Origin of the sequence: Porphyromonas asaccharolytica DSM 20707, assembly GCF_000212375.1 — a bacterium.
GTDB classification, from domain to species: domain Bacteria; phylum Bacteroidota; class Bacteroidia; order Bacteroidales; family Porphyromonadaceae; genus Porphyromonas; species Porphyromonas asaccharolytica.
This window is the reverse complement of sequence record NC_015501.1, coordinates 576,716-634,386: the sequence shown is the minus strand read 5'-3', so window position 1 is coordinate 634,386 and position 57,671 is coordinate 576,716. Positions and strand designations below refer to the sequence as shown.

42 protein-coding genes and 2 tRNA genes (2 of these 44 running past the window's edge) are annotated in these 57,671 nt (G+C 53.3%); 16 read left to right on the top strand and 28 right to left on the bottom strand.

Going from position 1 to position 57,671, the window contains the following annotated elements:
* From PORAS_RS02535 to PORAS_RS02495, 9 genes are all read right to left on the bottom strand, one after another.
* On the bottom strand, positions 1–1,486 hold the 5' portion of the coding sequence (locus PORAS_RS02535) for an outer membrane beta-barrel family protein (RefSeq protein WP_245528047.1). 977 nt of this gene lie to the left of the window's left edge; the window shows 1,486 of its 2,463 coding nt (coding positions 1–1,486); the start codon lies at positions 1,484–1,486; its stop codon lies beyond the left edge, outside the window.
* A 644-nt stretch (positions 1,487–2,130) separates the two neighbouring features.
* Positions 2,131–3,207 (bottom strand): phosphatase PAP2 family protein, encoded by a 1,077-nt coding sequence (locus tag PORAS_RS02530; protein ID WP_013760070.1) that lies wholly within the window; start codon positions 3,205–3,207, stop codon positions 2,131–2,133.
* 17 nt (positions 3,208–3,224) lie between these two features.
* Positions 3,225–3,560 (bottom strand): DUF2752 domain-containing protein, encoded by a 336-nt coding sequence (locus PORAS_RS02525; protein WP_245528046.1) that lies wholly within the window; start codon positions 3,558–3,560, stop codon positions 3,225–3,227.
* A 69-nt stretch (positions 3,561–3,629) separates the two neighbouring features.
* Positions 3,630–4,607: a YitT family protein gene (locus PORAS_RS02520; protein WP_004330658.1), complete on the bottom strand. Its 978-nt coding sequence runs from the start codon at positions 4,605–4,607 to the stop codon at positions 3,630–3,632.
* Positions 4,608–4,687: 80 nt separating this feature from the next.
* Complete coding sequence (leuS, locus tag PORAS_RS02515; protein ID WP_013760068.1) at positions 4,688–7,504, bottom strand: leucine--tRNA ligase; 2,817 nt, start codon at positions 7,502–7,504, stop codon at positions 4,688–4,690.
* A gap of 230 nt (positions 7,505–7,734) precedes the next feature.
* Positions 7,735–8,778 carry a 2-oxoacid:ferredoxin oxidoreductase subunit beta gene (locus tag PORAS_RS02510; RefSeq protein ID WP_013760067.1) on the bottom strand — a complete coding sequence of 348 codons (1,044 nt, stop codon included), beginning with the start codon at positions 8,776–8,778 and terminating at the stop codon, positions 7,735–7,737.
* Positions 8,779–8,793: 15 nt separating this feature from the next.
* Positions 8,794–10,659 carry a 2-oxoacid:acceptor oxidoreductase subunit alpha gene (locus PORAS_RS02505; RefSeq protein ID WP_013760066.1) on the bottom strand — a complete coding sequence of 622 codons (1,866 nt, stop codon included), beginning with the start codon at positions 10,657–10,659 and terminating at the stop codon, positions 8,794–8,796.
* 377 nt (positions 10,660–11,036) lie between these two features.
* Entirely contained in the window at positions 11,037–11,858 is an 822-nt protein-coding gene (locus PORAS_RS02500; protein ID WP_013760064.1) for a glycogen/starch synthase, read from the bottom strand.
* An 84-nt stretch (positions 11,859–11,942) separates the two neighbouring features.
* Positions 11,943–12,031, bottom strand: a tRNA-Leu gene (locus tag PORAS_RS02495).
* Positions 12,032–12,325: 294 nt separating this feature from the next.
* On the opposite strand from PORAS_RS02495, the gene PORAS_RS02490 reads away from it, so the two are divergent.
* The 5 genes from PORAS_RS02490 (at position 12,326) to PORAS_RS02470 (ending at position 18,029) form a co-directional block, all read left to right on the top strand.
* On the top strand, positions 12,326–13,888 hold the full coding sequence (locus PORAS_RS02490; protein ID WP_013760063.1) for a DUF4301 family protein: 1,563 nt from the start codon (positions 12,326–12,328) through the stop codon (positions 13,886–13,888).
* Between the two features lie 39 nt (positions 13,889–13,927).
* The gene (locus PORAS_RS02485; protein ID WP_013760062.1) at positions 13,928–15,718 is read left to right on the top strand and encodes an aminopeptidase P family protein; all 1,791 of its coding nucleotides are present in this window, start codon (positions 13,928–13,930) and stop codon (positions 15,716–15,718) included.
* 5 nt (positions 15,719–15,723) lie between these two features.
* Positions 15,724–16,287: a gamma carbonic anhydrase family protein gene (locus PORAS_RS02480; protein ID WP_004330670.1), complete on the top strand. Its 564-nt coding sequence runs from the start codon at positions 15,724–15,726 to the stop codon at positions 16,285–16,287.
* Between the two features lie 27 nt (positions 16,288–16,314).
* Positions 16,315–16,980 (top strand): fructose-6-phosphate aldolase, encoded by a 666-nt coding sequence (gene fsa / locus PORAS_RS02475; protein WP_013760061.1) that lies wholly within the window; start codon positions 16,315–16,317, stop codon positions 16,978–16,980.
* Between the two features lie 416 nt (positions 16,981–17,396).
* Positions 17,397–18,029: a MarC family protein gene (locus PORAS_RS02470; RefSeq protein ID WP_013760060.1), complete on the top strand. Its 633-nt coding sequence runs from the start codon at positions 17,397–17,399 to the stop codon at positions 18,027–18,029.
* Between the two features lie 296 nt (positions 18,030–18,325).
* Here PORAS_RS02470 and PORAS_RS02465 read toward each other — a convergent pair whose 3' ends face one another.
* From PORAS_RS02465 to PORAS_RS02455, 3 genes are read right to left on the bottom strand one after another with little or no spacing between them, the layout of a single operon-like run.
* The gene (locus PORAS_RS02465; RefSeq protein WP_013760059.1) at positions 18,326–20,404 is read right to left on the bottom strand and encodes a T9SS type A sorting domain-containing protein; all 2,079 of its coding nucleotides are present in this window, start codon (positions 20,402–20,404) and stop codon (positions 18,326–18,328) included.
* Between the two features lie 39 nt (positions 20,405–20,443).
* Positions 20,444–22,714, bottom strand: a complete 2,271-nt coding sequence (locus tag PORAS_RS02460; protein ID WP_245528045.1) for a leucine-rich repeat domain-containing protein — start codon at positions 22,712–22,714, stop codon at positions 20,444–20,446.
* 42 nt (positions 22,715–22,756) lie between these two features.
* Positions 22,757–25,264: a T9SS type A sorting domain-containing protein gene (locus PORAS_RS02455; RefSeq protein WP_013760057.1), complete on the bottom strand. Its 2,508-nt coding sequence runs from the start codon at positions 25,262–25,264 to the stop codon at positions 22,757–22,759.
* 597 nt (positions 25,265–25,861) lie between these two features.
* Here PORAS_RS02455 and megL point away from each other — a divergent pair.
* On the top strand, positions 25,862–27,064 hold the full coding sequence (gene megL / locus PORAS_RS02450) for a methionine gamma-lyase (RefSeq protein ID WP_004330655.1): 1,203 nt from the start codon (positions 25,862–25,864) through the stop codon (positions 27,062–27,064).
* A gap of 132 nt (positions 27,065–27,196) precedes the next feature.
* Here megL and PORAS_RS02445 read toward each other — a convergent pair whose 3' ends face one another.
* The 15 genes from PORAS_RS02445 to PORAS_RS02375 all read right to left on the bottom strand — a co-directional run bounded on the left by PORAS_RS02445 (position 27,197) and on the right by PORAS_RS02375 (position 44,565).
* Positions 27,197–27,784, bottom strand: coding sequence for a 5-formyltetrahydrofolate cyclo-ligase (locus PORAS_RS02445; protein WP_013760056.1), 588 nt, complete (start codon positions 27,782–27,784; stop codon positions 27,197–27,199).
* Complete coding sequence (locus PORAS_RS02440) at positions 27,781–29,373, bottom strand: S41 family peptidase (RefSeq protein ID WP_245528044.1); 1,593 nt, start codon at positions 29,371–29,373, stop codon at positions 27,781–27,783. The genes PORAS_RS02445 and PORAS_RS02440 overlap by 4 nt, the downstream gene beginning before the upstream one ends.
* A gap of 42 nt (positions 29,374–29,415) precedes the next feature.
* Positions 29,416–29,901, bottom strand: a complete 486-nt coding sequence (locus tag PORAS_RS02435; protein ID WP_004330671.1) for a deoxycytidylate deaminase — start codon at positions 29,899–29,901, stop codon at positions 29,416–29,418.
* A 274-nt stretch (positions 29,902–30,175) separates the two neighbouring features.
* Positions 30,176–30,253, bottom strand: a tRNA-Pro gene (locus PORAS_RS02430).
* A 62-nt stretch (positions 30,254–30,315) separates the two neighbouring features.
* Positions 30,316–30,999: a tRNA (guanosine(37)-N1)-methyltransferase TrmD gene (gene trmD / locus PORAS_RS02425; RefSeq protein WP_004330647.1), complete on the bottom strand. Its 684-nt coding sequence runs from the start codon at positions 30,997–30,999 to the stop codon at positions 30,316–30,318.
* A gap of 144 nt (positions 31,000–31,143) precedes the next feature.
* Entirely contained in the window at positions 31,144–33,255 is a 2,112-nt protein-coding gene (locus tag PORAS_RS02420) for a S46 family peptidase (protein ID WP_013760054.1), read from the bottom strand.
* A 42-nt stretch (positions 33,256–33,297) separates the two neighbouring features.
* Positions 33,298–35,067 (bottom strand): TIGR00341 family protein, encoded by a 1,770-nt coding sequence (locus PORAS_RS02415; RefSeq protein ID WP_013760053.1) that lies wholly within the window; start codon positions 35,065–35,067, stop codon positions 33,298–33,300.
* A gap of 646 nt (positions 35,068–35,713) precedes the next feature.
* Positions 35,714–37,579, bottom strand: a complete 1,866-nt coding sequence (locus tag PORAS_RS02410) for an oxaloacetate decarboxylase (protein WP_013760052.1) — start codon at positions 37,577–37,579, stop codon at positions 35,714–35,716.
* Positions 37,580–37,653: 74 nt separating this feature from the next.
* Positions 37,654–39,204, bottom strand: coding sequence for an O-antigen ligase family protein (locus PORAS_RS02405; protein ID WP_013760051.1), 1,551 nt, complete (start codon positions 39,202–39,204; stop codon positions 37,654–37,656).
* 7 nt (positions 39,205–39,211) lie between these two features.
* On the bottom strand, positions 39,212–40,195 hold the full coding sequence (locus tag PORAS_RS02400) for a lysophospholipid acyltransferase family protein (RefSeq protein ID WP_013760050.1): 984 nt from the start codon (positions 40,193–40,195) through the stop codon (positions 39,212–39,214).
* Entirely contained in the window at positions 40,182–41,417 is a 1,236-nt protein-coding gene (gene hflX, locus PORAS_RS02395; protein ID WP_004330695.1) for a GTPase HflX, read from the bottom strand. Before hflX ends, PORAS_RS02400 begins: the two co-directional genes overlap by 14 nt.
* Before the next feature lie 17 nt (positions 41,418–41,434).
* Positions 41,435–42,172: a 6-phosphogluconolactonase gene (locus PORAS_RS02390; RefSeq protein WP_004330694.1), complete on the bottom strand. Its 738-nt coding sequence runs from the start codon at positions 42,170–42,172 to the stop codon at positions 41,435–41,437.
* 62 nt (positions 42,173–42,234) lie between these two features.
* On the bottom strand, positions 42,235–43,374 hold the full coding sequence (gene obgE, locus PORAS_RS02385; protein ID WP_004330697.1) for a GTPase ObgE: 1,140 nt from the start codon (positions 43,372–43,374) through the stop codon (positions 42,235–42,237).
* 4 nt (positions 43,375–43,378) lie between these two features.
* On the bottom strand, positions 43,379–43,966 hold the full coding sequence (locus PORAS_RS02380; protein WP_013760049.1) for an adenylate kinase: 588 nt from the start codon (positions 43,964–43,966) through the stop codon (positions 43,379–43,381).
* A 56-nt stretch (positions 43,967–44,022) separates the two neighbouring features.
* Positions 44,023–44,565, bottom strand: coding sequence for a phosphoribosyltransferase (locus PORAS_RS02375; protein WP_281032296.1), 543 nt, complete (start codon positions 44,563–44,565; stop codon positions 44,023–44,025).
* A 534-nt stretch (positions 44,566–45,099) separates the two neighbouring features.
* Here PORAS_RS02375 and PORAS_RS02370 point away from each other — a divergent pair.
* The 6 genes from PORAS_RS02370 (at position 45,100) to PORAS_RS02345 (ending at position 53,032) form a co-directional block, all read left to right on the top strand.
* A complete protein-coding gene (locus PORAS_RS02370) occupies positions 45,100–48,123 on the top strand; it encodes a leucine-rich repeat protein (RefSeq protein ID WP_013760046.1) in 3,024 nt (1,007 codons plus the stop codon).
* 487 nt (positions 48,124–48,610) lie between these two features.
* Entirely contained in the window at positions 48,611–48,946 is a 336-nt protein-coding gene (gene rbfA / locus PORAS_RS02365) for a 30S ribosome-binding factor RbfA (RefSeq protein ID WP_004330663.1), read from the top strand.
* 39 nt (positions 48,947–48,985) lie between these two features.
* Positions 48,986–50,200, top strand: coding sequence for an FtsX-like permease family protein (locus PORAS_RS02360; RefSeq protein ID WP_013760045.1), 1,215 nt, complete (start codon positions 48,986–48,988; stop codon positions 50,198–50,200).
* Positions 50,201–50,204: 4 nt separating this feature from the next.
* On the top strand, positions 50,205–50,783 hold the full coding sequence (locus PORAS_RS02355; protein WP_013760044.1) for a DUF4924 family protein: 579 nt from the start codon (positions 50,205–50,207) through the stop codon (positions 50,781–50,783).
* Positions 50,780–51,682 (top strand): dTDP-4-dehydrorhamnose reductase, encoded by a 903-nt coding sequence (gene rfbD, locus PORAS_RS02350; RefSeq protein WP_013760043.1) that lies wholly within the window; start codon positions 50,780–50,782, stop codon positions 51,680–51,682. Before PORAS_RS02355 ends, rfbD begins: the two co-directional genes overlap by 4 nt.
* On the top strand, positions 51,683–53,032 hold the full coding sequence (locus tag PORAS_RS02345) for an MATE family efflux transporter (protein WP_013760042.1): 1,350 nt from the start codon (positions 51,683–51,685) through the stop codon (positions 53,030–53,032). It abuts the gene before it with no gap.
* Between the two features lie 625 nt (positions 53,033–53,657).
* On the opposite strand, the gene PORAS_RS02340 is transcribed toward PORAS_RS02345, so the two are convergent.
* The gene (locus PORAS_RS02340) at positions 53,658–54,866 is read right to left on the bottom strand and encodes a porin family protein (protein ID WP_013760040.1); all 1,209 of its coding nucleotides are present in this window, start codon (positions 54,864–54,866) and stop codon (positions 53,658–53,660) included.
* Between the two features lie 190 nt (positions 54,867–55,056).
* Between PORAS_RS02340 and PORAS_RS02335 the strand changes: the two genes are divergently transcribed.
* The 4 genes in view from PORAS_RS02335 to PORAS_RS02320 are tightly spaced (at most 32 nt apart) and all read left to right on the top strand, a layout consistent with a single transcriptional unit that may run on beyond the window.
* Positions 55,057–55,785 (top strand): pyridoxine 5'-phosphate synthase, encoded by a 729-nt coding sequence (locus tag PORAS_RS02335; protein ID WP_013760039.1) that lies wholly within the window; start codon positions 55,057–55,059, stop codon positions 55,783–55,785.
* 23 nt (positions 55,786–55,808) lie between these two features.
* The gene (locus tag PORAS_RS02330; RefSeq protein WP_013760038.1) at positions 55,809–56,483 is read left to right on the top strand and encodes a MotA/TolQ/ExbB proton channel family protein; all 675 of its coding nucleotides are present in this window, start codon (positions 55,809–55,811) and stop codon (positions 56,481–56,483) included.
* A 32-nt stretch (positions 56,484–56,515) separates the two neighbouring features.
* The gene (locus tag PORAS_RS02325) at positions 56,516–56,965 is read left to right on the top strand and encodes an ExbD/TolR family protein (RefSeq protein WP_004330665.1); all 450 of its coding nucleotides are present in this window, start codon (positions 56,516–56,518) and stop codon (positions 56,963–56,965) included.
* On the top strand, positions 56,958–57,671 hold the 5' portion of the coding sequence (locus tag PORAS_RS02320; protein WP_013760037.1) for an energy transducer TonB family protein. 75 nt of this gene lie beyond the right edge of the window; the window shows 714 of its 789 coding nt (coding positions 1–714); its start codon is at positions 56,958–56,960; its stop codon lies off the right edge, out of view. The genes PORAS_RS02325 and PORAS_RS02320 overlap by 8 nt, the downstream gene beginning before the upstream one ends.

The window sequence follows — 57,671 nt, the reverse complement described above, 5'->3', positions numbered from 1 at the left end:
CCGTCTTGAAGCCAAAGACTCCAACATGAAGAGCATAAGAGGCATAGGCTCCGATGACCTGCTGACGGTATCGCATCGCTCCAGCTGAGGCAATCTTCTGGTCGAAGGCTCCTCCTGAGTTCCATTCGCCTTCACTTCCTACACGAAATAGGTAGGTGGGATCTGTATTGCCAAGGCGGGCGATGTACTTCACACCAGTCTCGAGGGTGTGCATCTGCCCGAAGGGGCGTACGTAGTCGATTTGTCCAGTATGTTCGTGGAGGTTGCCTCGGTTGATAGTTTGTTGCTGGAGTAGTCGCTCAGTGGGTATGAGATAGTTTATGCTCATTAGCTCATCAGCCTCTGTGGGGTTGCCAGCATAGCGGTAGGAGAGGGTGAGCAGCTCGCCCTGCAGATCGGTGGAGTGCTGGTAGTCCACCGAGGTCTCGATGGTGCTGTAGAGCGACTTGGTGGAGGAGTCGTACGTGGTGGTGCTGATGGGGGCAGCCATAGTAAGGTCCTGCGGAGCGTAGTCGTGGCTGGTAACTTTGGAGAGGGATAGGCTGTTGACCCGCATCAGGGAGAGGTTCGCCGAGAGGAGGTCGCGGGGCGAAATGTCGTACGAGGCGGATAGGTTGCCCATGTGTACCTTGGCGTTGTTGCCAGTACTGGCATCGGAATGGCTGAGCGCAACGTCGGAGGTGCGGGTGGTTAGGACGGTCTGCGTGGTGTGGGGCATGTAGTTGAAGTTGTACGAGCCGCTGAAGCCAAACTTCCCCTTCTTGCCAGTCAAGGATAGGCTACCATTGCCGCCTACCTTCTTGTTGGTGTAGTGGGTGCCTACAGTCACAGAGCCTGCCAGTCCCTCCATCTCTTCCTTGCTCTCGGTCACAATGTTCAGGATGGCACCTACTCCCTCAGCATCGTACTTCACGCCGGGATCGGTGATCACCTCGATGTTCTGCACCAGAGAGGCGGGGATGGAGCGTAGCACGGTGGAGGGGTCTTGATCCATCATCTTGGATGGCTTGCCGTTCATATAGATTTTGAAGGATGAGGAACCCTTGACCTGTATATTGTCTTGCCCATCAACGGTCACGAGTGGCACCTTGCGCAGCATATCGAGGAGGGTAGAGCTCTGAGCCGAGGGGTCGTCCTTGACGCTATAGGCTATGCGGTCTATATCCACCTTGAAGAGTGGACGGGCGGCTACGACCCGCACTTCGTCCAGCTCAGTAGTGCTCTCCTGCATCAGGATCACTACGGGCCGATCGGTGCCGTACTCTTCGGGAAGTATCGTTACCTCTTGGCACTCCATCCCGATAAAGGTGGCTACGAAGCGGTACTCGCGCCCCTCCTCTAAGGTGAAGATGAAGCGGCCAATGTGGTCGCTCACCTGGCTGAGCGTGTCGAGCTGCTCACCTCGCTGAGTGATGGCGTGGACGTTGGCAAAGGGTACTGGGCTGCGATTGGTCGCCATCAATACGGAGCCAGATACTTGTTGCATTTCTATAGATTTTTGTTGTGCAAAGGTGGTCATACTATGTGTAATCACCATTGTAGTCAGCAAGAAAAACTTAAAAACCAAATTATTCATATGCATTTATTTTTCCGCACATTCCAGTGTCAAGTGCAACATGGTTACAAATGTAGGAAAAAACTTCATGGGGAGTTTTATAGCCTAGTTTTTTTCGCGGCGCACATTCCAGTGTCAGGAGCTACACATAAGGACCAGCGAGGCATAGATGAGTGCACTATATATAATAATGTGTCACCCCTGCCCTCTAATCTCTAGCCTCTAACCTCTCCCCCTCCGAACTCTTCGATCCTTCCGATGCTCTCCGATCCCTAATTTCTAATCTCTAACCTCTAATCCCTATTTACATATCTTTACGGGGAAATTCGTCCGATCCCATCCTTTCTCGAATATCCACGTGGAAATTTTCAAATCCCCACGTGGAAAATAAAAAATATCCACGTGGGCGAGAAAAAATTCTTCGGAGGAATCAAATGAAACTTCGGAGGAATCGTTTCGCCTCCACGTGGAGAATAAAAAATATCCACGTGGGGATTTGAAATTCTCCACGTGGATATTCGTTTATACTGTGTTCTGATCGCTTGATGCTTTGGCGTTACCTCTCCCCAACCAGGTCACCAGCCTCGATGACGTAACAAGACCCCTAGTGTCAAGTAGCTCTGACGATAAGGCTCGCAGTGGAGCCTGAGGAAGAGTCCCAGCTTATCGAGATAGTGTAGTCTAGGGTGTGCCTCTAGACCGGCCTGCAGATGGGTATAGCTATGCTCTCTCGTAGCCTTGTCATAGCCGATACCGATGCCATAGCTATGCCGCAGCTCTAAGTATCGCCACTGGTAGAGCGGCATCCCCACAAGAAGATCGCCATGGAGTGTGGGGTGCTCCTTGTCGGGTCGTAGAGAGACCTCTGCCGCATAGTTGAGAGAGGACGTCTGCCACCCGATCTGCGCACCAATACAGCCAAAGCCTCCCGATAGATGACGACTACAGAGGAGTGATAGGTAGAAGTAGTTGTCTGGTATCTCTGGGCTGACAGCTGGTATGTAGCGGCCGAAGATGAGATCACTCACGAGGTACCCCACATGAGCCATCGAGACCCCTATGAGTCCACCCCAAAGGACATCAGAGTACCAGTGGCGGTTATTGGCCATACGTCCGAAAGCGACAGAAGTGGCGAAGATATACTGCAGGCGAGCGAGCAGTGGGTAGTCGGCACCATACTCTAGATTAAAGAGCTCGGCACCCAGGAAGGCTGTCGCTGTGTGTCCCGACGGAAAGCTATTGGCCGTCGAGCCATCAGGTCGCATGCGATGCACCCCTTTTTTGACAGAGAGTACGATGGCAGCGGTCCCTAGGGCGGCTATTCCATCGGCTGTCAGCATCTCGCCCCATGTGCGGGAGCGCCCCGTGGCACCGCCACAGCGCATAGCTAGTTGTAGCCCATAGGAGGCAAACTGCATGTGGTCGTCATACGGATTGCGCCAGCGAGCACCTAGGAGGGAGTGGCGAGTCGTACGGATAGCGACATCACTATGATGTAGCGGATAGGCTGCGAAGATTCCCCCAGGGAGTAGCACGCTGAGGGGATCAGGTGAAGGCGCCAGCGTGTCTGACGAACTGCTCTGAGCCAGCGTCCTGCTATAGGGTGATAGGAGGAGTAAGAGAGCGAGCGTGAAGAGCGTAAAGAGTCGCATCAGTATCTAGAGCAGTCTTAAAGGAAGTTACGCCCTACACCCCATACGATGATGAGGGCAAAAATGATCCAACTAGCGGTACGCCCTGAGAAGCGATGGTAGAGCCTCTCGGCTCGCATACTCTGGGGACGAGTCAGCTCCAGCAGCACGAGGAGGGCTAGGTAGAGCAACGCCGGTATGAGCATCACGTTGAGCTGCAGCACCCGTCCTAAGTCGCCATGTAGCAGTGCGTGAATGCCCCGCAGCGAGCCACAGCCAGGACATTGCCACCCCGTGAGCTGCAGGAAGGGGCAGCGCGGTATCTGCAGGCTCTCGGGGCTATATAAGTAAAGCACCACTCCCCCTACCAGCATACAGCATAGTAGAGCGAGTAGTGCTTTGTTGTGTCGGCTCGTAGCGAGCATGTCGCCTCGACGTGGACCTTACTTCAGATTGTCAAAGCCTCGGCCGTAGACCCCGTGTACGGTACCCTCGGAGACGAACGCATCGGGATCGATCTCCTTGATGATACGATTGATGCTCTGTAGCTGAGCCTTGCGAGTGACTACCATGAGGATGCGCATCTCCTCCTGCGAGTAGCCTCCGTCCGCATGCACGAGTGTACAGCCACGGTGCAGGCGCTGAGTGATCGCCTCGTTGATCTCTTTGTACTTCTTGCTAAAGATAAAGAGCTGTATAGAGTGCTTATTGCTATTGGTCCAGTAGTCGAGCGTCATAGCGCAGAAGACTACCTCTACGATGGAGAAGGTGAGTAGCTCGGCACCAAGCTGTGGGTCTTTGCCCGATACATATACATTGACAAAGTAAGAGGTGATCACGATCGTCGCATCGATCAGGATCATCGCACGTCCTAGGGAGAGCGTCGTGTACTTGTTGAAGATAGAGACGATGACATCCGTACCGCCTGTACTACCATTCACGTGGAAGACGAGAAAGAGTCCACTACCGCATAGGATACCACCGATGATCACCGCCATAAAGCGCTCTTCTCTGAGCAGAGGACCCACGTTAGGGATGTTGTCCGTGAGCCAGTGACTCAGGTTGTGGTACACCTCCGTATTTGGATCTCCAAAGAGCGCTTGACCGATTGGAATCGCTATACCCATCAAGATAACCCCGATGAGCGTCTTAACGGAGTAGCGCCACCCTAAGAAGATGATCGAGACGAGCAGTAGCCCGACGTTGATGATGTTGTACGGGATAAAGGCGGGGATACTTGTAGCGATCTGTATGATGGTCGTAACACCGGCCAGTCCGCCCGTGGCGATCTCCTGTGAGAGGATGAAGCCGGCCCAGCCGAGGACATAGAGACAGACACCTAGTACGATAAAGAAGAAGTCGTGGACGAAGTACCACGCTTTCGCTTGCTTACTATTGGGAGCTGCTAAAGCTTGAGTCATAGTATATTATTGATTTTGTAAAGAAGTGGAAGTGTCTTCCATAGCCTGCACCTATACCGCCAGACTAGAAGACTGGGTGATCACAATACGATGTTGACAATGCGACCCGGCACGACGATCACCTTCTTGAGGGGCTTGCCGTCGATCCACTTGATCGTGTCGGCATGCGCCAGCACCTGCTCCTGGATCTGCTCCTTGGAGAGACCCGCGGGGAGCTCTAGGTTAAAGCGTACCTTACCATTGAAACTAACGGGATAGCGTACCGAGTCCTCAGCGATGAGCGACTCGTCACACTGTGGCCATGCGGCCGTCACAATGCTCTCGGACGAGAGCGTCTCACTACTGCATACGGAGCGCATCTCCTGCCACAGCATCTCAGCGATATGTGGCGCAAAGGGCGAGAGCAGGATTACCAAGGGGCGGAGCACCTCTAGCGACGTGGTCTGCGCCTTCTGTAGCTCTCCCACAGCAATCATAAAGGCTGAGACGGAGGTATTGAAGGAGAGGCGCTCGATGTCTTGCGTGATCTTCTGAATCAACTTATGGATCGTGCGTAGCTCCTCACGGCTTGCCTGAGCACTGGCTGAGACCGTGAGCTGCCCCTCGCCATCGTGGTAGAGCGACCAGACACGCTTGAGGAAGCGGTACACCCCGTCGATGCCATTCGTATCCCACGGCTTGCTCTGCTCCAGAGGCCCGAGAAACATCTCGTACATCCTGAGCGTATCAGCACCATACTGCTCGATGATTTCGTCAGGATTGATCACGTTAAACATCGACTTACTCATCTTCTCCACAGCAAAGCCACAGAGATAGCTGCCGTCCGCCTCGGTAATGAAGGTGGCGTCGTGCAGGTCGTCACGCCACTGGCGGAATGCCTCCTGATCGAGTATGTCGTTTTGCACTAAGTGTATGTCTACGTGCATCTGCGTCACATCGTACTGCTCGCGCTGCGAGTAGGTGACAAACTGATTCGTACCCTTGATGCGGTAGACGTAGTTAGAGCGTCCCTGGATCATCCCTTGATTGACCAGTCGCTTAAATGGCTCATCCTCACAGACGACTCCGAGGTCGTAGAGGAACTTATTCCAGAAGCGACTATAGATCAAGTGACCCGTAGCATGCTCCGTACCGCCAATGTAGAGATCCACCTGTCGCCAGTAGCTATTAGCTTCGGGGGAGACCAAAGCGGACTTATCCTGCGGATCCATATAGCGTAGGTAGTAGGCGCTACTCCCAGCAAAGCCTGGCATCGTGCAGAGTTCGTAGGGATAGCCCTCCTCGGTACACCAATGCTTAGCACGTCCTAGCGGGGGCTCGCCACTCTCCGTGGGGAGATACTTGTCCACCTCAGGGAGCGTCAAGGGGAGCTTGTCGAGTGGCAACGTGTGTGGCACACCCTCCTTATAATATATAGGTATCGGCTCACCCCAGTAGCGCTGACGACTGAAGATAGCGTCACGCAGACGGTAGTTGATCCGCTTCTTGCCTAGCCCACGCTCATCGAGGTAGTGACACATGTAGTCGATCGCTTCGGCGACTGGCTTGCCATCGAGCAGAGGCGAATTGATTAGCTCGCCCTCTTTGCTGTCGAGGCTTTCGCTCCAAGTGGACGGGTCGGAAGCTTCGCCACCTTTTGGCAAAACGACCTGACGTATTGGCAGGTCAAAGTGCCGTGCGAAAGCAAAGTCTCTCGAGTCGTGCGCTGGCACTGCCATGATAGCGCCCGTGCCATAGCCCGCCAGCACATAGTCGCTGATCCAGATCGGGATCTGCTCACCCGTGAGCGGGTGCTGTGCATAGGAGCCGGTGAAGACACCCGTCACCGAGTGATCCGCCTGACGCTCACGCTCCGTGCGGCGCTTCGTACGATCTAAGTACGCCTCGACAGCCGCACGCTGCTCCTCTGTAGTTAGCTCAGCAACTAGACTACTCTCGGGCGCTAACACCATGAAGGTGACTCCGTAGAGCGTATCGGGGCGGGTCGTAAAGATCTCGATAGGGAGCTCACCATGGGCGGTACTAGCCTTGAAGGTGACCGACGCACCGACCGACTTACCGATCCAGTTGCGCTGCATCTCCTTGAGGGCATCGCTCCAGTCGAGCTGATCCAGACCTGCTAGCAGACGCTCCGCATAAGCAGAGACACGGAGGCTCCACTGCTTCATCTTGCGCTGCACCACAGGATAGCCACCACGCTCACTCACGCCGTCACTCACCTCATCATTAGCGAGGACGGTACCGAGCTCAGGACACCAGTTGACCACACTCTCCCCGAGGAAGGCCAAGCGGTAGTGCATCAGCCACTCGGACTGCTCCGCTTCGCTAGCGGCTCGCCACTCCTCAGCCGTTAGCTCCAGTGGCGTACTACTGTAAGCGGTACAGCCCTCTGTGCCATGCGCCTCGAGATGCTTGACCAACTTGTCGATAGACTCGGCACGGTCTGTCGCCGTGTCGTAGTAATGGTGGAAAAGCTGTACGAAGGTCCACTGCGTCCACTTGTAGTACTCCGGATCGCAGGTCACCACCTGACGGCTCCAGTCGAAGCCAAAGCCAATGTTGTCTAGCTGCTCACGATAGCGGGCGATGTTGACCCGCGTTGTCTCCTCAGGGTGACGATTCGTCTGAATAGCGTACTGCTCAGCTGGCAGACCGAAGGCATCGTACCCCATCGGGTGCAGGACGTTGTACCCTTGTAGTCGCTTATAGCGCGCATAGATGTCGGAGGCAATGTAGCCTAGCGGGTGCCCCACATGTAGCCCCGCACCCGAGGGATAGGGAAACATGTCTAGTACGTAGTACGAAGGCTTATCTCGGTCTATCTCTACCCGATAAATATCGGCATCTTGCCAGATGCGCTGAGCCGACTGCTCTATGTCGTGGTGATTGTAATCCATACAGTTCTCTCTATTATAGCACAAAGGTACGAAATTAGAGATTAGAGGATGGAGAGGTTAGAGATTAGAAGTTAGAGATTAGAGATTAGAAGTCCGATCATTCAGATAGTTCCGATTGCTCTAGCCAACAGCAAACAGCAAAAAAAAACAGTGAGGGAGACTCACTGCTGAGTCTCCCTCGCTATTTTTGTCACCTTACACAGGTGATGAAGTAGGCTTAGAGGCGCGCTTTACTTGATCTCCCAAGTATCCTCCGTCATGAGTAGCTCACGGAGTGTGCGCACCTTGTTCTTTGCCTTTTGCTGATCGATCTGATCATGGACAGCCCAGTCGTAGGTCGGTCCCTCGACATCTCGTATGACGCCCATAGCGACGGGGAGCCCGTCAGCACCGTTCATGGCGGCAAGCATCATATGTAGGAAGGGATTTGGCTCGTGTGCGTCGTGCGTCAGCACATCATCGAGCGTGTAGCCATCCTCACCGATTGTCACAGCACGTAGCTTGAAGCCATCCAGGACGAGACCACGCTGCTTGTCCTCACCGAAGAGCATCTTCTCGCCATGCTGCAGGACGATCGTCTTGTCGGCACGGACAGCACGATCGCTAATAGCGGCGTGTGCTCCATTGTTGAAGATCATACAGTTCACCAAGACCTCTGTGACTGCAAAGCCCTTGTGCTTAGCGCCAGCGATCAAACAAGCGGTGAGTGTAGGCTGATCGACGTCGAGCGAGCGCGCGAAGAAGTTACCACGAGCACCCATGACTAGCTCTGCTGGCTCGAAGGGATCCTCGACAGTACCGTAAGGAGAGCTCTTGGTGACGAGTCCACGAGGCGATGTAGGTGAGTACTGCCCCTTGGTCAGTCCGTAGATGCGGTTGTTGAAGAGGACCTCATTGATATCTACATTGCGTCGTACGGCATGGATGAAGTGGTTACCACCGATAGCGAGGCTATCGCCATCACCGGACATAAGCCATACGGTGAGGTCAGGACGAGCCACCTTGACGCCCGTAGCGACGGCAGCGCCACGACCATGTACGGTGTGGAAGCCGAAAGTACTCATATAATAAGGTAGTCGCGAGGAGCAGCCGATACCTGAGACGACGACCGTCTCATCGGGTGCTATGTCTAGCTCAGCCATCGCCTTATGGACAGCCGCTAGGACACCGTGGTCGCCACAACCTGGACACCACTTGACGGGTGATGCATTTTTGAAATCCTTGGGGGCAAAGCGTAGTGTGCCCTTCTCTAGATTACTATTTGTTTCAATCATAGCAGTTGTGGTCTTTTATAGTTGCTCAGCGAGTATCTCTTCGAAGGCAGTGACGAGGTTGCCCACCTTGAGGGGTTGTCCCTGCACTTGATTGTACTGATAAATATTAGCATCAGAGACCTTGTTGCGTAGGAGCATGGCCATCTGACCGAGGTTCTGCTCAGCGACGACAACACGTGGGTAGCGACGTAGGATCTCCTCTGTGTTCTTAGGCATAGGATTGATAAAGGTAAACTGCGTGTGTGCTACCTTATGCCCCTTCTTCTGTAATGTGCGGCAAGCATCGCTCAGGTGTCCGTAAGTACTACCCCACCCGACGATGAGCAGCTCAGCATCCTCTACATCACCCTCTACGGTGAGCGGTGGGATCACCTCTGCAATGTGCTGTATCTTGTTGTGACGCTGTAGGACCATCAACTCGTGGTTAGGACCATCTGTGCTGATAGCGCCAGTCTTATTGTCTTTCTCTAGACCACCCGTGCGGTAAGGCAGTGAGCCAGCTCCTGGTACAGACCAGTAGCGTACGAGAGTCTCAGGGTCACGCATATAGGGGAGCCAAGGCTCCTCACCCTTGTACTGATCTACGTAGTGAGGCTTGATCTCGGGATACTGCTCGTAGTCAGGGATACGCCATGCAACCGAACCATTACCCAGATAAGCATCTGAGAGCAGTACGACAGGCGTCATGTGCTCTACGGCTATCTTGGCTGCATAGTAAGCAGCATCAAAGCACTTAGAGGGAGAGGTAGGAGCGATCACTACCATCGGCGACTCACCATTGCGCCCATACATAGCCTGTAGGAGATCGGTCTGCTCTGACTTCGTAGGCATACCTGTCGAGGGACCACCTCGCTGTACGTCTACGAGTACGAGTGGTAGCTCAGCGATGACGGCGAGGTTGAGTGCCTCACTCTTGAGCGCCACACCAGGACCTGAAGTAGAGGTGACACCTAGGCGACCAGCGTAGGAAGCTCCGATGGCGGTACAGATACCTGCTATCTCATCCTCAGCCTGCATCGTGATCACGTCGAGAGACTTGTACTTAGCGAGGAAGTGTAAGATGTCTGTGGCGGGAGTAATAGGATAAGATCCTAGGAAGAGCTTGAGTCCAGCACGCTCAGCACCAGCTATGAGTCCAAAAGCGGTAGCTTTATTGCCCGTTACATCTAGATATACGCCAGCCTCCTGCGGAGCTCCCTCGATGACAAAGGGGGTGCCTACAGAGGCGTGTGTATTAGCCGCGTAGGAGTAGCCTCCGTGGAGGGCTGCTATGTTGGCCTGACGGATGATCTCCTTCTTAGCAAACTTCTTGCTGATGAAGTGCTCAGCCTGCTCGAGGGGTCTGTCAAAGAGCCACGATACGATGCCTAGGGCAAACATATTCTTGCATCTCAGTCTGCCTCTGGCATCCATATCTATATCCTTGAGTACCTCCTGCACCATCGTACTGATAGGGCATGCGAGCACTCTATCGGGATTGAGTCCCAGCTCCTTGATAGGATCATCTGTCTGGTAGAGAGCTTTCTTAAGATCCTTCTCTCCGCAAGAGTCACTATCGATGATGACGATAGAGTCGTGACGCAGGTTTTTCACATTGACCTTGAGGGCTGCGGCATTCATTGCCACCAGTACGTCGGCATAGTCTCCAGGCGTATGGACCTGATCATGTCCTATACGTACTTGAAAGCCCGATACGCCGCCCAGTGTACCTTGAGGAGCACGGATCTCAGCTGGATAATCGGGAAAGGTCGAGACCGAGTTACCATACATCGCTGACATATCAGAGAAGATGGAACCCGTGAGCTGCATACCATCGCCCGAGTCGCCTGAGAAGCGTACGACTACCTCTTCGATAATTCTTTTGTTCGGTTTGTCTGTCATAATTAGGATGAATAAAAGGCGTAGGGCCCAACTCCTTGAGAGGGTGATTGAGCGAGACCTTCCTAGCAATAGACCCCTACATAAAAACTTTCGTATACCACGAGGCTCTCCGGCATCTCTTACAGCAAGTGATACAAGTCAGCAAGCGCTAGAAATAGGGGGTACTAGCGACTGCCACGACACCTCCACTGTTATCTGATTCCATACAGCCACATGGACGGCACAAAGGTACGACTTATTTCGCTGATACTAGCCTTTTTTAGGTACGAAAGTGCCAACGCATACTTCTTCTATGATGAAACGATCAAATGCAACAAAGCTCCCAGCAACGACGAGTGTCACTGGGAGCTTTGCGCTATATGTCAGAAGTGGAGTTTCTACTCCGTGAAACTACGGTAGAAGTCGACATAAGCCTCGGGATGCTCTGCTGCTGGACCTGGATACTCTAGCACCTTATGGTCAGGCTCGGAGCGTAGATACTCGATCAGCTCGGGAGAGACCTTTTCCTGCCCGAGTATCACTCCGTCAGAGTAGTGGATCGCCATACGGCGCAGCGCATCGGGCGTCACCTCACCTTGGAGTGGGGCAAGCATATCGCCCGTGATCTTATCAAACTCTAGTTTCTTGATCAGATCGTCACCGATCACACCCTCCTCCTCGTTGCCATCGACTGAGAAGATCACCTTAGCACGCTCGAAGTAAGGATCGTCCTTGTAGGCAGTCTTAAGGTAGACAGGCGCCAAGGCTGAGAACCACCCCAGACAGTGTATCAAGTCAGGTATCCAGCGAAGGTTTTTGATCGCCTCAAAAACCCCGCGAATGAAGAAGATACTCCTATCGGCATTGTCACTAGGTGCTCCCTCCGAAGCTGGACCAAAGAGACTCTTACGCCCGAAGAGGTCTGAATTGTCGATGAAGTAGACCTGTATACGTGTAGAGGGTATGGAGGCTACCTTGATGACGAGTGGGTGATCGTAGTCATCGACGATGACGTTGATCCCAGATAGTCTGATCACCTCGTGGAGCTGATTACGACGCTCATTGACCAGTCCGTAGCGTGGCATAAAGATGCGTACATCATGCCCTGCATTCTGTATATGCTCTGGGAGGTAACGAGCGACATGCGCGAGGTCACTTTCAGGCAGATAAGGGTATATCTCTTGGGATATGTAGAGTACTTTTTTGTCTTTGGCAGCCATGATAAATTCTTTTCGTTCTCCACAAAGATACTAAAAACTAGCGAGACAGACGGTTCCCCTCACAAATGTGTCTCACCGAGAGGCTGGTACCCAGAGCGGGACTTGAACCCGCACGACCGCAATTGGCCAAGGGAGTTTAAGTCCCTCGTGTCTACCGATTCCACCATCTGGGCCACAGCACGACCGGCTGCATACGATGAGACAACAACCCCACCGCGCGACAAAGGTACAGAAAAAAGAGATGAGAGCTTAGTAGTTAGGGATTCTCCCCCTCTATTTCGCAAGTTCCGTCCACATTCGACCATTTTGCTTTAGGAGAGCTATCTGCTGCGACGGAAGATTTGACCGGCGCCGTTATTACATTATTATATAGTGTGTCAGGCGTGAAGTTGCGTCTACCTAATCACTAGCTTATGATCTCTTTTTCGTATCTTTGAGGAGCTTATTACTCTCACACCTTATATCGTATGTCTGACACCACAGCATTTACCCCCGAAGACCTCAGTTACCTCGCTGAGCGGGGCATCTCGTCCAGCGAAGCGGAGCGACAGCTCAAACTGCTCGTTGACGGGACTCCCTACCTTGTCATCGTTGACTCGGCAAAGATCGAGCGAGGCATCGTGCGCCTAGCAACTGACGAGATGGTTCAGTACCTCGACCTGTGGCACGACTATCTGCAGAAGCCAGGAGCCGATGTCATCAAGTTTGTCCCTGCCTCAGGAGCGGCGAGCCGTATGTTTAAGTCTCTCTATGGGCTCCCCAAGGAGCAGCAGATCTCGCACGATGACCTGACACCCGAGCAGCAAACGTTTGTGGATCATCTAGAGTCTTTTGCCTTTTATGAGAAGCTGAGCGAGACTTGCCTGCGCAACAATTGGCGCACCATGAGCAAGCTAGTCGAGAGCGAGCAGTACGGCACCATCATTGATAACCTCCTCGACACACACGGCATGAGCTACGGCTCGCTACCCAAGGGTATGCTTCTCTTCCACGACTACCCCAATGGCACCAAGCGCACCCCTATTGAGGAGCACATGGTCGAGGGCGCACTCTATGCGCAAGACATACACGGACGTGTACGGCTACACTTCACCGTATCGCCAGAGCATCTGGAGGCTTTTCGCTCTCTAGTCGATAGACGCATCCAGAGCTTCGAGGATCTCTTCGGATGTCGCTACCAGGTGACCTATAGTGTTCAGGAGCGTAGCACCGATACGATCGCTCTAGACATAGAGCGCGGCACGCCTTTCCGCCGTGCTGATGGCACGCTCCTCCTCCGCCCCGGTGGGCACGGCACGCTCATTGGCAATCTCAGTCGGCTAGACGCTTCCGTCGTTTTCATCAAGAACATTGACAACGTCACGCCCGACCACCTAAAGAGCAATACAGTCCTCTACAAAAAGCTCCTCGGCGGTATCCTCCTCGCAGTACGTGACCGCATCTTCGGCTATCTACAGCAGCTCAAACGCTCGAAGGTCAACAAGGCACTGACGGAGGAGATCTTGACTTTCCTCGATGAGACACTCTGCATACAGATCCCGCACGCCGAGCTACTCAGCGAGGAAGAGCTAATACCCAAGCTGATGAGCAAGCTCAATCGCCCTATACGAGTCTGCGGCATGGTGCGCAACGAGGGCGAGCCTGGCGGTGGACCCTATCTAGTACGCGAAGCCGACGGCACCACCTCCCTGCAGATCCTAGAGAGCGTACAGGTGGACAAGAACAACCCCGAGGCACTCGAGATGATGCGCGAGGGGACCCACTTCAACCCAGTCGACCTCTGCTGCTACATACGAGACTACGAGGGCAACCCCTTTGACCTGCACAAGTATGTCAATCCGCAGACAGCTTTCATCAGTGAGAAGAGCGTCGAGGGGCGTCCGCTCAAAGCTCTGGAGCACCCAGGCCTTTGGAATGGAGCTATGCACGACTGGAATACCATCTTCGTCGAGGTACCCAGTGACACCTTTACCCCTGTCAAGACCGTCCTAGACCTGCTCCGCCCTGAGCATCAACCCCTCGCAGACTAGACCCAGACCTATAGATTCAAAGAACAAAAAATCATATATATGCCAACAAACAGTCCTATCAATCAGCGCATCGAGGCTCTCCGCCAAGCGATGCGCACGCATCATATAGATGCTTACATCATACCTAGTGGCGATGCCCATCTGAGCGAGTACACACCCGAGCGGTGGAAGTCGCGCACCTGGATCAGTGGCTTCACAGGCTCTGCCGGCACAGCCCTCGTGACGCTAGACAAGTCCTTCATGTGGACCGACTCACGCTACTATCTGCAGGCGACCAACGAGCTGCAAGGTAGCGAGATGACACTACAGCGTGGCGATGATCCTGACACGCCTACCATCCAGCAGTATCTCTCTACGCATCTGAGCGAGGGAGCGGTCGTCGGGGTCGATGGTGCCTGCTACTCCATGGCAGAGTATGCTCCTCTTGCCCAGTCGCTAGCGAACCACGGCATCAAGCTAGTCTCCCAGTACGACCTCATCGAGGAGGTCTGGAGCGACAGACCAAGCGTGCCAACCAATACGTTTTACCTACAGGATGTCAAATTTTCAGGCGAGCGCACCCGTGACCGTCTGCAGCGTATCCGCGAGGCTTATCAGAGCTATGGCGCCGAGGCGGTCGCTATCACGATGGTCGACGAGCTCTGCTGGAGCTTTAACATCAGAGGCAACGACGTCTCCTACAATCCCGTCGGCATCGCCTTCGGCTTTATCGACAATGAGCGGGCTTATCTCTTTGCATTGCCTGAGAAGACTGTCCCCGAGCTACGTCAGATACTCAATGGCGAGGGCGTAGAGATTCGCGACTACGACACCTTCTATGACTTCCTCAGCAAGCTGCCACAGGATCTCAAGGTGATGGTCGATCCGAAGCGCACCTCACAGCGTGTTCGTGAGGAGCTGGGCGAACGTCCCGTCATCACAGGCGACTCAGTCATATCGCACCTCAAATCGATCAAGAACGAGACAGAGATAGCTGGCATCCACCGAGCTATGCACCGTGATGGTGTCGCTCTGACCCGCTTCTTCATCTGGCTCGAGCAGGCTCTCAAGAAGGGCGAGCACGTCGACGAATACTCGGCAGGCGAGACGCTCCAACAGTTCCGCGCGAAGCAAGAGTTTTACGTCAGCGATAGCTTTGGCGTCATCTGCGGTTACCAAGCCCATGGAGCTATCGTGCACTACTCCGCCACGCCCGAGAGTGCCTACAAGCTAGAGCCCAAGGGCATGCTCCTACTAGACAGCGGTGGACAATATATAGATGGTACGACAGACATCACCCGCACGATCGCTCTCGGGCCAGTCACCGACCAGCAGCGCACAGACTTCACGCTAGTCCTCAAGGGACACATAGCGATTGCTACGGCACGCTTCCCCAAGGGGACCCGTGGTAACCAGCTAGACATACTAGCTCGCAAGGCTCTCTGGGATAGAGGTCTCTCTTATGGTCACGGTACGGGACATGGTGTCGGTGTCTTTATGAATGTACACGAGGGCCCGCAAAACATTCGCACGGACAATAATCCGACCCCGATGCATCTGCACACTTTCACCAGCAATGAGCCAGGTCTCTATCGTGCTGACCAGTATGGTATCCGCATCGAGAACTTGATCCTGACGGTCGAGAAGGAGCAGACCGAGTTCGGTACTTTCTATGGCTTTGAGACCATGACGCTCTGCTACCTAGACAATGCGCTCGTAGACAAGTCGCTCCTGACTGACCAGGAGATCGCTTGGTACAACGATTATCAGGAGCATGTCTACCAGGAGCTCTCTCCTCTACTCACCCCTGAGGAGGCTGAGTGGCTACGCAACAAGACCCTACCCCTCTAATCCGTATGGCATACCAATATCCAGCAGGAAGCCTCATCCCCGTGCGGGGCTTTACGCCTCAGCTCGGGGAGGGCACCTTCGTAGCCGAGGGTGCACGCATCATCGGTGATGTGGTTATGGGAGCAGGGTGCAGCGTATGGTTCAACGCTGTCGTACGTGGCGATGTCAATAGCATCCACATAGGCAATCACGTCAATATACAGGACGGTTGCACGCTCCACACGCTCCACGGGCGCTCTGTATGCGAGGTGGGCGACTACGCTTCACTAGGTCACAATGTGATCCTGCACGGTGCCAAGGTGGGTGCCTACGCGCTCATCGGCATGGGTGCTGTCGTCATGGACAACGCGGTGGTTGGTGAAGGCGCTATCGTAGCTGCTGGGGCGGTCGTCCTAGCCAATACGATCATCCCACCCTATACGATGTACGCTGGTACTCCCGCTAAGTATATCAAAGACGTACCTCCTGAGCAGAGCCAGTCGCTCAATAAGCGCACGGCACACGACTACGGTATGTATGCCGACTGGTTTATGAATCCTGAGAAATACTCTGAGGGTTCGCACGAATAGAATTTATCTCTCAACATATACCCCTTTATGAAGTTTTTTATCGATACAGCCAATCTCGAAGATATCCGCACAGCCGAAGCGCTCGGTGTCCTCGATGGCGTCACAACCAACCCCTCTCTCATGGCTAAGGAAGGCATCGCTGGCGATGCTGCCTGCCGTGAGCACTACCTCAAGATCTGCAATATCGTAGATGGCGACGTCAGTGCCGAGGTCCTGAGCACCACCTACGAGCAGATGCTCCCCGAGGCACGCGAGTTAGCTGCCCTACACAAGAACATCGTGGTCAAGGTACCCTGCACACAAGATGGTATCAAGACCATCTGCCAGCTTACCAAGGAGGGCATACGGACCAACTGTACGCTCATCTTCAACCTCGGTCAGGCGGTTCTAGCTGCTAAGGCTGGGGCTACCTACGTCTCTCCCTTTGTGGGTCGTCTCGACGACATCAGCTCAGACGGTGTCTCGCTCATCGCCGACATCGTAGAGACCTTCGAGACCTACGGCTTTAACACGCAGGTACTAGCCGCTAGCATCCGTCACACCCAGCACATCATCGACTGTATGCGCGTCGGTGCTGACGTAGCCACCTGCCCGCTCAAGGCTATCCTCGGTCTGCTCAAGCACCCGCTCACCGATAGCGGTCTCGCAGCCTTCATCGCCGACCAGGAGCGCGTCGCCAAGCAAGGCAAGTAAAATAGCACCGCCACGTGGAAATTTGAAAATTTCCACGTGGCTATTTTTTATTCTCCACGTAGGCGAGAAAAAATTCTTCGGAAGTTTCGTTTGATTCCTCCGAAGTTTCATTTGTCGCCCACGTGGAGATTTTTTTCCCCCTACGTGGAGATTTACGATTTCCTACGTGGAGATTTACGATTCTCCACGTGGAGATGTAACCGCACCACAACTTTGTCGTCAAAGCCGTGACGGGTAGCCTGGCATTCGTTGCATCAAAACGATCCGGGTAACGATTTGTGGGGCCACACGGTCATGCGTTTCTACATATTAGATCTGCAGAATTGCGAGGAGGTCGTTTGGAGGGTTGGGAGGCGATTTCGTACCTTTGCGGATGAAAGCTTTCCCCTTAGTCACCGTTAGACGATAAATCTATTATGGAAAATCTTTGGAATAGTATCCTAGCTGACTTCGCACACTTCACACTGTCGAGCTTCTTTGCGACCTTTATGATCCTCTTTGTCTCTATAGACATCATCGGAGCTATCCCGATCGCACTGAGTCTTAAGGAGAATGGTAAGGTCTTTCACCCCAGTAAGGTAGCCATCATCTCATGCATCATGTTCATCGCCTTCCTCTTCATCGGAGAGCCGCTGCTGGGCTTCTTTGGAGTGGATGTCTCGTCCTTTGCCGTGGCGGGTTCGATCGTCCTCTTCGTGCTGGCTGTCGAGATGATCTTCGGCATACAGGTCTTTCAGGACGACAATCCCTCGGGCAGTGCTGACATTGTACCGCTTGTCTTCCCGCTCTTTGCGGGTGCTGCCTCCTTTACGGCGATCCTAACGATGAAGTCCTCAGGGACGGCGACCTCGACGCTTTTCGTCGCTATCCTGCTGAACGTCGTCTGTATCTACCTAATGCTACGGACGGTGTCACTACTAGAGAAGTGGCTCGGACATGGCGGGATCTACATCCTGCGTAAGTTCTTTGGGGTCATCCTGCTAGCTATCTCGGTACGCTTCTTTATGGAGAACCTCATGATCATCCTCGAGCCTTTCTTTGATAAGTAAAGGTCGTAACACACTAAATGCGTAGAGGCTCATCCCAATCGGGACGAGCCTCTACTTGTTTTGTGGACTGCGGTCGAGCAGTCTACGTTTCCCCTAAACTTAGAAACTATGAGACTGTTGCAAAAGTCAACAGTCTCACAATCTTGCTTGCAAGATTGTCCTGACTTTGCAGAAAGGATGAAGCGCAAGGCGCTGAGGGTGAGGTCTGAAGGGAGCATACCTCCGTATGCGACCGAAGCCGAATCCCGAAAGCAACGTAGCGATTCGCCTTTATGCAATAGTCTCACTATGCGTGTCTATGGAAGAACCACCTTGTACGTTTGTGATCCTACGCGCAAGAGGTAGCTACCAGAGGAGAGCCCCTCTATACGGTACTCCTCGCCAGCCACAGCCTCAGTGGCGTAGCGTACTCGTCCATCTAGGTCCAGTAGTGAGAGTGTCTGACTCACGTCTGACCGAACGTAGAGTATGCCCTCAGCGATGCGCATCTGACAGCTAGCAGGCGCAAGGGTATCCTCTACCCCTCCAGCGATATCGACGACAATCCGGCCTTTGTAAACCTCGCCGTTGAGTCCGACACTCTTGTAGTCCTTGTCACGCTGCTGGTCGTGAGAGACGATGATCTCACTGCCTTGAGGGGTCGATACTCCACACCCCTCGAAGACGATCTCAAAGAGGTTGACGATGCCCCCCTTCTCGACGATGACATTAGCTGCATCGAAGATGATCTCGCCTCCGTACTCGAGGTACCCGAAGATGCCGGAGTCTTCTCCGGAGATGATCAGCTTAGGACCTTTCTCGATAGTGACACTCGTACCATTGACGACTAGAGCCTGACTCTTGGAGGTAATCTTGAGGGTGCCATCTCCGACGATGTTGCCTCCTGAGGTAAAGACGAGACCCATATAGTTGGTGACTATTTCGTTGTCTCCATGCACCTCGATGGTGATGTTTCCTAGAGCTTGCATCACGCTGATGCCTTGGATCATCTCCTCGGTGACAAACTTAAAGCCGTTGAGCTTGAGGAGCTTCTTCTCTGGGTCATAAGAGATGGTACCGTCTCCTAGGATATCGTGGCAATTGGCTGTGGTCACTTGCTTGCCTGTAACGAATAGCGGTATGTCGACGGGTCTGTCGATAAGCACTTTGCCCTTACAGATGCTACCGTCTAGCATGATAGCGCCCTGCTGAGCGACAGCGCCCTGCGGTGTGACGATCGCTGTACGTATCAAGGAGAGATCGGCAAAGTCGTAGAGTGCTCCTTCTGATCCGTCCAGGGCGAGGCGTGCGTCTTCGATGGTGAGTCTAGCGGTCTCCTTGTCTCCATGTAGCGCACGAAGCCCTGTAGCAGTACAGTTGACGCCCTGGATCTTGAGACTACCCTTTACTTCGATAGCCGTGCCGGCGGGGGCGCTTACCTCGAGGGATCCGTTTCCGTGGACCATCGACTCCTCACCACCTAGCAGGAGGGCTGTGTCGCTGTCGGAGGAGATCTTGTTTTCTCCTACGAGCGTGATGTAGACAGGCGTCTTAGCCTCGATGGCAGGGACGCCCTTAGCCTCGATATGACTATTCGAGAGGATGAGTGTGGCGTACTTCTTCTTGTAGGTAACCGTTTGATCGCCTAAGACGTCGGCCGCATTCTCTGGGGTGATGGCTACGCCGTTGACCTTGATGTCATAGTCGCTAGAGACTTTCTTGATGATGATCTGATCAGAGATGGGATCTCCATCTATCACGACTTCACCTCCATCGACTTTAGCACCATAAGGCTCTACGATGACGCAGTTTCTGAGGTAGATATTGCCAAGGTCAGACATAGAGGGCATATTGCCTCCCTTTGCTTTGAAAACCGTCCCCTCCTCGCCATCGATGGTTAGAGAGGTGCGCTCGCCATATCCACCACCGGTGATGCCGTAGTCGCCCGCTACATCTACGGTGCAGCCTCCCTGCACGACGAGCTGGCACCCGTTATCAATGTAACAAGCGACCCCCTTGGCAGTACACTGGAGGGATCCACCCTTGCCCGTGATGATGACCTTCTGCCCCTCGAGGGAGATACGTCCTAGGTGATGCTTCAGGACGTTGGTACCTTTTAGCAGGATCGTCACCTCTGGCGTCCCCTCGTGGATATAGATACTCTCGGTATTGCCCGTGCAGTTCATGCGCACATTGTCGAGCGTGAGTACTCGTGTCGTGGGGTCAAAGGAGATCTTACCCTGCTCCCCGTCACCAGTACCTGTCCAAATAGAAGCGGCATTGCTAGAGGTCACGGGCGTGCCGCCAATCTCTATGCCATAGTCTTGAGCCCTTGCTCCTACGGCAAGTGCCGTCAGGAGCAAGAGGCTGAGCGTAAATCTGAAAAAACGATTCATATGATTGGTTGTTTGATTGGTTTTAATCATTGAGCTCTCTTAAGGGATGAGACACTTGACCGACTCGACTGGCGTAGCGACGATGTAGAGTCGCTCTGTGAGGGCTACTAGCGGAATGTCGCACAGTCCATCAGCGTCAGACTGCGTCTGCAGCAGTAGCTGACCCGTCATATCATAGAGCGCGATCGAGGTGTCTGGTGCGGTAGTGACGTGTAGCATGTCCAGCGCCACGCGCACCTGCAGTGCCGACTCGGTCGTAGGTGCGAAGACGGGGTGGTTCGCTATCGGGAAGCCGATAGGTGATCCCGTGTCGCCACTGGCCCCTCCTAGATAGTCACTCATCTCCCAGCCCTGTGCGTGAGCTAGGTAAAGGAGCTCCTCCTGAAATGCATTGTCAGCACCCGCTCCCTGACTATTGAGCCAGAGGATCGTTGCTTTCTCCTCCTCGAGGCGCTTGGGGAGGCTCGCAATGAGTTTCTTACCAGCCTCAACGGTTAGCTTGTTGCCGTAGCAAGAGAGCAGGTTAAGCAGTGGGGTGCCACTCAGCTGGATGTCTGTGAGCTGATTGTCGTGTAGCCGGAGTGTCACAAGGTGTGGCAAATCCGTCAACTGAATCGTTGCGGGCTGATAGTCGTGTAGCTCGAGTTCGCGTAGATACTGCGCCTTGGTAAGCTCTATGCCCTTAATGGCGGCTCCGCTAACGATCAGTCTGTAAATATCTCCACGGAGGAGTAGCTCTGTGCCCTCGATGGTGTAGGAGATAGGATCCTTAGAGCTGATGACAGGCTCGGTGGTGCCTGTGACTTGCATCTCGCCGAGCACGCCGACGGTGAGCTGTATGGTACTGCCTGCCTTGTCAAAGGTGAGCTTGATCATCCCCTCGCCCAGCTCGGGAGCATCAGAGCCACGGTAGTCAAGACCCTTGCCAAAGTCGGCAAAGTCAGCATAGTCGACCACACGCCAATACTTACCTAGCGCCTGATCGACCAGAGCCTTGGTGCAGACATTACCCTCCGTCTGGCTAGGCGTATTGATCACCTTGAAGAGTCCTCTCGTGAGCCCTGTGCGGTCAGGTAGCTTGGCAACAATCTGAGCCATCTGAGGATCCTTGATCTGATTGTCATAGATCTCCACTTTGCTGAGCGGGACTCCTGCTGCGAGGGTGATCTCGGTGAGCTGGTTATTGTTGCAGAGTAACTGCTCTAGATGAGTCTGTGCGGAGAGGTCGAGCTTAGTAAGGTTATTATTAAAGAGATAAAGCACCTTGAGCTCTTTCTGCGCAGAGAGGTCGAGCTGCGAGAGGTTGTTGTGTCCCATCTGCAGGGAGGTGAGCTTGGGATTGTTACTCAGATCGATCGAAGCTATCTCCAGGTCTCCACAGCTGAGCTCCTCGAGTAGTGGGCAGTGTGACACGTCTAGTCCTCTAAAGGGGTTCTTGCTACAGCTCAGCCTGCGAAGCTGCTTGCTGTGCGAGAGATCTAGGCTCGTGAGCTTGGCATAAGCGCAGGAGAGCTCCTCGAGTAGTGGATACTTAGCCAGATCGAGGCTCTGTACCTTCGTGCCGTAGATGTCTAGGAAGAGCAGCTTAGGGTGCTCTCCGAGGGTCAATGTCTCGAGGTCAAAGTCATTTGATACGGAGAGCCACTCCAGTGAGGCTAGGTGCGCTACATCTAGGGCGGTGATCTCGTTGTCTCCACAAGAGAGGGTGCGCAGATCCACGTTTTGCGTTAAGTCTAGCGAGCGAATCTTGTTTTTCGAGACGTCTAGTTGCTGTAGCTTCGTACACTTGCTGAGATCTACTGACGAGGGGTAGTAGTTGTCCGAGTAGTCTAGGATCTCTAGATCGGCGCATTGAGCGAGGGCTAGGCTCTTGACGTAGTTGCCCTTGAGGCGCAGCTCCTTGAGGAGAGACTCTTTGGGGATGTCGAGACGCTCTAGCTGGTTGTAGGTACAGTCCAGGCGATGGAGAGCCTTGGCGTAAGCAATGTTTAGCTCGGTGAGGTTGTTATTATCACAACGTAGCTCAGCAAGCTCTTTGGCCTGACGGACGTCTAGAGCGGAGAGCTTTTGGTGAGAGAGGGTGATAGCCGTGATGGCTCCTGAGAGCTTCACATCAGCACTCTCGATGGTATAGGCGTGTGGCTTGCCATCAGCGAGGATCGCTCCTGCTAGGCCTTGAGCCGTTACTGCACCATCGGCCGATATGGTGAGTGTGATCGTCGATCCTACTGGCAGAGCCGTGGTAAATAGGATGCGAGAAGCTGCATAGCTCTGTAAAGAGCATAGGGCGAGGCCCATGAGCATAGTCATGAGTCCTCGCCTTATGATAGAGTGAAGCATCGTTTGTTTTGCTTATTGTGTTATGACCACCTTGTCAGTTTGTGTGCTGTCAGATGAGATGGTGCGAACGATGTATAGTCCGTCAGGTAGCTCAGAGACGCCCATATCGATGCGCTGACAAGGAGCTGTGTGGTAGTCACGCAGTAGCTGACCCGTGGTGTCGTATACCTGAAGTCCCTCAAGGGCAGCGCCCTCAGCAGTGATCGTACCGTAAGCGTACTGTACCGTCGTGGTGCCTCTGTCTACTAGCTCCTGGAGGTGACGTGGTGAAGCCTCAAAGACATAGATAAAGTCAAAGGTGTGGTTAGGATCACCATAGGATAGTAGCCAGTGCTCAGCCTTTGTGCAGTAACCCTTGAGGTCATAGCTAAACTCGCCGAAGCCTCCGTTTTCCTCTGTAATAGGTAGCATAGGCCAGAAGACCTTGGTCTTAGCCTTGTCGTCGTACTGATAGCGTAGCTCGAAGACGGGGTTAGGCTTACCCTTCTCAGGATCGGTCTCACCCTGATCATACGTATAGTTCATCGCCTTGACGCTGGACATCAGTCCCTGCTCATTCCACGTGTACTGCTCACCCTTCATGTAGAGCCACTTGGTCTGAACGGCTGCATACTTGACCTCTGACTTCTGTCCCTTGTCGTTGTAGCTGTAGAAGGTCTTGCCTGTGGGGGTCAACACTGTGGGGTGATCTGTATCTACTCCTGTAGCCTCTCCAAACTGCTCCTCGATGAGCTGTCCCTTGTCGTTGTAGATGTAGTCATTCATCACTTTGGCGCTCTGCTCTGTCCAATAGTCTATCTGTCCATCGGGACGATAGGCGATCTTGGTGTCAGCCATATCGGTTGTAAAGAGCTTCATCTGGCGTCTTACCATACGACCCTGATCATCGTATGTATAGTGAGTAAACATACTGGGCTTGCCATTGTCATAGGCTAGCGTGATGTCAATATCTGAGATACGTCCCTCCTCATCATATCGTATATCGTTGCGAGACTCGACAGTTCCGTCGCCCTTCATAGCGGTGCGGGATACCCACTTCTTGTTTTCGTCATACCCATAAGTATAGACCGTAGCCGTAGCGACCGTAGGCTCCACCTTCGTCAGATAGTACTCGTAGGTTACTGGGGCAGTCTTTGCAAAGGTAGCCGTGATCTTGCTATCCTCAAAGAGCTGGAACTCTAGATCCTCTAGGATATCATCGTCATTGACCTTGAGCTCCTGTAGCTCGTAGCCAGCCTCAGGGGTAGCGAGCACCTTGTAGGTCTCACCTTGTGGCATAAAGGGCCAGTCTTCCTTGTCGTAACCCTCGATAGCTATCGTCCCGTGCTCTGTCTCTTCAATGGTAACCTTAGCATACTCGAAGATAGGTGTGGGCTCTCCATACTCATCCTCATTCTTGCTAAATAGTGCCCACCCCTTGCGTCTAGCTACACTAGCCGCCTTGGGAGACCAAACGTTGCCCTCCTTGTATGTAACCTTGGTCCCCAGAGCAAAAATCTTATAAGCAGGTGACGTCGCATTGTAGTCGGCACCATGATCTGCCAAATCCTCTACAAGAGCCAGTGTCGTCTCTGCAGGGAGTGCACAGAGGTGCAAGCTGAGTAGCTTCAGGTTCGGGCAATTGGCTGCGGTCACCTTGGTAAGTTTTTGGCAACGCTCTAGGTAGACCTGAACTAGTGAAGTGTGACCCGATAGATCTATCTCCTCTATCTGAGCCTCCTGTAGGTAGATGTACTTTAGATTGTCAGATTTAGGTAGCTTTACCGTAGCAAGCTTAAGACAAGAACTAGCTGTGAGATCCTCTAGAGCGACACAGTCTGAGAGATCTAGTGTGGTGACCTCTGCCTGCATACAGTCTAGCGTGGTGAGCTGGCTCATCCCCTTTAGGTTAAGCTCCTTAACTGGGTTGCGAGCTACGTTGAGGCTCTTCAGATTGACTAGACCCGTTATGTCTAGATCAGTCACACCGCTGTTTTGGAGTTCTAGCTCCTCGAGTGCTGAACATCCAGAGAGGGCGACACGCTGGAGCTTCATACAGGCATTGCCAGCGAGAGTCTTTAGACTTGTACAGCCCGTTAGATCTAGTGCAGGCAGGGAGCTGTAGGCGCAGTTTAGCTTTTTAAGCGAGGTGACATTCTTAGCCTGTAGATCGGTGATCGAGCTGTTTTTGACACTAAGCTTCTCAATCGTCTTTGAGCTCGTGATGTCTATGGCAGAGAGTACGCTGACATATTCGCAACTTATCGAAGTGACAGCACCACGGATCTTAATCTCTAGCTCTGTGGGGGTGTAAGAAGTACGCTCTGCTGCGTAAGCCTCTGTGACGCCGTCGATGGTTATCTCACCCTCACCCTGTACCTCTAGAGAGAGTGGAATAGGCTCGTCATCATCGTTGGTGGGGAGCTCTGTAAGTTTCATCGTAATGACGTTTTGCTCAGCAGCTTCTTGAGCTGGTAGCGGCGCATAAATAGCGATCCCGAGGAGGGCTAGCAGCGCAGCAATAAGTAGTCGGTGACTCATTGTTTTTAAATTTTAGTTGGTTAGGATTGTCTATTAATTGACACATACATTCCTGTATCTGTCGCGAGCAAAGGTAACAATTATTTATTTAGCACACAATAGCAATATATTGGTACGACAAACAACTACCTGGAAATTCTATTAGGATTTTCTAAACTTTCGGCTTCTATAGCGGGATCGAGAGACTTCTAATCGCTAAGATGAACAGTCGCTACCGAATAAATCAATAACCTCACGGAAGAAATCGGGAAATTCTTCGGTGGAAATTTGCTATTTTCCAGGGAGGTACGAAATAATTCTTCGGACTTATCATTTGATTCTTCCGAAGTATCATTTGATTCTTCCGAAGTATTTTCCCATAGCTCGCTGGAGATTTTTTATTTTCCAGCGAGCTATTCTGAAATAGCCTCGGAGGAATTGTTAGTTGACGTGATCGGAGGTGCTCGGAGTGAAGTCGGATGAACAGAGGGGCTGGTGTGACGGGCAACCCACTGATCGTTATGCTATCTTTCTTTCTCCTTCTAGCCCTTATATCTAGTCGTGATCGCTATTTTTCGTACCTTCGTACCGAATAATCGAATCTTTAGATAAAGCATAATGATTGATCCAAAAAAACTACAGCAGATGGGCTTCGCTACGCGTGCCATCCATGCTGGTAGCGAGCGCAATCAGCACGGTACGCTGGCTACACCTATTTATCAGACCTCTACTTTTGTTTTTGACTCTGCGGAGCAGGGTGGCAGACGCTTTGCCCTTGAGGAGGACGGGTACATCTACACTCGTCTGGGGAATCCTACCTGCACAGCTGCTGAGCAGAAGGTTGCCTCTCTAGAGGGTGGTGAGGCTTGCGTCAGCGCTTCTTCAGGCATTGGTGCGATCACCTCGGCTATCTACCCCTTGGTGCAGGCTGGTGACCACATCGTCGCAGGTAAGACGCTCTACGGCTGCACCTACTCATTCCTCGAGCATGGACTCTCACGCTTTGGTGTGGAGGTGACCTTCGTCGATGCGCGCAATCTTGATGAGATCAAGGCTGCTATGCGCCCCAATACGAAGCTGGTCTACATCGAGACCCCGGCCAACCCTAACATGTACCTGACAGATATCGAAGGCGCTGCCAAGATAGCTCACAGCCAGGAGGGTACTGTGCTGATGGTGGACAATACTTACTGCACGCCTTTTATCACGCGTCCTCTAGACCTCGGTGCTGATGTCGTAGTACACTCAGCTACGAAGTATCTGAATGGTCACGGTGATGTGATCGCCGGATTTGTCGTCGGTCGCAAGGAATATATCGACCAGGTGCGTCTCTTTGCTGTAAAGGATATGACGGGATCAGTCCTAGGCCCGTTCGAAGCATACCTGATCGCTCGTGGTATCAAGACTCTGGAGATACGTATGGAGCGTCACTGCGCTAATGCACAGCGTGTCGCTGAGTTCCTCGAGCAGCACCCCGCTATCGCCTCGATCGCTTACCCAGGTCTCAAGAGCTTCCCACAGTATGAGCTAGCTCAGAAGCAGATGCGCCTACCAGGTGCTATGATCGCCTTCGAGCTCAAGGGTGGTCTAGAGGCTGGTCGCAAGCTGATGAATAGCCTCCACCTAGCTACACTCTGCGTGAGCCTTGGTGATGCTGAGACGCTTATCGAGCACCCAGCTAGCATGACTCACTCGCCCTACACACCTGAGGAGCGTGCTGCTTCTGACATTGGTGAGGGTATGGTACGTCTCTCTATCGGTCTAGAGAATGTCGAGGACATCATCGCAGACCTTAAGTGTGGTCTAGACGCACTCCTATAATAATAAGCTAGAAAAGGCTATCGCCACGAAGCGATAGCCTACACCAATAAATAAGCGCTCCCCCCATCGCAGTCGATGTACTGTGATGGGGGGAGCTTTTTTGTTCAGAGTCTGTCGAGTCGTGTGACTTCGTTAGTCGCGTACCTCGTAGGTCTGACCATCTGATATGATATAGTGCATCGCCTCGTCCCACGGCTCTAGCGGGATCTGCTCGACGATCTGTAGCGAGGAGGTGACCGCTGCTCGAAGGGCATGGGGACAGCGTGCGAAGAAGCGATCGTAGTAACCCTTGCCACGACCCATACGTCCACCATGCAGGTCGAATGCGACCCCCGGCACCAAGATAAGCTCTATCTCTGCTGGATCTATCGCCTCCTCAGTAGCTGCTGTCGGCTCAAGGATCTTGTAGTCCTCGCTGGTAATGAGCGACTCGGGCTGATAGGTGTAGAAGTTGATATCGTCACCCTCCACGCGGGGGATGAGGAGTCTCTTGTCGCTCTGGTAGCGCTCTAAGATAGCAGTCAGGTCTACCTCGTCGGGCAGGGCGCAGTATAGTGCTACGCAATGACTACGCACGAAGGGTAGAAACGTCTCTATCTGCCGACAGACACGCTCCGAGACCGCCTGTCGGTACTCCTCGGTCCATTCACTCCGCATCTTAGCACGGATGGCACGGCGTAATGCTTTTTTCTCCTCTCTCACTTTGTCACAACTCATCATCGTGTGTGATAATTTTCCTGTAGATATTGCTCTGCGCTGCTGATCATCGGATCGCCTTGGGTTATCACCTGATAGAAGCCCGTAGCACCGAAGAGATGATTAGCTATCAAGGCATGCATCTGTAGCTGCAAGCGCTGCGTGGCTTGGCGTAGCATCAGTGGCCGCTGGGCTATGCCTTGGTCAGCAGCGTATGCGGCTAGATCGTTGATTAGAGACTTCTCCTGAGCAAGCAAAGCTAGCAACTCCCGGACTGAGCTAATCTCACGGAGGTTCTCTCTATTTAAGTCGACAAAGTAAAAGGCAAACTCCTGCATCGCCCCAGACATGATCAGACGTGCTGCATAAGCATTGATCATCGCTGTGTCTTGCGGTACGAAGATATCGGGCATGATGCCATAACCGCTGAAGAGGAGACGCCCCTTATCGCTATGATACTCCCGCTGCTTTTGCTTAGTCAGTGAGAGCGTATCGGCATAGTCGCCCACGGGCTTGATGCCAGAGACGCTCATAAGACTCTCCTCGATCGAGGAGAGACTCCCCTGCTCATAGGGGCGCTGTATGTTGCGACCCGATGGCGTATAGTAGCGAGCCACCGTGAGACGTACGCTAGAGTGATCTGGGAAGGTAAAGGGCTGCTGAACCAAACCCTTGCCATAGGTCTGTCGTCCTACGATCATCGCCCGGTCGTGGTCTTGCATAGCCCCCGAAAAGATCTCAGAGGACGAGGCACTGTTCTCATTGACCAGCACTACTAGAGGCAACTTCTGCAGCATGCCCTCGCCATTGGCGACCACATCTTCACGAGGCATCGTGCGACCCTCCGTATAGACGATCAATTGATCCTTGCTAAGGAACTCATTGGCAACAGCAACAGCTGCATCCATGTAGCCTCCCGTATTGTCTCTCAGATCGAGGATTAGAGCTTTGGCTCCAGATCGCTGCAACTCACCCCAGTGCTGAATGAACTCGTCATAAGTAGTACGCGCCCAGGTGGTGATCTGCATCAGTCCGATGGTCGGCGTAAGCATATAGCTCACATCTATGCTTCTAATCGGCACAGGACCACGCACGACACTCACATTTCGTCGTGTATGGCGACGTAGTATCGATAGATGTGCGACCGATCCCTTCGGACCTCTGAGTGCTGAGGTGATGGTGTCTTGGTTGTTGCGCTCACCGAGGAGGCTCTTGCCATCGCAGGTTAAGATACGATCACCAGGCTCTAGACCGGCGGTCTCAGAGGGACCTCCAGCGAACACTTGGTCGACGACGATCGTGTCGGTGATGATGTTGTAGATGATCCCTATTCCCTCAAACTGTCCCTCCAGTCTCTGCTCCTCCATCTCCGACTCTAACGGTGGTATATAAGTAGAGTGCGGATCAAGCGACCCAAGCATATAAGGGAGTATGTCCGTACGTAGCTGCTCGATATCGACAGAGTCTACATAATACTTATCGACTAGCTGCAGTACCTGGTCAAACTTATCTGCGTGCGTGATCCCCCGATAGCGCGAGAATAGCCAAAAAGCACCTGCACCAATGAGCGCCCCCACTAGGAAACAGATTAAATATTTATACTGACGACGCATATCTACCATTTGTTCTTCTCAATATCTAGATAGGTACATATACTAATGGGTCGAGGAGTCGGCAGTAGTTGAAATTTCGTCCAGCGGTATGTAGACTACCTCAATGCCAGCACGCTCGAGTAGTTCGACACCATCGGTGAGTCGGTACTGCTCACCATACACGACACGTCGTATGCGACTCTGGATGATCAGCTTAGCACACTCTAGGCAGGGAGAAGCGGTAATGTAAATGGTCGCACCCGTGCAGTTATTGCCCGATGCCGCCACCTTGGTAATCGCATTGGCCTCAGCGTGGAGGACGTAAGGCTTGGTGATCCCTTCGTCATCTTCGCAGACATTTTCAAATCCCGAGGGCGTACCGTTGTATCCGTCTGAGATAATCATCTGATTGTGTACGATCAAGGCTCCTACTTGTCGGCGTCGACAGTAAGAGTTCTCAGCCCATATACGAGCCATGCGCAGATAACGGCGATCCAAGATCGTCTGCTTTGAGTCAGAAGCAGAAGAGGTAGTCGGTGTGATAGTCATCGTGTAGTGATTTACTCATAGCGTAAACCGCTACAAAGGTACTGATTATTTGGCACAAATGATACTCCTACTCCAAGTCCTCAATTCCGCAAGTCAAGTAGCAAGAGGTCGTCTGAAAAAACGTGTCGTCTCTGGGACTCTTACTGCAGCAAAAACGTCTTGAGACATGCGTCTACGGCAAAAGACTCGACATAGGAGTAGCTCCTTACCGCCTAAATGCAACAAGAGCAGCCCATGTAATATGAGCTGCTCTCGCAGTAGGTCTTGACGACCTTGGTCGGGATGACTGGATTCGAACCAGCGACCTCACGCCCCCCAGACGCGCACTCTAACCGGACTGAGCTACATCCCGTATTTCGTTGTGCAAAGGTACAACTTATTTTTGGACTAGGCAAACGGCATCTAGCTAAAAAACTAGCCCTCCTCTCCTAGGAGGTCGGGGCGGAGTGCTTGCGTACGTGCGACCGCCTGCTCATGCTCCCACTGCGCTATGCGCGCTTCATGGCCGCTGAGGAGGACCTCCGGCACGCACCACCCTTTGTACTCAGCGGGGCGGGTGTACATAGGCGGCGTGAGCAGGCCATCCTGAAAGGAGTCGCTCAGCGCACTATCCGCATCGCCTAAGACGCCTGGTATGAGCCGAATGGTCGCATCAGCAATGATCGCTGCCGCCAGCTCGCCACCTGTCAGGACGTAGTCCCCAATGGAGATCTCTCGTGTGATGAGATGCTCACGGATACGATGATCGATCCCCTTGTAGTGACCGCAGAGGATGATGATGTTCTCCATGAGACTCAGCTCATTGGCGACCGCTTGCGTTAGCACTGGCGCATCGGGTGCCGTGAAGATAACCTCGTCATAAGGGCGCTGGCTACGTAGCTCGGTGATGACGCGGTCGATCGGCTCGATGGACATAAGCATACCAGCTGCGCCCCCATAGGGGTAGTCGTCGATACGTCCCCAGCGATTGGTCGCATAGTCGCGGAGTTGATGTATATGTACCTCGGCAAAGCCCTCACGCTGTGCTCGCCCCACAATAGAGGTCGAGACAAACGGCTCGATCATCTCAGGCAGTACGGTGATAATGTCTATGCGCATATAGGCGTGTGGTCAAAAATGTGTAACCCGCTGTAGGTGCGGACCTGCGTGTCCGCCCTCAAGGCGTACAGCGCTCAGACGAGGACGGGCGGACACGCAGGTCCGCCCCTACAAAGGGTTACTCGTCTCGTTTTGACGCAACGCTTATGCGAAGGTCAGCTCCTGGATCAGACGGGGGCACTTAGCCCACTTGTCGATCATGAAGAGGACGTAGCGGATATCTACCGAGATAGTGCGCTGTAGATCAGGCTCAAACTCGATGTCGCCACTCATAGCCTCCCAGTTACCGTCGAAGGCTAGACCGATCAGGTTACCATTCTTGTCGAAGACAGGGCTACCTGAGTTACCACCCGTGATATCGTTGTCCGAGAGGAAGCAGGTGAAAAGGTGATCGCCCACACCGTAAGGTGCGAAGTTAGCAGGATTGCTTAGTAGCTCGAGGATCTCAGGCTGTACAGCGAACTCGCTGCTGTTGGGGTTCTGCTTCTGGAAGACACCACGCTCCGTCGTGAAGTGGTAGTACCACGCTCCATCACCTGGCTCGTAGCCAAGGATACGGCCGTAACTCATACGCATCGTGAAGTTAGCGTCTGATGGACGAAGTGCGTTAGGCTGGAACTCGCTCATAGCGGCAAAGAGCTCACGCTTGCCCTTCTCGATAGCGTGGTTGTACTCTAGGTACTTATCCAGCAAAGATGAGTAGTACGTCAATACGCTCTGGACGAGCTCCTGTACAGGATCGTTGGCAAGGGTCTCCTTGACCTTGTTCGGATCCATAGCCAGTACGGCCATCATCTTATCCTCATAAGGTACGACACTATTGGCAAAAAGCTCCTCAGCATAAGCCTTGTAGTCTCCGCCGAAGCGCTCGTCAATGACTTGATAGATGAAGGGGAGGTTATCTGCAGGAAGCTTCGTACGAAGCAATGAGAGCATAGCGGGGAGCACCTCACGATCTAGGTTGGGGAGGTAATCCTTGTAGAGGTCTTTCAGCTCCTTCTTGTCGCCAGAGCCCGCAGCTACCATAGCCTGATAACCGAGCCATACGATCTCGCTACCGCTCAGCATCGTCTCGATCATATAGTTGAGCTGACGGTTGTAGGGAGCGATCTCCTCGTAGGCACGCTTTAGGTCGGGTAGGATATTGCCGTAAGGCTTGCCTGTACGAGCTACCCACTGAGTGAATGCCTCCTCCTCGGCGCGCTTGCGGTCTACGACATGGAGCTTCTCGAGACCACGATTCATACCGATAGAGTTCTTCCAGTAGTTAGAGCTCTGAGCATACTTGCTAGCGTACTTGATGCGGGTCGCTTGGTCAGCCTCCATAGCGCGCTTCCAGATCTCCTGCTTGATGCCACGCGCCTCGATGCGGGGTGCGTTCTCATTCTCGATACGATCGATGACACCATAAGAGGTGAGGTAACGATCGGTAGAGCCTGGGAAACCAATGGTCATCGCGTAGTCCTGCTCCTGGTAACCCTTTAGAGAGACCTTCGTATAGTATACAGGACGGTAAGGCTTGTTGCTAGCTGAGTACTCAGCGGGCTTGTTGTTGGCATCAGCGTAAACACGGAAGACGCTAAAGTCGCCCGTATGGCGAGGCCACATCCAGTTGTCCGTATCACCGCCAAACTTACCGACGCTGCTCGGTGGGGTCATCACGAGACGTACATCCTTAAACTCGTCGTAGATGACGACATAGTACTTATTACCAGCATAGAAGGGGGTTACCTCGACAGCGTCAAAGGGAGACTTCGTGTACTCCTTGACGATCTCCTCAGAGACCTTGTCGATCGTCTCCTGACGCTTAGCCTCGTCGGTGATACCAGCGACAGCCTGCTCGATGCGAGCCGTCACGTCGATCTGCGCACGCAGGTACTTGACAGAGAGTCCTGGGATCGGTAGCTCCTCACGGAAAGACTGTGAGGCGAAGCCGTCACGTAGGTAGTCATGCTCTACGGTACTCTGGCTCTGGATGGCATCGTAACCGCAGTGGTGGTTGGTGAAGAGTAGTCCCTGATCGGAGACCGTGATACCGGTGCAGCCACCACCGAAGATAACCACGCCACGTGCTATCGAGGGTTTGTCTAGATTGTAGAGCTGGTCTAGAGGTAGGTTAAAGCCCAGCTCACGCATGCGAGCTTCGTTTTGCTCGTTGAGCTCACTGAGTACCCACATGCCCTTGTCGGCACGTGCTGTAGCACTGCACACGAGGAGTGCACAGAGGGTCAGGAGCAAGGTCTGTAGTTTATTCATAAGACGCTTATCTATTTAAAGTTAGTATTCTATTCTGCTTAGTTAGTTCGTTAGGATCAGCTCGAGCGCATCCGCTTTGGTACGCTTCTGCAGCCACTGCTCCAGCTTCTTACGCTCGGCAGGGGCGAGGCGGCTGGATGGTGTCGTCACGAGGATATGGAGGACGGAGTCTTGCCCTTGGATAAACTCCATGGAGGGCATGAGCCGTACCTTGCTAATGTCTGTAAAGACCGCCTTCGCCTCATCGCTCACATCGTGCGTCAGAGACTTGTAGTAGTCGTAGCGCAGGAGCGTACGACGTAGCGAGTCGATCTCGGCACGCTGCTCAGAGGCAGTACGCTCGGACCGCTCGTAGAGGTCACGCAGCAGGACACCGCCCAGCTGCTCGTAGTCCGTAGGAGCCTCGTTGTCGATCCCTTGGTGCACTTGTAAGTCGAAGTTGGACAGTCCATAGCTAGGCAGTAAGGCCGCGATGCTGTCGATCGTCTGAGACGAGAGCGGCTTGCCGATCAAGACGACGTCTATGTAGGGTCTCTTGTCTCCATCAGCTCGGATGAAAGACTGGCGGATCACCTGATGAGCAGGCGGTGCAAAGTGGTCTGCGATAAACTGCTTGGCACGCTGCTCCTGATAGGAGTCACGCACCAGACGGATACTTAAGTAGATACTCGGGATCAGCGTGCAGACAGCGATCACCGTGATCCAGCGATAGCTACGCTTGCGCATATCGCCCGAGGCGACCGACTTCATCGGGAAGCGCATGATGCGCACCATCACAAAAGTGGCGAAAGCGATAAAGACCGAGTTAATGAGGTATAGGTAGATGGCACCAAAGAAGAAAGGCCAATTGCCCGTAGCCAGCCCAAAGCCTGCCGTACAGAGGGGAGGCATAAGTGCCGTAGCGATAGCCACGCCGGGGAGTACCTGTCCCTTGCTCTTGCTGCTACCAGCGATCAGACCCGCCGCACCGCCAAAGAATGCGATCAAGACATCATACAGTGACGGCTCTGTACGTCCCAGTAGCTCACTACCAGGCTGATCAAGCGGGGTCAAGAGGAAGTAGATCGTAGCGGTCAGGATACTGAAGAGCGTCGTCAGGGCGAGGTTGCGCAGCGACTTACGTACGAGATCTAGGTCGGCAATGCCAAAGCCCAGTCCGAAGCCGATGATTGGGCCCATCAGCGGGGAGATAAGCATCGCACCGATGATCACCGCCGTCGAATTGACATTCAGACCTATCGATGCGACCAGGATAGCGCAAATCAGGATCCATAGCTTGGTGCCGCGAAACTCCACATCCCCCTTGAGCGACTCGATGGTCGCCACATCGCCTGCCTTATCATCGCGAAAGTCTAGGAGCCGACGCAGCCACCGCCACGCACTCATCCACCAGATATTTTCCTCCGGCTCCTCGACCTTAGTTGAGACGCTCTTCGTTGTTGCGATCTCCTTCGTCGCTTGAGGAGCGTTGTTAGCCGTTGATTGTTGACGATTGATCGTCGTCTTGGGAGCGCTACTAGCGGTCGTTGCTTGAGGAGTGCTAGTTGTTGTGGTGGCCGCCTTGGTGGTAGTAACCGTCTTAGAGACAGGAGGCTCCGTCTTATTGGCAGCCAGTTTGTCGGCAGCTACCTGATTAGGTAAGTGCTGATGGGTAGTCGAGTCATGAAGCACCTTATTATATATAGGAGTCGTCGGGCAGCTAGACAGTTCGTCAGCCATCGGCTCGTGATGCTGATGGCGAGAAGACTTTTGCTGAGCGACCAAACGCTTTAGGACGTCAATCGTAGGAGAGGAATTTTCAGAAGAAGGCATACGATGATTTCGATCAAGTATACATAAGAGACTGCTAAGATACTCATTTTCCCACACAGCGAAGATCTCCCTCCCCCCATCGTCCAGGTTGAGCTAAATTCTATTTTTTGAGGAGCTGGAAGAAATTTAGACTGACGTATTCTAATCAACTGAGACTATAAAACAGAATATCCACGTGGAGAATTTCGATTTTCCACGTGGATATTTTTTATTCTCCACGTAGGGACGAAACGATTCCTCCGAAGTTTCATTTGATTCCTCCGAAGTTTTATTTCATATCCACGTGGATATTTTTTATTCTCCACGTGGAGATTTGAGAATTTCCACGTGGGGATTTACCCCTTCTAAGGAAAAATCGTATCGGAGACTGTTGCAAAAGTCAACAGTCTCACAATCTTGCTTGCAAGATTGTCTAGACTTTGCAGAAAGGATGAAGCGCAAGGCGCTGAGGGTGAGGTCTGAAGGGAGCATACCTCCGTATGTGACCGAAGCCGAATCCCGAAAGCAACACAGCGATTCGCCTTTATGCAACAGTCTCATCGGGACCTAATAGATCCTCAACGGGCTATACGTAATATGTCGCCTTACGGACACACAAAAGTGTGCGTCCGCAAGACGACATATCGCATTTGACTCGTTACGAGGCTTAGCGCCCTAGGGGACGACGCTCACGCGGACGTGTCGTAGCCTCCTCTTCGATACGCTTGATCGGGGGCTGATAGTCGGGGTAGTGCTCCTCCTTTTCGGCTGGCTTGATGTAGGCTAGCTCATCGCCCTTGCGGACGGTCTGACCCTGACCTACACAGACCTCGATGAGCTTGCCCGTGAAGTTCGTATTGACACGCTCTATCTGACCAAATGGAGTCTCGATGTAGCAGAAGGGTTGACCCGTTACATACTCCGTGCCTGTGGCTGGAGCCATCGAACCCTCTGTAGGATCGACCTCCCAAAGGACGGTACCCGTCGTTGGGGCAGGGATCATCTGCGTACCTGCACGCATAGCCTTCTTGATGTCGCTCTCGTCGAAGCCCTTCTTAGCTAGAGCATCAGCCTTAGCCTTAGCGAGAGAAGCCTCAAACTCACGACGCAGGTCGCCACTCTTGTAGCGTCTATACTGCTCGGGGTGCATAGCCAGCTCGAAGAGCTCCTCGTCGTCGGGACCAAACTCCCAGCCATTCTCCTTCATCTCCTTGCGGAACTCATCCAGCGCATCGGGGTAGAACTGCTGTGGGTCGGCATCGGAGAACTCTAGTCCCTTCTCCTTGGCGAGTGCTACAAGCTCTGGATCTATCTTGCCAGGGATACGACCAGCCTTGCCGAGGATCATGTTCCACATGTTCTGGTCTATGGCGAGCCAGCGACCCTTGCCCTGCGTCATGTTGTAGACGTTCATCAGAGCGATGTTCTTGACATACTGGCTGAAGGGGGTTACTAGTGGGGGGTAACCGACACGTGGCCATACGTAAGCGACCTCGTTAAAGAGCTTGACCAGTAGGTCATCGATCGATAGCTCAGGCTGGTCGTGATTGCGCAGATACATATTGATACCTGAGTGAACGCCCTTGAGGTCGGCCATCATCGAGCCCATCATACCGCCTGGCAGACCGCAGCCGACGAGTAGCGAAGAGGTCTCCTTATTGGTCGAGCCCATGAAGTACCCAAGGAAGTCATCGATAAAGCTCTGAGTCATAGTACGAGCGCGCATGTAAGCGTCCATATTGATCTCAGGTACATCAAAGCCCGCATCGTAGAGCATCTCACGGATCGTGATCACGTCTGGGTGGATCTTACCCCAAGAGATAGGCTCCATGGCAACGTCTATGATGTCAGCGCCGTTTTCGCACACCTCTAGCATAGAGGCTACGGAAAAGCCTGGGCCTGAGTGTCCGTGATACTGAATGATCGTATCGGGGTGCTTAGACTTGATCGACTTGACGAGCTGCCCGAGGAAGTGAGGACGACCGATGCCGGCCATATCCTTGAGACAGATCTCATCAGCGCCAGCCTCGATGAGCTTGTCGGCTAGCGTAGAGTAGTACTCGATCGTATGTATCGGAGAGTAGGTGATACAGAGTGTCGCCTGAGCGGTCATGCCCGCTTCCTTGGCATAGTGTATGGAGGGGATGATGTTGCGTGGATCGTTGAGTCCATCGAAGATACGTGTGATGTCTACCCCCTGCGCATGCTTGACACGATACATCAACTTGCGGACGTCGGCCGGTACGGGGTACATGCGCAGTCCGTTGAGACCACGGTCTAGCATGTGCGTCTTGATGCCCGCCTCGTTGAGCGGCTTGGTGAAGGCGCGTACAGCGTCATTAGGGTTTTCGCCCGCGAGTAGCTTAACCTGCTCGAAGGCACCTCCGTTGGTCTCGACACGTGCGAAGCATCCCATCTCGATGATGAGCGGTGCGATCGCTGCTAGTTGCTCAGCACGTGGCTGGAACTTGCCAGAGGATTGCCACATATCTCTATATATGAGGCTAAACTGAATCTTTTTCTTTGTTGCCATATCTAGTGTATCTGTTGTTTTACCTACAAGGCTTGATGTGTCACCACCTGACCTCACCCACAAAGATACATATTTTACTCACATATAGCGACTCTCTCTACGCTCTTATCTGGAGAGACGCTTGTGGAGAGAGCTAGGCCGAGGAGGAAGAGCATCCCGATGAGGTACTCGGGGAGGTAGCTGACGAGGTCTACATTGCAGAGGATGATCCATAGCGAGACCACAACGATGAGGACACTACGGTGCTGCCTGAGTACTATCCAGAGCATCGAGCCGAGGAGTGAGAGCCAGAGCAGGAGTCCTATGACACCACTCTGCACGAGCGTCTGCATATATTGATTGTGAAAGTGGAAGAGGTGTGGCTCCTCGGGCGTCCCGATGGGTAGCGTCTGCAATAGCGTGTAGGCATAGTCTAGCCCGCCTCCGATTAGTATCGGCACCTCTTGGGCTGCTTGATAGCTAACCTGTAGAGCTTCGTTGCGCACCGTGCCATCGAGATAGCCGTGCATGAGGTAGGGCGAAGTGGTGTAGATGAGCGTCAGGAGGAGAGCTCCCGAGAGCATAACGTAAGCTGCTAGACGACCCGTATGCTTGGCTCCTTGTATCCGCGCTGTGATTCGATAGATAAGCGCATAGCCTTCGACAGCGATAGCCATGAGTAGGAGGTAGCGCGACTGCAGAGCACAGGCGTAGAGGAGGGAGACAAGTAGCACAGCGTGGGCATGAAGGCGCTGTGAGCGCTCACGACTACAGATATTCATCACGACGGGGATCAAGAGGTAGACGCCTAGATAGGTGTAGTGCGTGAAGGTAAAAGGCATCAGCATGTGGGAGCTATCGGCAACGAAGCCCGCCTCCACGAGATAGCTCTTGTTGAGTGTGAGCGTGATGAGCGGACTAGTGCCACAGCTGATCAGGACGCCGTAATAGAAGATGAGGAAGACGACCAAGTAGACCCATGCGATGCGCAGGGCGGCTAGCCAAAAGCTCTGCGTGAGACGCTCCGACGGGCCACTATAAATGAGGAAGTAGAGCGGGATCACGAGTAGCCAGACCTCGCGGCGCCAATAGTTGAGCGCTATCTCTTCATTTGTGGACCAGCCAACGGCGACGACCACTGTATAGAGGATATAAAGTGCGGCCGTGAGAGCCAAGGGGAAGAGAAAGCGCTGGCGGAGTGGACGACAGAGGCTCGCTCGCTCCTCCCAGCGGTTGTCTACAATCATCCCGATGAGGAAGAGCGTCTGCAGTCCGAGGTAACTATCGACCACCCCGAGCAGTAGATTGGCATAGCCTAAGCCAAAGCAGAGGAGCGGGAGGAAGTGATGCCGGTAGTCGAGCTTTGCTCCAGTAGCACGGGTCGCCCCTTTTGCCACAAGCCATGGGAGTAGTACCGCCCCCATGGAGAGGATCACAGCGACCGTCAGCAGTAGAGGTCGGTAAGTCAGTATGTCTCGCGCCAGTAGCGTCTCAGGAGTACGGTGAGGATAAGCTCCCGTAAGGGCGACGACGAGGGCGACGACAAGGGCTACCGCTACGACGATCAGCAGGAAGTAGCGAGAGACAAAGCGCGCTAGGCGACTAGCTAGAGAAGGCTCTCTGGCGATGGCAGTGTGTGAAGGCATCAAAGTACTATAGAGATAAGTCGTCGCATCGTGGTGAGTAGACCATCTGCGGGAAGTCGTGCGGATCAAAGCGCCAGCGCTTGTGGCTCCAGAGCCAGCGGTGTGGCGCCAAGCGAATGTTTTCCTCTAGCAGTGTCACATAGTCATCGACAAGCTGATGCTGTAGCTTGTCGGTCGGATGCTCACAGAGCAGCCGGAAGGTACCGACCCATTGCTTGGCCTGGTCGTCATGGCGTATCTCATAGAAGAGGAGCGGGATCTGTAGCTTGATAGCTAGATGACTCCACCCTGTGACAAAGGGTGTAGTGCGTCCGAAGAGCGACGAGACGTAGCGCATCTGCTCATAGTCAGGCGATTGGTCTGCCAGTAGACAGTAGAGGTGCATACGCTCATCGAGCTGTTCGGTCTGTTTGCTCCGATGACGCATGAGCGTACGAGCTAGCTGCATCATCTCAATGCAGTAGGCGTAGTGCTGCTCCCGCATCTCATGGGTGAGCTGATCGGCGATGGGATTGTGCAGTCGCTTGTAGATGACATGCAGCTGATAGCGACTCCGGTCTAGGTGCAGCGCTGAGGAGCCCATCAGTTCCCAGGGACCTATGTGTCCCAAGAGGACGAAGAGCTGTCTATGTCCCGCCTCGTAGAGCTGATCCAGTAGCTCCGTCTGCTCCAGACGAAAGAGCTGGCGCACCTGTTCATCAGGCCCGTAAGCGTAGCGCGCCTCGTGAAGCATCAGCTCCGCAAGATGACGGTAGAAGCGTCTGCCGACCATCTTTTGCTCATCGGGTGAGAGATGTGTCAGGGTGAGGCGTATGTTTTCCTCCACCACCTGACGTCGGTACTTAAAGAGATGATAGAGGAGCCAGTCCAGTGTAGGAACCAATACGCTATCAACGAAAGAGCGGGGTAAGCGTGCCAAGCCCCGCAATGTAGAGCGCATCAGCCGAAGCCGTAGTCGCTGCCATCGTGTGAGCTGCTTACTCTGCTCCATCGTCCAGCAGGTCGCTATAGTCTTGGTAGAGGAAGTCGTTGTAGGGGTAGCGCTGTATGTGGATCGCCTTGACACGCTCATAGAGGAGGCGTCGCAGCTCGTCCATACCCTCTCCCGTACGTGCCGAAATAAAGACGCAGTCGTTGCCCATACGCGCCATCCAGCTCTTCTCTAGCTCCTCACGTGTGCGGTTGAGCTTGGTCGCTGGTGTCAAGTCGTCGGGGTCTTTGGGGATATGCTGGTAAGCGTCGATCTTGTTGAAGACCAGTATCTGAGGTTTGTCACCTAGAGCCTCGATCTCTCGAAGCGTCTCGGTGACCACTGCTATCTGATCCTCAAACTCAGGGTGCGAGATGTCCACAACGTGCAGGATCAGATCCGACTCACGCACCTCGTCGAGGGTACTCTTGAACGACTCCACCAGCTGTGTCGGGAGCTTGCGTATGAAGCCCACGGTGTCGGCTAGGAGGAAGGGCAGATTACCCAACACGACCTTGCGAACGGTCGTGTCGAGCGTCGCAAAGAGCTTGTTCTCGGCAAAGATGTCGCTCTTAGCGAGGACATTCATCAGCGTAGACTTACCCACATTGGTATAGCCAACGAGTGCGACACGCACCATCTTGCCACGGTTCTGTCGCTGCACGCTCTTCTGCTTGTCGATCTTCTTGAGCTGCTCCTTGAGCTGTGAGATCTTGCGTAGGATGATCCGTCGGTCAGTCTCCAGCTGCGTCTCGCCCGGGCCACGTAGACCGATGTTACCACCACGCTGGCGCTCGAGGTGCGTCCACAGTCGGGTCAGACGTGGGAGCATATATTGGTACTGCGCCATCTCGACCTGCGTCTTGGCATGAGCCGTCTGCGCTCGTGTGGCAAAGATGTCGAGGATGAGGGAGGTGCGGTCGAGGATGCGTATGCCTAGCTGACGCTCTATGTTGCGCAGCTGATTAGGCGCTAGCTCATCGTCAAAGATCGCCAGCCCTACCTCATGGGCAGAGACATACTCGGCGATCTCGTCGAGCTTGCCTTTGCCCACAAAGGTGGCGGGGTGCGGCGTGTCAAGACGCTGTAAGAAGCGCGCCACAGGCTCTGCACCCGCAGTCTCTGAGAGAAAGGCCAGCTCATCAAGATACTCCTCCGCCTGCGTCTCCGACACGTCGGGAGTGATGAGCCCCACGAGGATCGTGCGCTCACTAGATTGAGAAGTCTTGATAAACTCTTTCATACAGAGGGGATGTAGGATTAATAGATCGCGTAAGACTTCTCACGCATGGCCTGATCATCGGCAAAGAGATGTACCCAAGGTATCTTCGCCGCGAGGAAGTTAGCAGGATAAGCTTTCGCCTCGGGCAAGAGATTGACGATGTGTCCCACCGCGTGGCGCACGTCCTGACCGAGTGCGAGGAAGACCAGTCGCTTAGACTCTTCAAGTGCCTCGAGCGTGACCGTAACCAGCTGACGCTGCTCCCCTTGCTCGGTGGTCATCTCATTGGGTGCAAAGACGTCGTCCGAGATATACAGCTCCACCTGGTCGGGATAGACCCCAGCGAGGTGACCATCCACACCCATCTCGAGGAGGGCTAGGTCAAACTGCGGACGACCGTCTAGATGGCTTACACGCTCCGCTACATGCTGCTGCAGAGAGGCCGCAGCCTGTGCGGGCTCTTGTGCAGACTCCTCCACAGCGTGGATATGCTCCGCAGGGATCTGTAGCGGATCGAATAGCAGACGCTGTAGCAGCGTGCGATGCGCTAGATCGGCTTCGCCCAGCTGCTCGTGAAGTAGGTAGAAGTGTACTCGATCCCATGCGATACGACTACGCCAAGGCTCTGACGTGAGTGCCTGTGCCAAGACCTCCGCATGCTCTTCCAATGAGAGTGCTAGATGAAAGTCGCCTTCGGTCGCCTCGACCGCTTCGGCAATAAACTGTGCGAGCTGTGTCGTGACTAGCTCGGGGGTACTGTATTGATGATAGTTCATAGGGTATATGCTAGGTTAGTAGTTATAAGATAAAGTGTCGTGACCATCATCCTTGTAGGCAGTTACTCCTCCCAGATGATGTCATCTATGAGGTCATGCTCCTCCTCCACCTTAAGCTTAGGCAGCGGGTTATCAGGATCATCGTCCTCTTGTGTCGTGCGGTCGTTGAGCGGTTGGCGTAGGATCTCGTTCGGGTCATGTAGTGAGGGGGCATTGATCTCTCGCCATATCAGATCCTTCAGCTCGGTCAGTCCTCGCTGCGCCACGGCAGAGATAAAGATCGTCGGGACCTCTTCGGGTAGTGTCTCTGAGACAAGATCGATAAGCTCACTGTCTGCCAAGTCTATCTTGGTGATAGCTAGGATGTGTCGCTTGTCGATCAATCCTGGATTATACTCCTCTAGCTCGCGACATAGCATCCGATACTCAGCGATGATGTCGGGGCTGTCTATAGGCACCATAAAGAGCAGTATCGAGTTACGCTCGATGTGTCTGAGGAAGCGTAGTCCCAGTCCCCTACCCTCAGCGGCACCCTCGATGATCCCTGGGATGTCTGCCATGACGAAAGAGCGATTGTCACGGTAAGAGACCATCCCTAGGTTCGGTTGTAGCGTGGTAAAGGGGTAGTCCGCAATTTTAGGCTTAGCCGCTGAGAGGGCTGCTAGGAGTGTAGACTTACCCGCATTGGGGAGTCCTACTAGTCCCACGTCCGCCAGCGTCTTGAGCTGCAGTACGACGAGACGCTCCTGACTAGGTTCGCCAGGCTGTGCGTAGCGAGGTGCTTGATTCGTCGATGTCTTGAAGAAGTTATTACCCTTGCCCCCGCGTCCGCCCGGGAGGAGTAGGTGCCGCTCACCATGCTGCGACACATCTAGGATAAATTCGCCCGTCGTAGCGTCATGCACGCTCGTCCCGCAAGGGACCTCGATCACAATGTCGGGCGCATCGGCACCCGTCTGTAGCTTAGCACTACCCGCCTCGCCATTCTCGGCGATGATATGACGATTGTAGCGCAGGTGTAGGAGCGTCCAGTAGTTTTGGTTGGCCTCTATATAAATGCTACCGCCACGACCACCGTCACCTCCGTCGGGACCACCCTTGGGGATGTACTTCTCACGACGAAAGTGTGCTGATCCTCTTCCGCCCTTGCCTGAGCGAAGGTAGATCTTGACATAGTCTACAAAGTTGCTCTCACCTGCCATTGGTTTACTTATTATGCTGTAAGCTCTTGTCTATAGCCACAAAGATAGCCCCCGTGATCTCCTCTATGGAGCCGGCGCCAGGCACCTCGTAGTGTACCCCCTTGCGGTGATAGTAATCCACGATCGGGAGTGTGCGCTCATTGTAGACGCGTATGCGGTCTGCGATCACCTCGGGCGTGTCGTCAGCACGTCCCTCGATCTTAGCACGATTGAGTAGGCGTGTCCGCAGCTCCTCTTCGGGTACCTTGAGTTCGATCAAGCAATCCACGCTCCTTTGATCCTTCTCTAGGAGAGCATCGAGAGCCTCAGCCTGTGCTACCGTACGGGGGAAGCCGTCGAAGATAACGCCATCGACACCCTCGGGGAGGTGGTGCAGCTCATTGGCTATAAGGTCGATAATCGTATCATCATCTACGAGATGCCCCTGAGAGATGATACTCTGTACGCGCTTGCCTAGAGGTGACTGGCGAGCGATCTCCTGTCGGAGTAGGTCGCCCGTAGAGATGTGCTCTAGATGGTAATGCTGCTCGATGAATTGGCTCTGTGTACCCTTGCCAGCACCTGGTGCGCCGAAGATTATTACGTGGATCATTGCTTTTAGTAGTGGTTTAGATGGTCTCTCTGGACCGTATGATTATTCCTGTATGATTACTCTTTTAGTATATAGATATCATCGAGCATACGCCCCCGCTCGTTGTAGTCGAGCCCGTGCCCGACGATGAAACTGTTATGGATCTCCATCCCCACATAGTCGGCATGGATAGGACACTGGAGCGCTTCGGGCTTGAGTAGCATAGTCGCTATGCGCACCTCAGCAGCGCCATCAGCAAGAAACTTCTCCTTGAGCTTCATCATCGTAAAGCCCGTGTCGATGAGATCCTCTATGATGATGACCAGACGACCCGCTAGAGGCGCTGTCACGGGCATCACCTCCTTAAGCTGGTAAGTACTCCCCATGCCAGAGTAGCTAGAGTAGCGTGCGAAGGCTACCTCCGCAGAGGTATTGATCGCCTGCAGCAATTCTGCGGCAAACATGAAGGAGCCGTTCATAATACAGACGAAGAGCGGATCATGTCCCTCCGTGTCTTGGCGTATCTGCTCCGCTAGTCGCCGTGTGGCAGCACGTAGCTGCTCTCCCTTGATGTATGGTACAAAGGTCTTGTCGTGTACTATAATCTCCTGATCAGTCATAGTGAAAATAACAAGCTGGCGGTCTCGCATAGAGGAGGCCGCCTCTTTTTTTTACTGTAGTGTGTAGCACAAAGGTACAAAAATAGGTGATGCCCCACCTCCACCTCCACTTCGCAAGTCTCACGAGTAGCGATCTGCGTCCGAGCCGTGGCGTCCCTACATGTGTCATAATCATCTCCACGTGGGAAATCGAAAATCTCCACGTGGATATTTTTTATTCTCCACGTGGGGACGAAACGATTCCTCCGAAGTTTCATTTGATTCCTCCGAAGTTTTATTTCTCGCCTACGTGGAGAATTTTTTTTCTCCACGTGGAGATTTTCGATTTCTCACGTGGAGATCGTCCCGTCAATAGGAAATGTGTCCAGAAACTTCTCCTGTAAAAGAATTTGTTAACTTATGGAATAGTCTCCTTGCATACGTTAGCGGACATGATTTTCTTTGCCCAGCCAAATTAGTTTCAGTACTTTTGGTGAGATAACTCCATACAGGACAAGTAATTCGCATACACTACAAAAACAAATATTCCCCCCTATGAAACCAAAACTACTACTAGTCACTCTACTGACGCTACTATGCGCTATGAGTGCACGGGCTGACTACCCAGCCGAATCGTACCAGCTAGATGGTACCCGCCTCATCAAGTGGCGAGGTAACGAGCAGGTGATCGACTTCACTTCTGATGCGAAGCTGCGTCAGGTGACTGAGATCGCCCCTAACGCTTTTGCTTACAAGGGAGACATACAGCGTATTGTCTTCCCCGCATCGCTACGTAAGATCGGCTTCAACGCTATCTACGAGTGTGGCGGTCTGACGGAAATCGTCTTTGCGGAGGGTCTCGAGGAGATTGCTTCGGAGGCTTTCTACCGCTGTCCTCAGCTACAGACCCTGCGCTTGCCAGCCTCTGTAAAGTCTATCGGTGAGTCTTTTGTGGTCAATTGTCAGGGGATCAAGAACTATCAACTGGCGGGTGCCAATAGCTACTACAAGGTGGTGGACGGTGTCCTCTACAATGCTACTGGCACGACACTGATCGCCTACCCCGCAGCAGCTGAGAGAGAGAGCTTTACGCTACCTGAGAGCGTGACCCGCATCGGGGACTACGCTTTTGCCTACACGGTGACGCTACAGTCTATCCAGTTGGGTCGGAAGGTGACGGAGATGGGTCGCAGGGCATTCTACACGAGCAAGGCTCTAGCGGGTTCTATCTCGATACCTGGTACGATCCGTGTGGTGGCTGACTCGGCATTCTACCAGTGCGACTACCTCACGGAGGTGACTTTTGAGGAGGGTATCGAGGTGATCGGCCAGGATGCCATCAGCCACTGTGCCCGCATTGAGCGTGTCTCTATGCCGTCTACCATTACGAAGCTCGGGGAGGGTTGCTTTAGCTATATGAGTTCGCTCCTAGAGTTTCGCAATCATATGACTACTCCGATACAGGGAAGTATGACCTTCTATCAAACACTGAAGTACAAGGCAACGCTCTATGTCCCTGCTGAGTCTGTCGAGACCTACAGAGTTCAGACTACTACGTGGAATGCCTTCAAGAATTACCTACCTCTAGAGGATAATAGTCAGATCAACCCCTCCTCCTACAAGCTCGAGGATGAGGGTCGTACACTAGTCGCATGGAGTGGCTCGGAGAAGGATATAGATATGTCTCAAGACAAAGTGCTGAACCGCGTACGGACGATCAAGGCGTTTACCTTCCTCAATAAAGAGGTGGAGCGTATCGTCCTTCCAGAGGCTCTAGAGACGATCGAAGAGGGTGCTTTCCAAAATTGTGAGGATCTAGCGGAGGTGGTCACCAATGAGCGCCTCAGATCTATCGGCAGTCGTGCCTTCTGGAACGACTTTGCGCTACGAAGCTTTACCTTCCCACAGAGCATTGAGTCGGTAGCGAGCGATGCTTTCGGCTACTGCACGGGGCTATCGAAGTTTGTCATGGCTTCGCCCAATGAGTACTACCAGGTGGTGGACGATGTCCTCCTCTCAGCCGATGGTACGCGTCTCGTCTGCTACGCTGCACTACGTGGCGAGAGCTATACGGTACCGGCTAGTGTGACGAAGATCGAGAAGGACGCCGCCGCTGGTGCCGTAGGGCTTGTGACGCTGACGCTCCCCGAGGGTCTCAAGGAGATCGGTGAGAGTGCTTTCCAGGGGTCGAGCAAGCTCAAGAAGGTGCATCTGCCAGCTTCGCTAGAGAGCTTTGGACCAGGTGCCTTCATGCGCTGTAAGTCGCTCGAGAGCTACTCGATAGCTACGGGCAATGCACACTATGCTGTACAGGGTAATACGCTCTACACGGCTGATCTGAAGACACTGGTGGCATATCCTGAGGCGTTTAGCTCGGTAGCCATTATCCCAGAGCAGGTGACGGCTATCGCTGCACGTGCCTTCCAGCGCAATGAGTCGCTCATGGAGGTGATCCTGCCTGCCAAACTGAAGGAGCTAGGCGACTACGCTTTCTACCACTGTACTAACCTACGCAAGGTGATCGCTCTGATGCCAGAGCCTGTCAGCGTAGACTATACGGGTGAGAGTCCTTTTGGAGAGATCAATCTCAAGCTTGCTACACTAGTTGTACCTATTGGCTCTGCTAATAAGTACAAGAAGGCGGCTATGTGGAGTGACTTTGGCACCATTATGGAGGGTGATACGCCCGTGACTGAGGGTCTCATCACGATGACGACGACGATACCGGTGGGTGAGAAGATCTTCTTCGTAGCTTTCAATGTAGACCACAACCCCTCCACGATCGAGGGTGTACGCATCGAGGGCAAGGATATGATCGTCGAGCAGCCTACGATCACAATCCGTGGCGACATAGCTACGCTCGTAGCTGCTCAGTGTCACCTCACACAGATCGACGTGACGGGTGCTCCTCACTTGACGACGCTATACCTACAGGAGAACGAGCTCACCGAGCTAGACCTCTCCCAGTCGGCACTCCTAGAGTCGGTCATCCTGGCTCACAATAAGCTACAGACTATTCACTGGACGGCTATGCCTAACCTGACGGCTCTCTTCCTCTATGACAATAAGCTCACCTCTGTAGATCTAAAGGGTATGTCACAGCTCACGACGCTACATATCTACAACAACCAGATCGGAGCTAACGCTATGGAGCAGATCGCCAACGCACTACCTCAGCGCAATCCTGAAGACAAGGCAAACTTTATGGCGATCGATACGCAGAATGCTAATGAGGGCAACCGCTTTGAGGATCGCTTCTTCAACATCACAACGCCTAAGAACTGGACGGTCTACGACTACGCCGGAGGTGCCAACGAGGGCAAGGGTGTCGTCTACACCTCTATCGAGCCACAGCCTCTCACGGGTGCTCTACGCCTCATCGTAGATGGTACTATGCTACAGATCACGGGTGCCTCTGCACATCAGATCGTCAGACTGTACGATCTCGCTGGAGGTCTCCTCTACAGTGGGCTATGCAGTGCCGAGGGTAACTGTACGCTCTCCCTAGGCGAATACCCTGCCGGCGGCTACATCGTCACCGTAGGCGATCACGCTGAGCGCATCTACATAGCTAGATAAGCGACGCCGCACGATAATACGACGCTAGCACGATACACGATAAGAGGGGGCACCCACTGCTGGGTGTCCCCTCTCTTTATATATAAGGTGTATCAAAGCGAAACGTGCAGCCCCCTGGTATGGACACCGAGCGTCCGTACAGATCGAGGTTACAGCGTTTGATGAATGGAATTGTCGTGCTGACGTAGCTTGTGTAGGGGCGGACACTCAGGTCCGCCCCTACGGTGGAAGCTTCCACCCCGCCGAGCGGTTCACCCGAAGAGAAGTCGACTGAGTTTCCGAAACGAGAAAAAACTTCGCATTTTACTTGTATATGAACTTAGAAAGCAGAGCGCAGCTCGCTCTTAGCTAGAGGCACTAGTGCCACTAGGAATACTAGCTCCCCTCTAATAATCTCTAATCTCTAACCTCTAATCTCTAACCTCTAAAGTCTAATCTCTCTCCTCACTAATTGCTATCTTTGTCGTGCATAACGACTGATGACACTATGGATACAAGAAGACAACAGAAGATAGCACGACTGATACAAAAGGAGATGGGAGAGATCTTTCGCCCACTGACACAACAGCTGCGTGGGGTGCTGGTGAGCGTCACCCTAGTGCGTGTCACCTCCGACCTGAGCAAGGCTTACATTTACCTAAGTATCTTCCCCTCGGAGCGTGCTGACGAATTACTTAAGTACATACAGGACAACGCTGGTAGCTACCGCTATGAGCTGGGACAGCGCACGGGCAAGCAGCTACGCATCATCCCCGAGCTGGAGTATCGTATAGATGACTCGCTAGACTATCTGGAGCGTATCGACAAGTTACTAGAGGAATAACTTCCCCACGCTCGCATACTTTTTCGCTAGCTCCACACGATGCGTCTGCCTCTCTTTATCGCTTGGCGATACCTCTTTGCTCACAAGAAGCTCGGTGCTATTAATATAGTCACCCGCGTGAGCGTGCTGGCCATCGCCGTGGTGTCGATGACGATGATCTGCGTGCTATCCATCTATAATGGTTACGAGCAGATGATCCTTGACAAGGTGGTCGGACTAGATCCACAGCTACTGATCACGAAGGGGGACGAAGCGCCCCTAGACCAAGGCGTGGTGACCCAAGAAATCCGTTCGATAAAGGGAATCAAATCGATAGCTCCGCTCGTATGGGGCGAGGGTCTGGTGAGTCGTATGGAGGGCGAGAGCTTCTCCGCGGCGCATCTATACGGTGTCGACAGCACCTATCTGCGCATCTCTAATATGGAGCGCTACCTATACAGTGGCGACATAGCGATACACCCTGGACAATACAATCTAGGTGCCTCGATAGCGCTCAACCTAAACACGATAGCGCACGACACAGATCCGCTCGTCATCACGCTCCCTAAGCGCAAGGGTTACATCAATCCGATCATGCCGATGACTTCGCTGCGGCGATCGCAGGGAGTACCCGTGTCGGTGCTTTTTACAGACAATGTGGTCTACGACAACTCGATCTTTATCCCGCTCTCTGAGCTACGTTCGCTACTGATGCTTGACGAAAACCAAGCGCACGGTCTGGCTCTACAGCTAGATGAGGGAGCAGATGAGGGGGCTATCCAGAAAGCTATAGCGACGAAGCTGGGTGAGGAGTACCTCGTTCGCAACCGACCTGAGCAGCAGCCGCACTTGATGCGCCTTGTGGCTATCGAAAAGTGGATCACGTCGCTCATCTTTGCCTTTATCCTCTTACTAGCTGCCTACAATGTGATGGCTAGCATCTCGATGCTCCTCATATCGAAGCAGGAGGATATAGCGATCCTCCACGCACTCGGCGAGACGCCACGGGAGATCAGACGTACCTTCCAGCTGGAGGGACTGATGGTGACACTCATCGGTGCTGTCGGTGGTATAGCTGTCGGCATCGTCCTCTGCTTGCTACAGATGCGCTTTGGGTGGCTTACGATGGATCTCGTTGTGGAGTCGCAGCCTTACCCAGTAGCTGTACGACTGACGGATCTACTGGTAGTGCTCTTACTGGTCTTTGCCGTTGGGTACCTAGCGGCTGTCTATCCCGTACGCAAGTTGATCGCTCACCGCAACGCTTCACGCTAATACTATGACAAATCAAGCTAATACTCCTGGTCTACTGCCTGACGTACCTGAGTACACGGCTCAGATCATACATCTATGGATCGCCGAGGAGAGTATACGTATCCTCACGCGACAGCAACAACCTCTGGGGCTACTCCAGCAACATCTGATGCAGTCCGATCCTCTCCGACAAGGTCTGATGAAAGAGCTACTCAGCGAGGAGTCGGTCGCACAGATCCTCAGCGGTCAGCATGCTCCCGTCACGAAGCAGCTACTTGCTGAGTGCGAAGCGATACACAAGAAGGTGAGCCAAGATGAGCGCAACATAGTCTACCAAGGGTGCTACATACTAGTCCTGCCGACGATCGTTGCCTTTAGAGCGAAGGATCCACATGCTAAGGAGATGGGCGAGATAGAGATCCTCTGCACGATCCTCTACAACGCCACCATGCAGGGACTCATAGGGAGCAGCACGGCAGGAGCTGAGCACTCCCCTACCGACACGCGTGTTTATCAGCAGATTAGCGCACTCTTTGCACTACTTGATCAGGAGTACCATCGCAAGCATCACCAGGAGGAGTCACAAGAGAAGCCACAGTCATGAGCAGAGGTCGCATCATCTTACTCGGTGCCTCGGGACAGCTAGGGCGCAGTATCACACGAGAGCTGGCAGAGCGTGATAATCCCTACGAACTGGCTAGCTACACGCATGAGCAGCTCGACTACACCGACACAGAGACTGTATCCCGAGCGATCAAGCTCTGGGAAGAGCAGGCTGTCGCTTACGACTGGACAATGGTGGTCAACTGTGCTGCCTTCACACAGGTAGACCTAGCCGAAGATCCGGTACACTATCGTGATCTCTTAGCACTCAATGCGCTACTGCCGGCACAGCTAGCGGAGAGCCATCTGCCGATCATACAGATTAGCACAGACTATGTCTTCGACGGAAAGCAGGGTACACCCTATCACGAGGAGGATAGGACCAATCCACAGAGTCTCTACGGTCGCACCAAGCGTCAGGGAGAGCTAGCACTCCTAATGCACCCGACGCATCCCGCTGAGCAGCATCTAGTCATTCGCACGCAGTGGCTCTGGGCTCCCTGGGGACACAACTTCGTTCGCACCATGCTACGACTGGCTCGTGAGGGGAAGTCGCTGCGCGTCGTCAACGATCAGATCGGTTCGCCTACGTCGGCACCTTCGCTGGCACGAGCCATTTGCAAGATCATCGCTTGCTACGATACGGAACGCACCTTTCGCACGCCCCTACTCCACTATGCCGACCGAGGTATCTGCTCGTGGTACGACTTCGCCTATGAGGCGATCGCCACACACCTGCCTGAGTACGACTTGTCGCAACTGACTCCGATCCCTACGGCTGAGTACCCTACGGCTGCCGAGCGTCCCGCTTACAGCGTACTGGCGACCGATAGGATAACTGCTTGCTACGGCATCACGCCCCCTCAGTGGCAAGATGAACTACAGATAGCTATAGACTGAATGCGCGCTAAGATAGAGGATCCACAACTGAGCCGTCAGATCAATCATCAGATCTTACGGCTCACGATCCCCAATATCATCTCCAATATCACCGTCCCGCTGCTCTCGCTCATCGATGTAGGGCTGGCAGGACACATGGCTCACCCCGAAGCTATCGGCTCGGTCACCGTGGCGGCTACCATCACCAACACAATTTACTGGCTCTTTGGCTTCATACGACTAGGCACGACGGGACTCGTAGCTCAGGCTTATGGCCGACAAGACAGCTCCGACATCAATCGTCAACTGGCTCGTGGTATCACGATGGCACTCCTCTGCACGATCGTCGTACTGATCATCTCCCCCTTTGCCACGCTCCTGAGCGGTGTCGTCACAGGCGGTGCTGCTGAGCGTCTAGGCGCAGAGGCTGAGCAATATATCCAGATCATTTTCTCGGCAGCACCTGCTGTCATGATGATCTATGCGCTGAATGGATGGTTCATCGGAATGCAAAACACCCGCATTCCAATGATTGCCTCGATGAGCGCACTGGTAGTCAACTTTCTCGTCTCCTATACGCTCGTCGTCTACTATCAGATGGGTGTAGAGGGACTCGCCATCGGTACCTGTGTGGCGCAGTATAGTCAGGCACTCCTACTACTCGCCACCCTACTCATTAGGTATCGCCATCTCGTACGTCATATGACGCTGCATCACTTCACCGATACGAAGGGTTACGGACGCTACCTCATCCTCGGACGTGATCTGATGCTCCGCTCCTTGCTGCTCAGCAGTATCACGCTCTTCTTCACCTATGCCGGTGTGCGTGAGGGTGCGATCGCTGTAGGAGCTAATGCGTTGCTGATGCAGTTCTTCAGTATCTTCAGTTACTTTATGGATGGCTTTGCCTACGCTGGTGAGTCGCTCTCAGGGCGCTACTTCGGAGCGGGTCGTATAGACCTACTTAACGCAGTGATAGGTCGTCTCTTTGCCATAGGCATCGTCCTCTCACTCCTAGCTGCGCTCCTCTTTGCGCTCTATCCTGATGGCTTGCTCCGCTTCTTGAGTAGCCACGACGAGATCATCGCTTACGCTAGGCAGTATCATCTCTGGGCAGCACTGATCCCACTGGTAGGCTTCGGTGCTTTCCTCTGGGATGGTATCTACGCAGGCACGACCCGCTCGGCAGGTCTCAAGTGGTCTATGATAGGGTCTAGTATAGTCTTCTTTGCACTCTACTATCTGCTCTATAATTCGCTCGGTATGACCGCCTTGTGGGTCGCTTTCGACAGCTATCTACTAGTACGTACAGCGATCCTTACGATGATCTGGTATAGGCGTCCGCTGAGGGTGTCAACAAGCTGTTCATAACCCCCATTATTCTGTCGAAAAGTCTGTTCATAACTCATCAATAACTCACTGCTAACTTATTTGCTTATTTCGAGAAGTTGTATAACTACAAAAAGATTTCAATTATCCAAATAAGTTACCGTTGAGTTATCAACCAGTTTTGATCAAGTTATCAACAGGTACAAATAGAGAGCGAGACGACCGTAACTGCTCACGATCGTCTCGCTTTTTTATACCCTCTAAGTAGCTACCAGAGCCGACTAGAGCGGATTGGATAGTAGTGTCATTAGCTCTTGCACAGCGGGAGTTATGAACAGATTCGACGTACCATCATCATCATCATAAGTAGATATAGAAATAAGCTATACAGATATCATATATAGATGATGATATATGAGGTGTCGGCAACCGAGGGTCGCTACCCCAATGAGAAGAAAAAACGCATTTCCTCGGTGGCTATTTTTTATTTCTCACGTGGAAAAGAAAAATTCTCCACGTAGGCGAGAAACGATTCCTCGGACTTATCGTTTGATTCCTCCGAAGTTTTATTTCTCTCCTACGTGGAGAATTTTTTGTTTCTACCGAGCTATTTGCAAATCCCTACGTAGGAATTTACTCGTCCAGTCGAAAGGTGTCGGGAGCGTGACTAGAATTTGTACTGAGCTCCCAAGGTCACCATATGCAGTGGCTTGGCAGCGACGAATGCTTGCTGCTCGATCTGCTGACGTAGGAAGCAGTCGTAGTGGAGCGAGAGGCGCAGGTGGTCTTGCTGTATGAAGTAGTTGACACCTGTCGAGAGCTGATGTGAGCGGCCCTCGGTCAGTGCGGTCAGACTATTTAGCTTGAGATCTTGCTGAGCCTTTGGGTCGAAGTGTCTATTGCGATCATAGTATGCGTACCGACCGAAGAGCTCTAGATTAGCTGGTGTGATGCGCTCTACAATCTGTGCCATACCAGCGATGAATTGACGCTGTACGAGGATATTATTTTCAAAAGTAGCAGGCGCCTTGGGACCCACCGCTAGGTTAGCGTTTTGCCATCCTGGCTGCAAGCCCATAATGCCCTCAGCGGTGAGCATCAGCTGTCCGCCTTGATGCTTGATCGTGCTGGTGAGGAAGGCACCGCCGTAAGCACGCAGCATGCGATCATTCTTGCGCGTAGCTGTTTCCTTGTCAAAGGCATAGTAACCATCCGTCGCTGGTAGATATCCGCCATATCCCGATAGTCCAAAACTTATGTTGTGGTTACTCCCTTGCTCCGTAAGTGCTAGGCGTAGAGCTAGGTCTGGGATATTCTTCATCATACCTTTTCCTCCATTGCCAGATAGGATAGAGAGTGTCGACTCCAGCTGCCACTGCTTGCTTGGGTCTAGTGCTCCTTTGTATCCGACCATCAGTCCCATATCGGTATCTCCAGGGAAGAGATCGGCCATATAAAGAGATCGCTCGAAGGCTGCTCGCTTGCTAGAACTATAAGGTAGCTCATAGCCGAAATCGATCGTTGCTAGTCCCCCCTTGACAAAAGCTCCCTCAGCCCAGTGAGGCTTGTACTCGGCATAGGCGTTGAAGATAGAGAGATTTTTGTCTGTGGCGTTGATTTCGATCTTGGCGCCCAGGTCACCATAAGTTGCTTGGGTAGCGAGTCGTCCACGACGTATTCCCATCCTCGTGGTGGAGTGGTCGTAGGGAGGTGTGACGTTGCCCACCTTGATGTAGTCTGCCTCAGAGCCGTACTGCGCGATAGCCTGCACGTATCCGCTGAATGTAAAGCGTACCTGCTCCTGCGAATGTATCGAAGTGGCACCTAGGAGGAGTAGAGTCAGAGCGAAGAGTCGCTTCTGCATTGTAGAAATCATAAGATTAGAGATTAGAATTTAGAAGTTAGAGATTAGAAGTTTGTGCAAAGGTAGGGATATTTGCACCGACTGATCGCTACTTAACAAAAGATTAATCAATGGCTGGTCTCTGGTTCTGTTGGAGTTAGAGCGACCATTTCGTCAGAAAGCTATATATTTGTAGCATTGGAACCATAGATTGACATGATAGATGACGAGACTAAGCGTTAACATCAACAAGATAGCGACCCTCCGCAACGCTCGTGGCGGAGACACGCCTAATGTAGTACTGGCAGCACGCCGCTGTCAGGAGTTTGGTGCTGAGGGGATCACGGTACACCCGCGACCTGACGAGCGACACATCACTTATCAAGATGTGAGAGACCTCAGGGAGGTAGTCACCACAGAGTTCAACATCGAGGGTTACCCCTCTGACTCTTTTCTCGACCTCGTCTGCTCTGTACGCCCTGAGCAGGTGACGCTCGTGCCTGACAAGCCTGATGCGCTCACCTCCGATAGTGGCTGGGCGGTGGATGATCGTCGTGACTTCCTCAAGCCGATCATCGAGCGTCTGAAGCAGGCAGGCATACGTGTCTCGCTTTTCGTCGGGACCGACCCACGACATATAGAGGCAGCCGCAGAGATCGGTGCTGATCGTGTGGAGCTCTACACGGAGCCTTACGCGTCACAGATGGCGCAGAGTGGCGATCCGAAGATGATTGTTGCTCCCTTTGTAGAGGCTGCCCAGGTGGCACACCGTGTCGGTCTAGGAGTCAATGCGGGGCATGACCTGAATCGTGACAACTTAGCTTACTTCGTCCAGCATGTGACGCCACTAGATGAGGTTTCCATAGGACATGCACTCATTAGCGATGCCCTTTACCTAGGCCTCGAGGAGACGATCGCACAGTATCTCAAACAGGCTCACTCTAACTCATAAACATACTCTTGTAAGAATAACTTATGTATCCTATACTTCAGATTGCTAACACAGTAGCTGAGCAGACAACTACCGAACCCGCTACGATGTCTCTATGGGAACTGGCGTGCGCTGGTGGATGGATTATGATCGTCCTCCTGCTCCTATCGCTCGTTGCTATTTACGTTTTTGTAGCTAAGTATATCGAGCTGCGCAAGGTCAATCGTCCTGACGACTCCTTTATAGCACGCATCAAAGACTACCTCCAGATGGGGCGTAAAGATAGTGCGATAGCTCTCTGCAAGGAGAAGAATACCCCCGAGGCGCACATGATCGAAAAGGGTCTCAAGCGACTCGGACAGCCTGTCTCTGAGGTACTCCCAGCTATCGAAAACGTAGGCTCCTATGAGGTGGGACGTCTCGAGCGTGGACTACCCCTTCTAGCGACGATCGCTGCGGGTGCTCCGATGATTGGTTTCCTAGGTACAGTGACCGGTATGGTGCAGGCGTTCTTTGATCTAGCTAATGCGCCTGGTGGTATCGATGTATCGCTCCTCTCGAGCGGTATCTACCAAGCGTTGGTCACGACTGTGGGCGGTCTGATCGTCGGTATCGTGACGCTTTTTCTCTACAACTACTTGGTCGGACAGATCAACCGCATCGTCAATCGTCTAGAGGCTAATACGCTAGACTTTATGGATGTGATCAACGAACTGTAAGCGACCGTGCTACACCACTTAATGCTAAGCTCATGAGTATCAAGAGACGCAGTAAGCATATATCTGTATTTAGCATGGCATCGATGACCGATGTCATCTTCCTGCTGCTGATCTTCTTTATGGTGGTCAGCACGCTAGTGGTACCGAATGCGATCAAGGTCAATCTGCCCTCCTCGCAGTCGACCGCCACAACGCAAGAGCCGGTGGCACGCATCACCATCGATGCTGAGGGCTACTACTACATATCCACAGAGAGTGCACCTGAAGTGACGATGCTACCTGTCGAGGAGCTGGAGGCTAGACTCTACGAGATAGGAGCGGCACACGACGAGGAGGAGGATCCCTACGTAGTCCTCTACGCCGACAAATCCGTATCGTATGGTGAGATCGTCAAGGTGCTCAACGCCTCGGCTACCGCTGGACTACGTATGATCTTGGCGACAGAAGCTTTACAAGATAACAGCACCGAGAGAGATGTCTAAGGTTCGCTATGATAGATGGATCGCTGGAGGTGTAGCTTTGCTGCTACATCTGCTCGTCGTGGGCTTGCTCTTTTGGCTCAGTATGGATGCCTCTGAGCAAAAGCACACGAGAGACAAGGAGATATGGATCTCCGTCGGTGTAGATCCAGACTTTGGCGACAAGATCGAGCATCAAGGAGACTTGGTAGCTGCCGCATCTACCTCTGCTCGTCCCTCCTCTGCGGCATCCAAGAGTGCACAGCCAGCGTCTCCTCAGCAACCAGCACCTAAGGCTCCTGAAGCTACCCCTACGCCACGTCCTACCCCTACTCCCGTACGAGCTACACCAACGAAAGAGAAGCCCAAGGTCGTGCAGAAGCCTACTGGACCCTCTGAGCGTGATGTGGATAACAAGGTCTCTGGACTCTTCGATCGTAAGAAGCCAACGGGCGCTGAGTCTGGTACGGGCAAGAGCGACGCAGGTAGCGGTGTCGCTGACAAGGGGAGGGCTGGTTCCTCTGCTGGATGGTCGCTGGATGGTCGCTCGATCGTGGGCAATGGTGGACGACCGGTCATGCCGACACGCGTACCTGACATACGTGGTACGGTCGTTGTCGAGATCACGGTGAACGCCGCTGGACAGGTGACCAACGCTAAGGTCCGCCTGCGTGGTACCAACGTGGTGGACAACGCACTCCGCAAGGCAGCTGTCGATGCAGCTCGCAAG

Bases quoted from the DNA above. Each gene is read 5' to 3' on its own strand.
- PORAS_RS02530 (WP_013760070.1), bottom strand. From the start codon at position 3,207: ATGCGACTCTTTACGCTCTTCACGCTCGCTCTCTTACTCCTCCTATCA.
- PORAS_RS02525 (WP_245528046.1), bottom strand. From the start codon at position 3,560: ATGCTGGTAGGGGGAGTGGTGCTTTACTTATATAGCCCCGAGAGCCTG.
- PORAS_RS02520 (WP_004330658.1), bottom strand. From the start codon at position 4,607: ATGACTCAAGCTTTAGCAGCTCCCAATAGTAAGCAAGCGAAAGCGTGG.
- leuS (WP_013760068.1), bottom strand. From the start codon at position 7,504: ATGGATTACAATCACCACGACATAGAGCAGTCGGCTCAGCGCATCTGG.
- PORAS_RS02510 (WP_013760067.1), bottom strand. From the start codon at position 8,778: ATGATTGAAACAAATAGTAATCTAGAGAAGGGCACACTACGCTTTGCC.
- PORAS_RS02505 (WP_013760066.1), bottom strand. From the start codon at position 10,659: ATGACAGACAAACCGAACAAAAGAATTATCGAAGAGGTAGTCGTACGC.
- PORAS_RS02500 (WP_013760064.1), bottom strand. From the start codon at position 11,858: ATGGCTGCCAAAGACAAAAAAGTACTCTACATATCCCAAGAGATATAC.
- PORAS_RS02490 (WP_013760063.1), top strand. From the start codon at position 12,326: ATGTCTGACACCACAGCATTTACCCCCGAAGACCTCAGTTACCTCGCT.
- PORAS_RS02485 (WP_013760062.1), top strand. From the start codon at position 13,928: ATGCCAACAAACAGTCCTATCAATCAGCGCATCGAGGCTCTCCGCCAA.
- PORAS_RS02480 (WP_004330670.1), top strand. From the start codon at position 15,724: ATGGCATACCAATATCCAGCAGGAAGCCTCATCCCCGTGCGGGGCTTT.
- fsa (WP_013760061.1), top strand. From the start codon at position 16,315: ATGAAGTTTTTTATCGATACAGCCAATCTCGAAGATATCCGCACAGCC.
- PORAS_RS02470 (WP_013760060.1), top strand. From the start codon at position 17,397: ATGGAAAATCTTTGGAATAGTATCCTAGCTGACTTCGCACACTTCACA.
- PORAS_RS02465 (WP_013760059.1), bottom strand. From the start codon at position 20,404: ATGAATCGTTTTTTCAGATTTACGCTCAGCCTCTTGCTCCTGACGGCA.
- PORAS_RS02460 (WP_245528045.1), bottom strand. From the start codon at position 22,714: ATGACTATGCTCATGGGCCTCGCCCTATGCTCTTTACAGAGCTATGCA.
- PORAS_RS02455 (WP_013760057.1), bottom strand. From the start codon at position 25,264: ATGAGTCACCGACTACTTATTGCTGCGCTGCTAGCCCTCCTCGGGATC.
- megL (WP_004330655.1), top strand. From the start codon at position 25,862: ATGATTGATCCAAAAAAACTACAGCAGATGGGCTTCGCTACGCGTGCC.
- PORAS_RS02445 (WP_013760056.1), bottom strand. From the start codon at position 27,784: ATGATGAGTTGTGACAAAGTGAGAGAGGAGAAAAAAGCATTACGCCGT.
- PORAS_RS02440 (WP_245528044.1), bottom strand. From the start codon at position 29,373: ATGCGTCGTCAGTATAAATATTTAATCTGTTTCCTAGTGGGGGCGCTC.
- PORAS_RS02435 (WP_004330671.1), bottom strand. From the start codon at position 29,901: ATGACTATCACACCGACTACCTCTTCTGCTTCTGACTCAAAGCAGACG.
- trmD (WP_004330647.1), bottom strand. From the start codon at position 30,999: ATGCGCATAGACATTATCACCGTACTGCCTGAGATGATCGAGCCGTTT.
- PORAS_RS02420 (WP_013760054.1), bottom strand. From the start codon at position 33,255: ATGAATAAACTACAGACCTTGCTCCTGACCCTCTGTGCACTCCTCGTG.
- PORAS_RS02415 (WP_013760053.1), bottom strand. From the start codon at position 35,067: ATGCCTTCTTCTGAAAATTCCTCTCCTACGATTGACGTCCTAAAGCGT.
- PORAS_RS02410 (WP_013760052.1), bottom strand. From the start codon at position 37,579: ATGGCAACAAAGAAAAAGATTCAGTTTAGCCTCATATATAGAGATATG.
- PORAS_RS02405 (WP_013760051.1), bottom strand. From the start codon at position 39,204: ATGCCTTCACACACTGCCATCGCCAGAGAGCCTTCTCTAGCTAGTCGC.
- PORAS_RS02400 (WP_013760050.1), bottom strand. From the start codon at position 40,195: ATGGAGCAGAGTAAGCAGCTCACACGATGGCAGCGACTACGGCTTCGG.
- hflX (WP_004330695.1), bottom strand. From the start codon at position 41,417: ATGAAAGAGTTTATCAAGACTTCTCAATCTAGTGAGCGCACGATCCTC.
- PORAS_RS02390 (WP_004330694.1), bottom strand. From the start codon at position 42,172: ATGAACTATCATCAATACAGTACCCCCGAGCTAGTCACGACACAGCTC.
- obgE (WP_004330697.1), bottom strand. From the start codon at position 43,374: ATGGCAGGTGAGAGCAACTTTGTAGACTATGTCAAGATCTACCTTCGC.
- PORAS_RS02380 (WP_013760049.1), bottom strand. From the start codon at position 43,966: ATGATCCACGTAATAATCTTCGGCGCACCAGGTGCTGGCAAGGGTACA.
- PORAS_RS02375 (WP_281032296.1), bottom strand. From the start codon at position 44,565: ATGACTGATCAGGAGATTATAGTACACGACAAGACCTTTGTACCATAC.
- PORAS_RS02370 (WP_013760046.1), top strand. From the start codon at position 45,100: ATGAAACCAAAACTACTACTAGTCACTCTACTGACGCTACTATGCGCT.
- rbfA (WP_004330663.1), top strand. From the start codon at position 48,611: ATGGATACAAGAAGACAACAGAAGATAGCACGACTGATACAAAAGGAG.
- PORAS_RS02360 (WP_013760045.1), top strand. From the start codon at position 48,986: ATGCGTCTGCCTCTCTTTATCGCTTGGCGATACCTCTTTGCTCACAAG.
- PORAS_RS02355 (WP_013760044.1), top strand. From the start codon at position 50,205: ATGACAAATCAAGCTAATACTCCTGGTCTACTGCCTGACGTACCTGAG.
- rfbD (WP_013760043.1), top strand. From the start codon at position 50,780: ATGAGCAGAGGTCGCATCATCTTACTCGGTGCCTCGGGACAGCTAGGG.
- PORAS_RS02345 (WP_013760042.1), top strand. From the start codon at position 51,683: ATGCGCGCTAAGATAGAGGATCCACAACTGAGCCGTCAGATCAATCAT.
- PORAS_RS02340 (WP_013760040.1), bottom strand. From the start codon at position 54,866: ATGATTTCTACAATGCAGAAGCGACTCTTCGCTCTGACTCTACTCCTC.
- PORAS_RS02335 (WP_013760039.1), top strand. From the start codon at position 55,057: ATGACGAGACTAAGCGTTAACATCAACAAGATAGCGACCCTCCGCAAC.
- PORAS_RS02330 (WP_013760038.1), top strand. From the start codon at position 55,809: ATGTATCCTATACTTCAGATTGCTAACACAGTAGCTGAGCAGACAACT.
- PORAS_RS02325 (WP_004330665.1), top strand. From the start codon at position 56,516: ATGAGTATCAAGAGACGCAGTAAGCATATATCTGTATTTAGCATGGCA.